At 69.7% G+C, this 57,093-nt stretch carries 48 protein-coding genes, 1 tRNA gene and 6 pseudogenes (1 of these 55 running past the window's edge); 32 read left to right on the top strand and 23 right to left on the bottom strand.

Annotated features, from left to right (window positions below; translation table 11 throughout):
• Window positions 1-129: 129 nt before the first annotated feature.
• A complete protein-coding gene (locus tag T398_RS11840; RefSeq protein WP_496446600.1) occupies window positions 130-1,410 on the top strand; it encodes an amidohydrolase in 1,281 nt (426 codons plus the stop codon).
• Window positions 1,411-1,453: 43 nt separating this feature from the next.
• On the opposite strand, the gene T398_RS11835 is transcribed toward T398_RS11840, so the two are convergent.
• Together T398_RS11835 and T398_RS11830 are read right to left on the bottom strand one after the other, a co-directional pair.
• Window positions 1,454-1,948 (bottom strand): DUF421 domain-containing protein, encoded by a 495-nt coding sequence (locus T398_RS11835; protein WP_496446598.1) that lies wholly within the window; start codon window positions 1,946-1,948, stop codon window positions 1,454-1,456.
• A gap of 41 nt (window positions 1,949-1,989) precedes the next feature.
• Window positions 1,990-2,520 (bottom strand): MarR family winged helix-turn-helix transcriptional regulator, encoded by a 531-nt coding sequence (locus T398_RS11830; protein WP_496446596.1) that lies wholly within the window; start codon window positions 2,518-2,520, stop codon window positions 1,990-1,992.
• A gap of 38 nt (window positions 2,521-2,558) precedes the next feature.
• Here T398_RS11830 and T398_RS11825 point away from each other — a divergent pair, with 38 nt between their 5' ends.
• From T398_RS11825 to T398_RS11815, 3 genes are all read left to right on the top strand, one after another.
• The gene (locus T398_RS11825) at window positions 2,559-3,365 is read left to right on the top strand and encodes a potassium channel family protein (protein ID WP_496446595.1); all 807 of its coding nucleotides are present in this window, start codon (window positions 2,559-2,561) and stop codon (window positions 3,363-3,365) included.
• A 111-nt stretch (window positions 3,366-3,476) separates the two neighbouring features.
• On the top strand, window positions 3,477-3,887 hold the full coding sequence (locus tag T398_RS11820) for a DUF1622 domain-containing protein (RefSeq protein WP_496446593.1): 411 nt from the start codon (window positions 3,477-3,479) through the stop codon (window positions 3,885-3,887).
• A complete protein-coding gene (locus tag T398_RS11815) occupies window positions 3,884-4,174 on the top strand; it encodes a hypothetical protein (RefSeq protein WP_496446592.1) in 291 nt (96 codons plus the stop codon). Before T398_RS11820 ends, T398_RS11815 begins: the two co-directional genes overlap by 4 nt.
• An 11-nt stretch (window positions 4,175-4,185) precedes the next feature.
• On the opposite strand, the pseudogene T398_RS11810 reads toward T398_RS11815, so the two are convergent.
• Window positions 4,186-4,846 (bottom strand): annotated as a pseudogene (locus T398_RS11810) (hypothetical protein).
• Between the two features lie 130 nt (window positions 4,847-4,976).
• On the opposite strand from T398_RS11810, the gene T398_RS11805 reads away from it, so the two are divergent.
• From T398_RS11805 to T398_RS11795, 3 genes are all read left to right on the top strand, one after another.
• Window positions 4,977-6,875, top strand: coding sequence for an AMP-dependent synthetase/ligase (locus T398_RS11805; protein ID WP_496446590.1), 1,899 nt, complete (start codon window positions 4,977-4,979; stop codon window positions 6,873-6,875).
• A 28-nt stretch (window positions 6,876-6,903) separates the two neighbouring features.
• Entirely contained in the window at window positions 6,904-7,761 is an 858-nt protein-coding gene (locus tag T398_RS11800) for a slipin family protein (RefSeq protein ID WP_496446588.1), read from the top strand.
• 116 nt (window positions 7,762-7,877) lie between these two features.
• Window positions 7,878-9,116, top strand: a complete 1,239-nt coding sequence (locus T398_RS11795) for an MFS transporter (RefSeq protein ID WP_496446586.1) — start codon at window positions 7,878-7,880, stop codon at window positions 9,114-9,116.
• A gap of 148 nt (window positions 9,117-9,264) precedes the next feature.
• Here the strand turns inward: T398_RS11795 and T398_RS11790 are convergent, their stop codons facing one another.
• On the bottom strand, window positions 9,265-10,473 hold the full coding sequence (locus T398_RS11790) for an MFS transporter (RefSeq protein ID WP_496446584.1): 1,209 nt from the start codon (window positions 10,471-10,473) through the stop codon (window positions 9,265-9,267).
• Window positions 10,474-10,758: 285 nt separating this feature from the next.
• Here T398_RS11790 and T398_RS11785 point away from each other — a divergent pair, with 285 nt between their 5' ends.
• On the top strand, window positions 10,759-12,018 hold the full coding sequence (locus T398_RS11785; RefSeq protein WP_496446583.1) for a lycopene cyclase family protein: 1,260 nt from the start codon (window positions 10,759-10,761) through the stop codon (window positions 12,016-12,018).
• A 34-nt stretch (window positions 12,019-12,052) separates the two neighbouring features.
• Here T398_RS11785 and T398_RS11780 read toward each other — a convergent pair whose 3' ends face one another.
• The gene (locus T398_RS11780; RefSeq protein WP_496446581.1) at window positions 12,053-12,280 is read right to left on the bottom strand and encodes a hypothetical protein; all 228 of its coding nucleotides are present in this window, start codon (window positions 12,278-12,280) and stop codon (window positions 12,053-12,055) included.
• Between the two features lie 81 nt (window positions 12,281-12,361).
• Window positions 12,362-13,231, bottom strand: a complete 870-nt coding sequence (locus T398_RS11775; RefSeq protein ID WP_496446579.1) for a pentapeptide repeat-containing protein — start codon at window positions 13,229-13,231, stop codon at window positions 12,362-12,364.
• 237 nt (window positions 13,232-13,468) lie between these two features.
• On the opposite strand from T398_RS11775, the gene T398_RS11770 reads away from it, so the two are divergent.
• The 10 genes and pseudogenes from T398_RS11770 (at window position 13,469) to T398_RS11725 (ending at window position 23,817) form a co-directional block, all read left to right on the top strand.
• Entirely contained in the window at window positions 13,469-16,264 is a 2,796-nt protein-coding gene (locus T398_RS11770; protein WP_496446578.1) for an exo-alpha-sialidase, read from the top strand.
• A 25-nt stretch (window positions 16,265-16,289) separates the two neighbouring features.
• Window positions 16,290-17,150: a carbohydrate ABC transporter permease gene (locus tag T398_RS11765; RefSeq protein ID WP_496446576.1), complete on the top strand. Its 861-nt coding sequence runs from the start codon at window positions 16,290-16,292 to the stop codon at window positions 17,148-17,150.
• Window positions 17,147-18,472, top strand: coding sequence for an ABC transporter substrate-binding protein (locus tag T398_RS11760; protein ID WP_496446574.1), 1,326 nt, complete (start codon window positions 17,147-17,149; stop codon window positions 18,470-18,472). The genes T398_RS11765 and T398_RS11760 overlap by 4 nt, the downstream gene beginning before the upstream one ends.
• The gene (locus T398_RS11755; protein ID WP_496446573.1) at window positions 18,469-19,524 is read left to right on the top strand and encodes an ABC transporter ATP-binding protein; all 1,056 of its coding nucleotides are present in this window, start codon (window positions 18,469-18,471) and stop codon (window positions 19,522-19,524) included. Before T398_RS11760 ends, T398_RS11755 begins: the two co-directional genes overlap by 4 nt.
• 68 nt (window positions 19,525-19,592) lie before the next feature.
• Window positions 19,593-20,462 (top strand): carbohydrate ABC transporter permease, encoded by an 870-nt coding sequence (locus T398_RS11750; RefSeq protein ID WP_496446571.1) that lies wholly within the window; start codon window positions 19,593-19,595, stop codon window positions 20,460-20,462.
• 7 nt (window positions 20,463-20,469) lie between these two features.
• Window positions 20,470-20,544 (top strand) — tRNA-Lys (locus T398_RS11745).
• Between the two features lie 107 nt (window positions 20,545-20,651).
• Window positions 20,652-20,792, top strand: a pseudogene (locus T398_RS11740) (methionine adenosyltransferase); the annotation flags it as partial.
• 101 nt (window positions 20,793-20,893) lie between these two features.
• Window positions 20,894-21,187 carry a group II intron maturase-specific domain-containing protein gene (locus tag T398_RS11735; RefSeq protein WP_496446569.1) on the top strand — a complete coding sequence of 98 codons (294 nt, stop codon included), beginning with the start codon at window positions 20,894-20,896 and terminating at the stop codon, window positions 21,185-21,187.
• Window positions 21,188-21,478: 291 nt separating this feature from the next.
• Complete coding sequence (locus tag T398_RS11730) at window positions 21,479-22,930, top strand: FAD-dependent monooxygenase (RefSeq protein WP_496446638.1); 1,452 nt, start codon at window positions 21,479-21,481, stop codon at window positions 22,928-22,930.
• Between the two features lie 170 nt (window positions 22,931-23,100).
• Complete coding sequence (locus T398_RS11725) at window positions 23,101-23,817, top strand: hypothetical protein (RefSeq protein WP_496446567.1); 717 nt, start codon at window positions 23,101-23,103, stop codon at window positions 23,815-23,817.
• 84 nt (window positions 23,818-23,901) lie between these two features.
• Here the strand turns inward: T398_RS11725 and T398_RS11720 are convergent, their stop codons facing one another.
• The 4 genes from T398_RS11720 to T398_RS11705 all read right to left on the bottom strand — a co-directional run bounded on the left by T398_RS11720 (window position 23,902) and on the right by T398_RS11705 (window position 29,021).
• Entirely contained in the window at window positions 23,902-24,675 is a 774-nt protein-coding gene (locus T398_RS11720; protein WP_496446565.1) for a class I SAM-dependent methyltransferase, read from the bottom strand.
• Between the two features lie 245 nt (window positions 24,676-24,920).
• Window positions 24,921-25,790 (bottom strand): helix-turn-helix domain-containing protein, encoded by an 870-nt coding sequence (locus T398_RS11715; protein WP_496446564.1) that lies wholly within the window; start codon window positions 25,788-25,790, stop codon window positions 24,921-24,923.
• A gap of 182 nt (window positions 25,791-25,972) precedes the next feature.
• The gene (locus T398_RS11710) at window positions 25,973-27,901 is read right to left on the bottom strand and encodes an ATP-binding protein (RefSeq protein ID WP_496446563.1); all 1,929 of its coding nucleotides are present in this window, start codon (window positions 27,899-27,901) and stop codon (window positions 25,973-25,975) included.
• Between the two features lie 196 nt (window positions 27,902-28,097).
• Window positions 28,098-29,021, bottom strand: a complete 924-nt coding sequence (locus T398_RS11705; protein WP_496446561.1) for an NADP-dependent oxidoreductase — start codon at window positions 29,019-29,021, stop codon at window positions 28,098-28,100.
• 181 nt (window positions 29,022-29,202) lie between these two features.
• Between T398_RS11705 and T398_RS11700 the strand changes: the two are divergent.
• Window positions 29,203-29,791: pseudogene (locus tag T398_RS11700) on the top strand (DinB family protein).
• A gap of 10 nt (window positions 29,792-29,801) precedes the next feature.
• Window positions 29,802-32,434 (top strand): annotated as a pseudogene (ileS, locus tag T398_RS11695) (isoleucine--tRNA ligase); the annotation flags it as partial.
• A 165-nt stretch (window positions 32,435-32,599) separates the two neighbouring features.
• Here the strand turns inward: ileS and T398_RS11690 are convergent.
• The 3 genes from T398_RS11690 to T398_RS11680 form a co-directional block, all read right to left on the bottom strand.
• Window positions 32,600-32,971 (bottom strand): nuclear transport factor 2 family protein, encoded by a 372-nt coding sequence (locus T398_RS11690; protein WP_496446559.1) that lies wholly within the window; start codon window positions 32,969-32,971, stop codon window positions 32,600-32,602.
• A 177-nt stretch (window positions 32,972-33,148) separates the two neighbouring features.
• On the bottom strand, window positions 33,149-34,954 hold the full coding sequence (locus T398_RS11685) for a choline/carnitine O-acyltransferase (protein WP_496446557.1): 1,806 nt from the start codon (window positions 34,952-34,954) through the stop codon (window positions 33,149-33,151).
• Window positions 34,955-35,074: 120 nt separating this feature from the next.
• A complete protein-coding gene (locus T398_RS11680) occupies window positions 35,075-35,917 on the bottom strand; it encodes a HalD/BesD family halogenase (RefSeq protein WP_496446555.1) in 843 nt (280 codons plus the stop codon).
• Between the two features lie 442 nt (window positions 35,918-36,359).
• Here T398_RS11680 and T398_RS11675 point away from each other — a divergent pair.
• Window positions 36,360-37,049 (top strand): annotated as a pseudogene (locus tag T398_RS11675) (ATP-binding cassette domain-containing protein); the annotation flags it as partial.
• Here T398_RS11675 and T398_RS11670 read toward each other — a convergent pair.
• Window positions 36,991-38,478: an MFS transporter gene (locus T398_RS11670; RefSeq protein ID WP_496446554.1), complete on the bottom strand. Its 1,488-nt coding sequence runs from the start codon at window positions 38,476-38,478 to the stop codon at window positions 36,991-36,993. The pseudogene T398_RS11675 and the gene T398_RS11670 sit on opposite strands and share 59 nt — an antisense overlap.
• 121 nt (window positions 38,479-38,599) lie before the next feature.
• Here T398_RS11670 and T398_RS11665 point away from each other — a divergent pair, with 121 nt between their 5' ends.
• Window positions 38,600-39,196: a TetR/AcrR family transcriptional regulator gene (locus T398_RS11665; protein WP_496446552.1), complete on the top strand. Its 597-nt coding sequence runs from the start codon at window positions 38,600-38,602 to the stop codon at window positions 39,194-39,196.
• 15 nt (window positions 39,197-39,211) lie between these two features.
• On the opposite strand, the gene T398_RS11660 is transcribed toward T398_RS11665, so the two are convergent.
• A complete protein-coding gene (locus T398_RS11660) occupies window positions 39,212-39,892 on the bottom strand; it encodes a formylglycine-generating enzyme family protein (RefSeq protein WP_496446550.1) in 681 nt (226 codons plus the stop codon).
• Window positions 39,893-40,076: 184 nt separating this feature from the next.
• On the opposite strand from T398_RS11660, the gene T398_RS11655 reads away from it, so the two are divergent.
• Window positions 40,077-40,490 (top strand): cold-shock protein, encoded by a 414-nt coding sequence (locus T398_RS11655; RefSeq protein ID WP_496446548.1) that lies wholly within the window; start codon window positions 40,077-40,079, stop codon window positions 40,488-40,490.
• Between the two features lie 147 nt (window positions 40,491-40,637).
• Window positions 40,638-41,771: a beta clamp domain-containing protein gene (locus T398_RS11650; RefSeq protein ID WP_496446546.1), complete on the top strand. Its 1,134-nt coding sequence runs from the start codon at window positions 40,638-40,640 to the stop codon at window positions 41,769-41,771.
• Window positions 41,772-41,802: 31 nt separating this feature from the next.
• Here T398_RS11650 and T398_RS11645 read toward each other — a convergent pair whose 3' ends face one another.
• Complete coding sequence (locus T398_RS11645) at window positions 41,803-43,053, bottom strand: MFS transporter (RefSeq protein WP_496446544.1); 1,251 nt, start codon at window positions 43,051-43,053, stop codon at window positions 41,803-41,805.
• Between the two features lie 100 nt (window positions 43,054-43,153).
• Here T398_RS11645 and T398_RS11640 point away from each other — a divergent pair, with 100 nt between their 5' ends.
• Together T398_RS11640 and T398_RS11635 are read left to right on the top strand one after the other, a co-directional pair.
• Window positions 43,154-44,437, top strand: coding sequence for a VWA domain-containing protein (locus T398_RS11640; protein WP_496446543.1), 1,284 nt, complete (start codon window positions 43,154-43,156; stop codon window positions 44,435-44,437).
• On the top strand, window positions 44,437-45,210 hold the full coding sequence (locus T398_RS11635) for a peptidase (RefSeq protein WP_496446541.1): 774 nt from the start codon (window positions 44,437-44,439) through the stop codon (window positions 45,208-45,210). The genes T398_RS11640 and T398_RS11635 overlap by 1 nt, the downstream gene beginning before the upstream one ends.
• A 128-nt stretch (window positions 45,211-45,338) precedes the next feature.
• Here T398_RS11635 and T398_RS11630 read toward each other — a convergent pair whose 3' ends face one another.
• Window positions 45,339-46,583, bottom strand: coding sequence for a PucR family transcriptional regulator (locus T398_RS11630; RefSeq protein ID WP_496446539.1), 1,245 nt, complete (start codon window positions 46,581-46,583; stop codon window positions 45,339-45,341).
• Window positions 46,584-46,669: 86 nt separating this feature from the next.
• On the opposite strand from T398_RS11630, the gene T398_RS11625 reads away from it, so the two are divergent.
• Window positions 46,670-47,761: a ferredoxin reductase gene (locus T398_RS11625; protein WP_496446537.1), complete on the top strand. Its 1,092-nt coding sequence runs from the start codon at window positions 46,670-46,672 to the stop codon at window positions 47,759-47,761.
• A 15-nt stretch (window positions 47,762-47,776) separates the two neighbouring features.
• Window positions 47,777-48,919 (top strand): fatty acid desaturase family protein, encoded by a 1,143-nt coding sequence (locus T398_RS11620; RefSeq protein WP_496446536.1) that lies wholly within the window; start codon window positions 47,777-47,779, stop codon window positions 48,917-48,919.
• A gap of 76 nt (window positions 48,920-48,995) precedes the next feature.
• Here T398_RS11620 and T398_RS11615 read toward each other — a convergent pair whose 3' ends face one another.
• The 5 genes from T398_RS11615 to T398_RS11595 form a co-directional block, all read right to left on the bottom strand.
• A complete protein-coding gene (locus T398_RS11615) occupies window positions 48,996-50,684 on the bottom strand; it encodes a long-chain-fatty-acid--CoA ligase (RefSeq protein ID WP_496446535.1) in 1,689 nt (562 codons plus the stop codon).
• 102 nt (window positions 50,685-50,786) lie between these two features.
• Window positions 50,787-50,963, bottom strand: a complete 177-nt coding sequence (locus tag T398_RS11610) for a hypothetical protein (RefSeq protein ID WP_018215221.1) — start codon at window positions 50,961-50,963, stop codon at window positions 50,787-50,789.
• 102 nt (window positions 50,964-51,065) lie between these two features.
• Window positions 51,066-51,965 (bottom strand): sulfite exporter TauE/SafE family protein, encoded by a 900-nt coding sequence (locus T398_RS11605; RefSeq protein WP_496446534.1) that lies wholly within the window; start codon window positions 51,963-51,965, stop codon window positions 51,066-51,068.
• The gene (locus tag T398_RS11600; RefSeq protein ID WP_496446532.1) at window positions 51,962-53,407 is read right to left on the bottom strand and encodes a rhodanese-like domain-containing protein; all 1,446 of its coding nucleotides are present in this window, start codon (window positions 53,405-53,407) and stop codon (window positions 51,962-51,964) included. Before T398_RS11600 ends, T398_RS11605 begins: the two co-directional genes overlap by 4 nt.
• 135 nt (window positions 53,408-53,542) lie before the next feature.
• On the bottom strand, window positions 53,543-53,812 hold the full coding sequence (locus T398_RS11595) for a metal-sensitive transcriptional regulator (RefSeq protein ID WP_496446531.1): 270 nt from the start codon (window positions 53,810-53,812) through the stop codon (window positions 53,543-53,545).
• A gap of 152 nt (window positions 53,813-53,964) precedes the next feature.
• Between T398_RS11595 and T398_RS11590 the strand changes: the two are divergent.
• Window positions 53,965-54,345 (top strand): annotated as a pseudogene (locus T398_RS11590) (DUF998 domain-containing protein); the annotation flags it as partial.
• Between the two features lie 104 nt (window positions 54,346-54,449).
• Here T398_RS11590 and T398_RS11585 read toward each other — a convergent pair.
• On the bottom strand, window positions 54,450-55,097 hold the full coding sequence (locus tag T398_RS11585) for a GGDEF domain-containing protein (RefSeq protein ID WP_496446529.1): 648 nt from the start codon (window positions 55,095-55,097) through the stop codon (window positions 54,450-54,452).
• Window positions 55,098-55,331: 234 nt separating this feature from the next.
• Between T398_RS11585 and T398_RS11580 the strand changes: the two genes are divergently transcribed.
• The 3 genes from T398_RS11580 to T398_RS11570 all read left to right on the top strand — a co-directional run.
• A complete protein-coding gene (locus T398_RS11580) occupies window positions 55,332-55,571 on the top strand; it encodes a DUF397 domain-containing protein (protein WP_496446527.1) in 240 nt (79 codons plus the stop codon).
• A gap of 118 nt (window positions 55,572-55,689) precedes the next feature.
• A complete protein-coding gene (locus T398_RS11575) occupies window positions 55,690-56,577 on the top strand; it encodes a Sco1979 family transcriptional regulator (protein WP_496446525.1) in 888 nt (295 codons plus the stop codon).
• A 110-nt stretch (window positions 56,578-56,687) separates the two neighbouring features.
• Window positions 56,688-57,093, top strand: partial view of a DedA family protein gene (locus tag T398_RS11570; RefSeq protein WP_496446523.1) — the 5' portion only. Its footprint extends 395 nt past the window's final position; the window shows 406 of its 801 coding nt (coding positions 1-406); the start codon lies at window positions 56,688-56,690; its stop codon lies beyond the right edge, outside the window.

The following is a 57,093-nucleotide window of genomic DNA, read 5'->3' as shown; positions in this document are numbered from 1 at the left end:
CCGGCCGGCTTGTCCGTCGGCCCACCGCAAGCACACCCCAGGGCGCTTACCAATCGCGTGGTGCCGCTGTCACACATCACTGTCGCCCGATGTCAGCGGAATGACAGCGGCGTCGGCTTGGCTGACTTCATGGCACTCGTAGCAGCCGATGCCGCCGATTCGGCCGGTCCGCCGGTTGGTCGAGAGATCGTTGCCGCCGCGGCCCGGCTCTACCGTGACCTGCACGCGCATCCGGAGCTCTCCGGTGCGGAGGAGCGCACCGCAGCCCGCTTCGCGGCTGCCCTACGGGGGGTTGGGTACCAGGTCACGACCGGAGTCGGTGGGCATGGCGTGGTCGGCGTCCTGCGCAATGGGGCCGGCCCGACCGTCCTGATCCGGGCAGAGCTCGACGCGCTTCCGGTTGCCGAGGAGACCGGCCTGCCATATGCCAGCACCGCTACCGGCGTAGCCGCCGACGGCCGGATCGTGCCGGTCATGCACGCCTGCGGACACGACCTGCACCTAGCCGCGGCGGTCGGCGCCGCCGCCCACCTGGCCCAAACACGAGACGGCTGGCGGGGGACGCTGCTGATCCTGGGACAGCCAGCTGAGGAGACTCTGCACGGTGCGGCGGCCCTGATCGCCGACGGACTCTACGAGCGGTTCGGCCGACCTGACCTGCTTCTGGCCCAGCATGCCGCACCGCTACCGGCGGGAATGGTCGCCCACGGTGCCGGTGCGATGACGGCCGGCTGCGTCACCCTGGAGATCATCGTGTTCGGACGGGGCGGGCACCCGGCCACCCCGCAGCTCTGCGTGGATCCGGTGCTGCTCGCCGCGGACAGCGTTCTGCGGCTGCGGGCGCTGGTGGCGCGGCAGGCCAACCGGGATGACCCGGTGCTGCTCACCGTCGGGACGCTGCGTGCCGGTCACCACGCGGCAGTTATCGCCGACCAGGCGACGCTCGGGGTGACGATCCGGGCCCGGCACGAGCGGACGCTGGACCAGGTGTTGGCGGGCGTGATCCGAACGGTTCGGGTCGCCTGCGCGGCCGCCAACAGCCCGCGGGAGCCGACGGTGCGCGTCGTCGCGCGTACCCCCGCCTATGTGGGGGACCCGGCCATGACCGCCCGGGTACGGGCCGCCCACCTCGGGGTGTTCGGGACGGAGCGGGTCAGCGGGTGGCCCCCCTCCCTGGCGGCGGAGGACTTTCCGCTCCTGGCCGCCGGGGGGATACCGAGCAGCTACTGGATGCTCGGCACCGTGGGCCCAGGCCAGTGGCGGACGGTGCCCGGCGCCAACGCGGCCGAGAAGCTGGGTAACCTGCCGACGAATCACAGCCCGAGGTTCGCCCCGCAGGTTGAGCTGGCGCTACCGACCGGGGTGGCGGCGCTCGTGGCCGCCGCCCGAACGCTGCTCGCTGTTGACTGACCGGGTTGCTGTCCTGGCGTCCATGTCTCTGGGCTCGTCAGGGTCATTGCTTCCCGGGGCGGTGGGTGATCACGCTGAACTGGCCGTCGGACTCCATTCGCATCTCCCGGACGTCAGCCAGGCTGTCGATGCCCTGCTCGCGCAGCTGCCCGTACACCTCGTCTTCGGTGACCAACTCCCGGCGCATGTTGCGGCGAAGCATTCGGCCGTCGCGGACCAGGGCCAGTGGTTTCGGTCGGATCAGTCGGGCGGCGGGTTGCCAGCGGTAGGCGACGGCGTCGAGCAGGTACGCCCAACCGATGATCACCGCGACCAGTAGCACCCCGTCGGCGAGTGAGGTGTAGCCGTTCGCCATACCGTTCTGCGCGGCGTCGGCGATCAGCACGATGACCAGCAGGTCGGTCATTCCGGTGGTGCCGCTCTCTCGCTTCAGTAGGACCCGCAGCAGGAAGAACAGCGTCAGGTACATCACGCTGCCCCGGACGATGATCTCCAACAGCGGAGCGTCCGGCGTGAAGACCGCCCGCCAGTCGACCACGGCAACGGCTACCCGACGACGACTGCGTCATGCCGGTGAGCTCAGCGCGTTGCTCCGCCGCACCGTTCCCAGTCCTGCCGCCACTGCCGTTCATCTGGTTCGCCGGCGGCGGCCACCAGCGCCTCCAGTGTGCCGATCAGCCCGACCTCGGGCGCGGTGCCGGTCACCGCGACCAGCCGCCGGATTTCGGCACTACGGCGTCGAACGACCTCGCCGACCAGGTCTCGACCGGGGACGGTCAGGCTGAGCCAGGACACCCGGCGGTCGCTCTCGCCGGTCCGTCGGGCCACCAGCCCTCGTCGGACCAGACGATCACAGGCGCGGGTGACGGTGGAGGGATGGACGTGCAGGCTGGTGGCGAGGTCAACGACCCGGACCGGTCCCCGGGAGACGAGGAGGACCAGAATTCGGTACTGCGACATCGTGAGGTCGATATCGAGAGCGTCGAGCGTGCGGACGGTGACACCGACCAGCGAGCGGCAGAGCGCTGCCAGCGCGTCTACCAGGGGGTCGTCTACCTGAGGCTCGTCCACCGCCGTCGACGACCCCGTTGGCTCCACGTAGAGTCGCATCGGCCCATAGTTGCACGGACATACGCACCACGGTCGGGGTGATCATGGAAAACACCCGCTCCATCAGCTGGCGGGAGCAGTGGGCCGCGAGTTGGGAGCGCCTGACCGCGCTACCGTTGACCGTTTTCTCCCTGGCGTTCCTGGCCGCATACGCTGCGCCGATCCTGGATCCACAGCTCAGCTCGGCGTGGAACACGGCCTGTCAGGTGACCACGTTCACCATCTGGCTCGTGTTCTGGCTCGACATGGCTGTCCGATTCATCCTGCACACGCAGCGGCGACGCTTCCTCCGGGAGCACCTGTTCGACCTCGCCGTCCTGATCCTGCCGATGCTCCGTCCGCTACGGGCGCTGCGGTTGGTGACGGTGGTGCTCTCGCTCAGCCGGCGGACCGAGGCATGGGTTCGCGGCCGGCTCGGCATCTACGTGGCCGCGACCACCGCGTTGCTGGTGGGGGTGGCCTCCCTGGCGGTCCTGGACGCCGAGCGGCAGGCTCCGGACCCGTCCATCACCAACTACGGCGATGCCCTCTGGTGGGCGGCCGTGACCATCACGACTGTCGGCTACGGCGACTTCTATCCGGTCACCCCGGAGGGGCGGCTGGTGGCGGTCGGCCTGATGATCGGCGGCATCGGGCTGATCGGTTTCGTGACCGGCTCGCTTGCCACCTGGATCGTTGACCGGGTGAGCGGTCGGGACCGACACCCGGCAGCGACCGCCGAGGACGTCGCGGCGCTGCGCCAGGAGATCGTGGCGCTGCGCCAGCAGCTCGACCCGTCGGCCGGCGCCGGCTCCGCCGACCCGGTGGCCCCGCCGGTGCAGCCGGCCCGCACGACCCACACCTGACGGGGGACCAGCGGCGGATGACACCGCCCGCCGGGGCGGGATCGGCCGACGGCAACGCGATCGGGTGTTGTCCCGGCGTGCCGGCGCTCGCGGCGGCATGGAGCCGCTGGTATGGATGGCATGGCCGACCAGCATTGGTTCTTGGAATCGGTGGACCTCCTGGTGCGAGTGGTGGAGGCCGCCGGCATCCTCATCATCTTCGTCGGGGCGATGATGGCGTTCATCCGGTTCCTGCTCGCGGGGTTGTGGCACCGGCGGAGCCGGGCGTTCGTGCCGATCCGGCTGACTCTCGGCCGGTTCCTGACCCTCGGGCTGGAGTTTCAACTCGCCTCGGACATCATGCGCACCTCGGTCGCTCCCACCCTGCTGGATATCTCCGAGCTGGCCGCGGTGGCGGCGATCCGAACCGCCCTGAACTTCTTCCTCGCTCGTGAGCTCAAGCAGGAACGCCGCGAGATCGCCGAGTTCGGCTCGCCCCGGTCCGCCGAGCCGAACCGGGCGGGTAAGGAGCCCACCACGTGAACACCCTGGTCGAGTACGCCACCCTGGCCTGCGTCGCCGCGGGCATCGGCTCGGCCGCGGTGGTCCTGCTGGTGTCCCGGGATGGGCGCCTGGCCCTGCACGTCGGCCTCGACCTGTGGTTGGCCGCCAGTCTGCTGCGGCTCGCCCCGGCACCGGTGGGGGAGAACCTGCTCTACGTAGTGGCGATCATGGTGATCCGCCAGCTGGTCCGAGTAGGTTTGACCGCCGGCCGCAGCCAGCCAGGGCCAGCGGAGCGTGGGTTGTCGCAGCGCCCTTCCGGCCGCTAGGCGCACCGCCGTCAGTCGTCCTGCCGCCAACTGCCCGCCGTGCGCGGCGGGTCGTGCCCCAGCCCATAGGCGGCGTGGATCTCGACCGCGCTCACCCCGAGCGCATCGAGACCCCGGTTGAGCTCACGCTCCGCCCGGAACTTGGCAGTCACGTACTGCTCCCCTCCGACCGCGGTCGGAGGGGAGCCCAGCCGCCACCTGTGCGGTCGCTTGCTCTCGCAGCCAGCTCTGGATCCACTGCGGGACCTCTCCCGCCTCGGTGTCGGTGCCACCGTCGGGATCCGCATCGGTCTCCTCTGACCGGTCGGTATCGACGTCACCCGCCGCGACGGCATTCGCATCGACGTTCCAGTACCCGGTGTCCCGGAAGCGAGCGACCACGTCGTTCCAGGCGAGAGCGGCCGGTTCGGTGGGGCTGTCGGACTCTGGTGGCGCCGGCTCATTGCCGGAAAGGAACCCACGTACGAAGTACCGGGTCTGCGCGGAGCAGTCGCTGATCTCACCCTTCGACACCCGGGTACGGATACCGCGCTCGGCGCAATAGGCGTACATCCGTCCGGGGGACGTGTGGGGGTTGCCGTCGAGGAGATAGTGCCGGCCGCACTGCTCGGTGTCGAACCACAGCTCGGGGTCCACGTCCGGCGGCAATGGTGGGCGAGAGGGGAAGGGCATCCGCGAAAGATAGACCGTTCCGATGGCGGTGCCGAGCGCTTTCCAGCGTTGACGGCGTGTTACCACGTCGGCACGGCACCCGGGCCGGTTTGCCGGTAGTCCCACCGCCGGTGCCGCCGCCGGTCGCACGATGGGTGGTACGAGCGCCGGCACGCCAGGTGCCGGTGGTGAAGCTACCGGGGGTAGCAAGGTGCAGGAGGTCGTGGCCTCGCCGGTGGAGGAGATCGGCGGCGTGTTGCCGGGGCTGGCCGAGCAGGTGTGGACCAACGCCCGGGAGGAACCGGAGGTGGTGCAGTTCGTCCGGCCCGCACCGGTGTCCCGCGCCTGGCCCGCGCGGCGCTCGGTGCGCGGTGGGGATGTGCCGGTGACGTGCGCCCAGTTCCGGGACGACGTGCTCAGCCTCGCCCGCGGCTTCCTCGCGGCCGGGGTGGGGCACGGTGACCGGGTCGGGCTGGTCAGCCGCACCCGGTACGAGTGGACCCTGGTCGACTACGCCCTCTGGGCGATCGGGGCGGTGTCGGTGCCGGTGTTCGAGACGGCCAGCGCGGACCAGCTCGGGTGGGTCCTGTCGGACGCGGGCGTGGTGGGCTGCGTGGTGGAGACCGCCGGTCAGGCCGAGTTGATTGCCAGCCTCCGTTCGGAGCTGCCGGCGCTGCGCGACGTGTGGCAGATCGACGCTGGCGACCTGATCAATCTGGCTGGCCAGGGCCGTGCGGTCGACGCCGCGGTGGTGGACGGCCGGCGCCGTCGGGTGACCGGCGGTGACATGGCCACGATCGTCTACACCAGCGGCACGACCGGCCGGCCAAAGGGCTGTGTGCTGACCCACCGGTCTATCCACTGCGATGTGAGCGCCGCGGTCTCGGTGCTGCCGCAGCTGTTCCACGCCGGGGCGACCACGGTGTTGTTCCTGCCCCTGGCCCACGCGTTCGCCCGGATGATCCAGGTTGGGGTGGTGCATACCCGCAGCACCATGGTGCACAGCGCCGACATCGCGGGTGTGCTGGAGCAGCTGCGCCGGCATCGGCCGATGTTCGTCCTGGCGGTGCCCCGGGTCTTCGAGAAGCTGCACAGTCGGGCCCGGCAGAAGGCCGAGGAGAGTCACCGGGGCTGGTTGTTCCGGCTCGCCGAGCGGGTGGCGGTGCGGTACAGCCACGGCCTCGATCGTTCCTGGGGCCCGAACCCCCTGCTCCGGCTCGCCCGAGGCGGGTTCGACCTGTTGGTGTACCGGAAACTGCGGGCCGCCCTGGGCGGTCGGTGCTCCGCGGCGATTGTCGGCGGCGCGCCGCTCGGCGAACGGCTGGGACATTTCTTCCGGGGCGCGGGCCTGCTGGTGCTGGAGGGGTACGGACTCACCGAGGCATCCCCGGCGTTGACGGTGAACACGCCGACGACACAGCGGGTCGGCACGGTTGGTCGCCCCCTGCCGGGGGTGCGGATCCAGATCGCCGACGATGGTGAGATCCTCGCCCGCGGCGACCCGGTCTTCCCGGGGTACTGGAATAACGCGGAGGCAACCCGGGCGGTGTTCACCCAGGACGGGTGGATGCGGACCGGTGACCTGGGAGAGCTCGACTCGGACGGATTTCTGCGGATCACCGGGCGGCAGAAGGAGATCATTGTTACCGCCTCGGGGCAGAATCTCGCGCCCGCGCCGATCGAGGAGGCGATCCGGGCGCACCCGTTGGTCAGTCAGTGCATGCTGATCGGTGATGATCGCCCCTACGTCGTCGCGCTGATAAGCATCGATCCGTCTGCCTGGGGTCGGTGGCGTTCCGAGCACGGCCGTTCGGACGACGCGACCGTGGCCGAGCTGCGGGACGACCCGGAGCTGTGTGACGAGATCCAGGGGGCCGTTGACCGGGCGAACGCGACCGTCTCCCGGGCCGAGCAGGTCAAGACCTTCCGCATCCTGCCCCGGGATCTCACCGAGGCCGATGGCGAACTCACCCCCATTCTCAAGATCAAGAAAAATGTTGTCGAGGAACACTTCAGTGAAGACGTCAATGCCCTGTACCAGGGCCACTGAGCTGGGCGGGCGTACCGGAAGGGGTGCCATGGCAGCCGGCTTCATCGGCGTGGTGATCGTGCTGGTCGTCCTGGCGCTGCTCGGCGCCCTGAGCCTGCGGATCGTGCAGCAGTACGAACGCGGGGTGGTCTTCCGCTTCGGACGGGTGCTGCTGCCCGTCCGGGAACCCGGCCTGCGGCTGATCATTCCGATCGTGGACCGAATGGTCCGGGTTAGCATGCAGACCACGGTGATCGACGTGCCTGCGCAGGGGGCGATCACGCGGGACAACGTGACCCTCAAGGTCGACGCGGTGGTCTACTTCCGGGTCGTGGACCCGGTGAAGGCCCTGGTGAACGTGGAGAAGTATCCGGCAGCGGTGCTCCAGATCTCGCAGACCGCGCTGCGTTCGGTGATCGGCAAGGTGGACCTGGACACCCTCCTCGCCGACCGGGACAAGGTCAACGCCGACCTCAAGTCGGTGATCGACGACCCGACCGAAGGGCCGTGGGGGCTGAACATCGAGCGGGTCGAGGTCAAGGATGTCTCGCTGCCGGAGGGGATGAAGCGGTCGATGTCCCGGCAGGCCGAGGCCGAGCGGGACCGGCGGGCCCGGGTCATCGCCGCCGACGGGGAGTACCAGGCGTCCCGGCGGCTTGCCGACGCCTCCCAGACCATGGCGGACACCCCGGGCGCGTACCAGCTGCGGCTGCTACAGACCGTGTCGGATGTGGCGGCGGAGAAGAACAGCACCCTGGTGATGCCGTTCCCGGTGGAACTGCTGCGCTTCTTCGACAAGTGCGCGCGCGGCGCCCCGACCGACCAGGACGAGGCGGTGGCGGAGCAAGCAGCCGCGGTGGCCGGTGACGGGCACCGCCGCGACGACGGGCCGCGTCCGGCCCGGTGAACTGCTACCATCGGCCGCATGATCTGGCGACATTGATCCACCGCTGACTGCCCTTCCCGTGGGCCACCGCGGTCGCCGTACCTCCGGCGTCCGCACTCACCTCACGGGAAGAATCGATGATCTTCGACACGAACCCACCGAGAGGTGGCCCGCACCCGGGCCCGATCGCCTCACCCGACCGGCGGGTCCGGTCACTCGCGGCAACCCTCTACGGGTACTCGTTCCTGCGCGACCTCGTCCTGCTCTACCCCGTCTATCCGCTGCTGTTCACCGACACCGGCCTGACGGTGTGGCAGATCTCGACCCTGTTCGTCATCTGGTCGGCCAGTTCGATCGCGCTGGAGGTCCCCTCCGGGGCGTTGGCCGACGCCGTCTCCCGGCGGCTGCTGCTCTGCCTCGCGCCGCTGGTGACCGCCGCCGGCTTCGCGCTCTGGACACTCGTGCCCTCGTACCCGGCCTTCGCGGTGGGTTTCCTGCTCTGGGGAGTCGGCGGCGCGCTCGCCTCCGGTGCGTTGGAGGCCCTGGTCTACACCGGCCTGGACCGGCTCGGCGCGGCCAGCCGGTACGCCCGGGTCATCGGCCGGGCCCGCACCGCGGAAACCCTCGGCGTGTTGGCCTCCCTCGTGTTGGCGGCGCCGGTACTCGCCCTCGGCGGCTACCCCGCTCTCGGCGTGGCGAGCGTCCTGGCCTGCCTGGGGGCCGCCGCCGTCGCCACCCGCCTACCGGAGCACCGCGAGCCGGCCACCGACACCGACACCGACGACGGTGAACCCGGCTGGTGGGCCTCCCTGCGGGGCGGGCTGGCCGAGGCGCACGCCGACCGGACGGTGCGCGCGGCGGTGCTGCTGGTCGCCGCCGTCGCCGCCGGATGGGGGGCGCTCGAGGAGTACCTTCCGCTGTTGGCCCGAGACGTAGGGGCGAGCGGGCCGGCCGTGCCGTTGCTGCTCGTGCTCACCTGGGTTGGTGTCGCTGTCGGCGGCCTGCTCGCCCCGGCGGGGGAGCGGCTGGGTCGTCGCGGGTACGCCGGCCTGATCGGTGGGTCCGCCGGGGCGCTCGCCGCCGGCGCGCTGATCGGTCACCCAATTGGGTTCCTGCTGGTGGGCGTCGCCTTCTGCGGCTTCCAACTGGCCACTGTGCTCGCCGATGTCCGGCTTCAGGCGCGGATCGTCGGCCCGGCCCGCGCCACCGTCACCTCGCTCGCCGGGATGGCGACCGACACGACGATCATCGCGTGCTACGTCGGGTACGGCCTGCTCGCCACCGTCGCCGGCAACCGGGTCGCGTTCGCGGTGGCGGTGGCGCCCTACCTTGTCGTGGCGCTGCTGGTGGCCGTCGTACGACCAGCCCGCCGATGACCCAGGCCGTGGATGTGGCGGCGGGCACGGTGGCCCGCGTCGCCGCCCCGGCCCGCCCGGTGGAGTTGCTGCGCTTTTCGACAAGTACGTGCGGGGCGCCCCGACCGACCAGGACGAGGTCCGGGCCGAGCAGGGCACCCCGCAGGTGTCAGGCGGCGGATGCCGTACGCAGCGGTCGCCAGGCGGTGACAGCGATGAGCGCCAGCACGGCGGCGGCGATCCAGAACGGTGTGGTGAGTCCCCACGCGCCGGCGAGCAGGCCGCCGAGGAGTGAACCGAGGGCTGCGCCGCCGAGATCGAGCAGCGAGTAGACGCTGCCAACCCGGCCGAGCAGGTGCGCGGGCACGACCCGTTGGCGCAGGGTCACCACGATGACGCCCCAGACCATGGTGTGTATTCCGAAGATGATCAGAATGACGGCGGCGACGAGTGGGGTTGTGGTGATCGCCAGAGTGGTGTGGGTGATGAGCTCGACGACGAGGCCCGCGCGGAGCAGCGTGCCGGCCCCGACTATCCGTTGTAGCCGCGGCGCGAGGACAGTACCGACCAACCCACCGCCGGCGAAGGTGGTCAGGAGGAAGCCGAAGCCGAGGTCGGACAGGCCCAGCCGCTGCCGGGCGTAGAGGACCAAGGTGGCGAAGGCGGCGCAGAACGCGAGGTTCGCCAGCCCCATACTCACCGCGAGCGTACGCAGCAGTCGATGTCCGAACAGCCAGCGAACACCGTCGGTGATCTCCATCCGCAGGCTCCGGCGCGGTGCCGCTGGCGGGAGCGCGGGGATCGGCCGGATCGTCGCCACCAGCGCCGCGGCCACGGCGAAGGTCAGGGCGTTGACGCCGAACGGCGCGGCGGCGGCGATGACGAACAGCCACGCCCCGAGCGGTTTGGCGACGAACTGGTTGGCGATGGTGAAGGTGGCCATCAGCCGGGCGTTGGCGCTGGCCAACTGGTCCGGTGCCACGATGGCGGGCAGGAACGCGCCGGCGGCGGTGTCGGCCAGGGTCTCCCCGGTGCCGAGCAGGAAGAACACCGCGTAGACCAGAGCGACCGTGGCGGTGTCGGTGGCGACGGCGAGGGTCAGTGCGGTGAGGGCCGCGGCGCGCAGCGTGTTGACGGCCATCACCAGCTTGCGGCGGTCCAGCCGGTCCACGTAGGCGCCGCTGATCAGGGCGAACAGCAGCCAGGGCAGTTGTTGGACGAAGACAGCGCCACCGATGAGCGCCGGATTGGTGGTGATGGAGGCGACCAGCAGTGGACCGGCCGCCATGGTGACTCCGTCACCGACATTGGCTACGGCCGAGGCGGTCCACAGCTTGGTGAAGTCCGCGCCGAGACGCGCGGATACAAGGGCACGCAAAATAGCTCCTCGAGCAAGGGGGAAACGGTCGTCTTGGGAGCGACCGCTTCGCGGCGAGGAGCGCTATACCGTGGGGTGCGCGAGCCCGTCGGTGGGACCGGCTAGCGCGCGGTGTGCTCTCACGGCGAAGCGGTGACCGTGACCTTGCCCTGGCGCATGCCAACTCCTAACTGTCGATCGCGGCCAGGATAGCCGCGGTCGGGTGGATGCGAGAACCGCTCGGCTGGCCCGGTGATGCCGGTGAAAACTCGGTGCCGCCGGTCCGGCCGGTGGACCCGACCGTGGGTGTGGCAGCGTGTACCGGTGCCCACCGTTGACGTTGACCTTGCCCTGGTCGGAGGGGGCGGCGCGGGCTCCCTTGTGCTCGCCGCCCTGGACCGGCGGGGGGTGCGTGGCCTGCGGGTGGCGGTGATCGATCCGGTGCACCGTCGCGGGGCGGACCGGACCTGGGCGTTCTGGGGCCGACCCGACGACGGGCTCGACCCGCTGCTGACGGCGAGCTGGACACAGGTTGCGGTGACGACCCCCGAGCGGCACCGCGTGCTCGACCTGGCCCCGCTGCGGTACGCGATGCTGCGCTCGGCCTCCGTCTACGACCGGGCGGACCGCGCCGAGCGGCGGCTCGGCGCGGTCCGCGTCGTCGCCCCGGCCGAGGCGGTCGAGGACGACGGCGACCGGGTCACGGTCCGCGCCGGCGGGTCGACGCTACGGGCGTCCTGGGTCCTCGACTCCCGGCCCCGGCCGCCCCGGCGGGCCGGGCGTACCAACTGGCTGCAGCATTTCCGTGGCTGGTGGCTCGAGACCGACCGGCCGCTCTTCGACCCGGGTCGGGCGGTGTTGATGGACTTCCGTACCCCGCAGCCGGAGCGGGGGGTCTCGTTCGGCTACGTGCTGCCGGTCACCGACCGGTACGCGTTGGTCGAGTACACCGAGTTCACCCCCGGCCTACTCACCGATTCCGGCTACGACGCGGCGTTGGCCGGGTACCGGGACCGGCTCGGGCTGGACCCGGCCCGGTTGCGAGTGCGGGAGGTGGAGAACGGGGTGATCCCGATGACCGATGGCCCGTTCGACCCGCGGCCCTCACCCCGGGTGGTCCGCCTCGGCACCGGCGGTGGCGCGACCCGACCCTCCACCGGCTTCACGTTCGCCGCTATGCACCGGCAGGCGGGGCAGATCGCCGAGGCGCTTGCCGAAGGGCGGGCACCGGTGCCGGCACCCGCGTACCCCCGCCGGCACCGGTGGCTGGACGCGGTCGCGCTGCGGGCGCTGGACCGCGGCCCGCTGGCGGGCCCCGACTTCTTCGACCGGCTCTTTGACCGCAACCCGGCCGAGCGGGTGCTGCGTTTCCTCGACGGGACGACCAGCCCGGCCGAGGAGGTCGCGCTGATGGGCACCACCCGGCTGGCGCCGATGCTCGCCGCCACCGCCGGTGACGCCGCCACCCGGCTGCGGGATCGGCTCCTGCCGTGGCGGCGCCCGGCCGCCGGGCTGATCCCGCCACCGGTCACCGGCGCGGCGCGACGCCCTCAGCCGGACGAGTGACCTACCCCGCTGGACGAGTGCCGCGGTGACCAGTTCACTCCCGGTTCGGGTCGACGGCCCCGGAAACGTCAGCCACGTCGTAGCCGGCCCGACTGATCTCCCGTGCCGATCGTCGGTCTTCGGCGGGCAGGTCGGCGAAATCGTCGCCGACGTCCTCGGTCTGCGGCAGCGACTCGCCCGGCGGCCGAAGCGACGCCTCCATCGCCGTGGTGCCGTCCGGTTCGTCCGTGTCGGCCAGGTCGAAGCGGTGTTGCTCGGTCATGGCGCACTCCCGCCCGTCGGCTCGCGGTGACCGCCCCGGCCACCGCCCCTGCCGCGGCGACCGAAACCGGCTTACCCCCGATCACCTACCCGGACGCCGCCCGGAGAAACGCGGGGAGCGGCCGCGGGCGCGCGGCGGGGCTGCCCAGTGCGCGGGTCGGCTGCGCCGCGGCGGAAGACCGGTGGCCCGGTCGCCGCGGGCCGCATCCAGCTGTGACTGGTGCACGAAGAGAGCGCCCGACAGGTCCGCCCCACGCACGTCGGCCCCGCGTAGGTCCGCGCCGGTGAGGTCCGCGCCGGTCAGGTCGACTCCGCGCAGGTCGGCGCCGACCAGCTGGGCGCCGCGCAGGCTCGCTCGACGTAGGTCGACTCGGCGTAGGTCGGTGCCGATCAGGGCGGCGCCGCGTCGGTCAACGCCGGGCCGGCCACCCTGGGCCCGGGCCTGGTCTCCGGCCCGGGCCAGCAGCGGAACGACCCTGCTCCGGTGCGCGTCAACGGCCAGCGACCGCAGTGACTCCGGGTCGCCGCCGGCGAGCCGGTCGGTGGCGGCGAGCACCTCGGCCAGCGCGGCCCGCAGCGGTGCGGGCAGCTCCATCGTCAGCGCCTCGGTCAGATGCCAGAGCAGTTCGTGGAGCGGCCGTACCACGGTGAAGGTGTCGAACATCGCCTGGGCGGTGGGCTGGTCGTCCCGCCAGTCTCGCCCCTCGAAGGTCACCTGGGTCACCCGCTGGCCGGCACCGAAGCAGTCGAAGACGGTGCAGCCGGGGAAGCCGTGGCTCCGCAGCTTGGTGTGGATTCCGCAGCGGAAGTCCGGGCGTAGGTTCGGACAGGGACGCCCGGCTGGCTTGTCGATCGCGAAGTCGGACGAGGCGGCGAAGGCGGGAGCCACGCAGCAGATCCCTACGCATCGGGAGCAGTCGGCACGCAGCTCCTCCGGACCGACCGCTGTCATGTGAACCGATTCTCCTGCCGTGGCGTTCGATGCGAACTCCCTATTCTTCCACGGCGTCGGACGTGCACCGGTTTGCGACGGCAGCGGGGGTAGAGTTCAACCATAATCATCGATTGGTTTGCGGTGGGGGATTGTGCTGCCGGACCTCCTCTGCCATCCTCCTGGATGGACGCTGCCAGTGACGGTTGCCAATCCCGGAGGCCGCGCTGCGGCGACGCCTTCTTCGGGAGGAACCTTGTGAAGCGCAGACGTCGCCAGCTACTCGCCGGACTAGCGGTCATCGCCCTCGCCGCGACGACGGGTGTCGCCGGAATCCACCTCGCCGGCACCGAAGTGCCGGCCGCCGCCGCGGCGACCGGGGACGGCGAGCTACCGAACGCCCTCGGGGCCCACCTGGAGCAGATGCGCCGGTCAATACCGGGCAACGATGGCATGTCGCTGGACGGCCCGGGTGGGGCCGCGCAGCAGGAGTTCCTCAAGCGGGCCTACCCGGCCAACGAGGTGAGCCTCGCCGAGGTCGACCGCTCGAAGGCGGACTTTGCGGCGGCGGAGCGCCGGTTCCGGGGCGGCCAACGGTGGACCAACGTCGGGCCGAGCGAGGCGGTGTACCCGTTCACCGAGTACCGCAACGCCTTCAACTACGTCCCCAACGAGTATGTCGCCGGTGGCCGGGTGACCTCCCTGGACATCAGCCCCGACTGTAACCGGTGGCTCTGCCGGGCGTACGCCACGCCCGCCGGTGGTGGCGTCTGGGGCACCCTCAACATCCTCGCCGCCGAGCCGAAGTGGTTCTACCTGGGCGGTCCGCTCGGCATCAACGCGGCCGGCTCGGTCAAGATCGACCGCAACGACCGGCACGGGCTCACCATCTACGTCGGTACCGGAGAAGCGAACATCTGTGGTTCCGGCTGTGTCGCCGGGGTCGGTCTCTACCGGTCCACCAACGGCGGCCTGACCTGGCAGGGCCCGCTCGGCAAGGAGGCGCTCGCCGGTAAGGGCATCGCCGAGATCACCATCGAGCCGGACGACCCCAAGACCATCTACGTCGCCACCACCACCGCGCTGCGCGGCATGTCCAGCGCCTGCTGCACCGGCGTGACGCGACCGGTGCCCGACGCGGAGAAGTGGGGTCTCTACAAGACCACCGACGGTGGCAAGAACTGGAACTTCATCCACAACGGCTCGGCCGCCGCCACCGACTGCACCGGCGACGCCGAGGAGTTCGGCAACAACGCGGTCTGCTCGCCGCGCGGCGTCCGCTACGTCAAGCTCGACCCGAACAACTCCGACATCGTGTACGCGTCGTCGTACGCCCGTGGTGTCTGGCGCTCCCCGGACGCCGGAGCCAGCTGGACGCAGATCAAGCCGTCGCTCAACCCGGACCTGTTCCAGACCCGGGCCGCCATCGACGTCACCGCCCTGCCCGACGGCAAGACCCGGATGTACGTCTACGAGGGTAACTTCGGCAACCCGTACTCGCGGTTGCTGCGCAGCGACGACGTGGCTGGCGGAACCCCCACGTTCACCGACCTGAGCAGCTCGAACCCGGCAGACCCGGGGTACGCCACCTACAACCAGTGCACCGGCCAGTGCTGGTACGACATGTTTGTGCACACCCCGCCGGGGCATCCGGACATCGTCTACACCGGTGGCTCCTACGTCTACGGTGAGACGGTCGCGCACAAGCGGGCCGTTGTCCTCTCCACCGACGCCGGGGTCAGCGGCACCGACATGACCTTCGACGGCACCGACGAGTTGCACCCGAACGGTCTGCACCCGGACCAGCACGCGATCGTGACCCACCCGCGTGACCCGTACCAGTTCTTCGAGGCCAACGACGGCGGGATCATGCGCTCCAGCGGGGATTTCGTCGATCGATCCGCCTGGTGTGACAACCCGGACCGCAACCTGACCACGGCGGCCCAGCAGGATCGCTGCAAGCAGATGCTCTCCCGGATTCCGAGCAAGCTGGAGAGCGTCAACAAGGGCATGAACACGTTGCAGTTCATCAGCCTGTCGGTCAGCCCGCACGACGTGAACCTGCTGCAGGGCGGCACCCAGGACAACGGGACCTGGGAGAACAACGGCGAGCGGCGGCGCTGGTCAAACACGATGATCGGTGACGGCGGTGCCTCCGGCTTCGACGTCGGCAAGCCCGAGTTCCGCTTCCACACTTTCTTCAACGCGTCACCGGAGGTGAACTTCGCCAGTGGTGACATCGCCGAGTGGATCTGGACCGCGGATCCGATCTACGGCCAGCCGGGCACCCTCTTCTACGCGCCGTTGATCAGCGACCCGGTGGTCAGCGGCACGATGTTCGCCGGTACCGGCCGCTCGGTGTACCGGACGAAGACCTTCGGTCTGGGTGACCGGAGCATCGAGGAGGCCAACCGGATCTGCAACACCTGGACCGGCACCTTCGAGGAGCAGTGCGGGGACTGGGAGGAGTTGGGCTCCACGCCGCTAACCGACGGGGCGTGGGGTGATCGGGCCGGCGGCGCGGTCTCGGTGGTCCAGCGGGTCGACACCGACTCCGCCACCGCCTATGCGGCCACCAGCACCGGTCGGGTCTTCGTCAGCCACAACGTGGACGCCGAGTCGGCCGCCGAGGTGACCTGGACCCGGATCGACAACCCGGACACCCCGAACCGCTTTGTCACCAGTGTCCACATCGACCCGGATGACCCGAACCGGGCGTGGGTCTCCTACAGCGGCTTCAACTCGAACACGCCCGAGACGCTCGGGCACGCCTTCGAGGTGACGACCGCCGGCACGACGGTGACCTGGACCGACCGCTCGTACGACTTCGGTGATCAGCCGATCACCGACCTGGTCCGGGACGATGTCACCGGTGACCTGTACGCCTCGACCGACTTCGGCGTGTTGCGGCTGGCCGACGGGCGGACCAGCTGGACCAAGGCAGCCGGTGGCATGCCGAATGTGGAGGTCGCCGGGCTCACCATCGTGCCGGGCGAGCGGGTCCTCTATGCGGCCTCGCACGGCCTCGGCGCCTGGCAGCTCAACCTGAAGTAGGTCGACTATTCACACCACCAACCGGGTGGGGGGCCGCGCCGGCGGCCCCCCACCGCTGTCCGGGACGATCAGCCGGATCTGGCGCGCCCTGGGCGCGCTCTTCGTCCTGCTCGTTTTCGTCCCGCCGCTCCTGCTGCTGGTCTCGGGCTCGCTCACCGAGCCCGGCCTGCCACCGTCCCCCACCCCGCAGCTGATCCCCGACCCCGTCTCCACCGCCGGCTACCGACAGGCCCTGGCGGTCGGCGGGGTGCTGCGCGCCGCGCTCAACTCGCTGCTGGTCGCGGTCGTCGCCGTGCCGTTGAGTGTGCTGGTCGCCGCGCTGGCCGGCTTCGCGCTGGCCCGGCTCGCGCCCCGGCGGGCCGGGTTCGTCATCGTGGCCTCCCTGGTAGCCCTGATGGTGCCGGCCACCGCACTGCTGGTACCCCGGTTCGCGATCTTCCGCGCGCTCGGGCTGACCGATACGCTGGTGCCCTTGATCGCTCCGGCGCTGTTGGGCACCTCCCCGCTCTACGTCCTGGTCTACTACCTGGCCTTCCGGGCGCTGCCGCGGGACCTCTACGACGCCTGTCTGGTGGAGGACATGACTCCGATGGGCATCTGGTGGCGGGTCGCGCTCCCGCTGGTGCGTCCGGTCACCGCCGCGATCACCGCCCTCACCTTCGTGTTCACCTGGTCGAACTTCCTCGATCCACTGATCTATGTGTACGACCGTGACCTGTTCACCCTGCCCTTGGCGCTGCGTTCGCTGTCGGTGTTGGATCCGACGAACTTCCCGGTGTTCCTGGCCGGGGCGGTCCTGGCGACCGCCCCGGCCGTGCTGGTCTTCGGGCTCGTCCAGCGCCGATTCTTCCCCCACGATGACCAGACAGGACGGACCCGGCCATGAGAAGACCCAGGGCGCTGCTGGCGGCGCTGCTCGCGACTGTGCTCCTCGGGTCCGGCTGCGCCGCCGGCCCCGGGGCCGGCGGCGACGGGCCGGTGCGGCTGTTGGTCTTCGGTGCCCCCGAGGAGCTGGCCGCGTACCGCACGCTGATCGAGGCGTACGGCCAGGCGCAGCCCGGTAACGAGGTGCAGCTGATCGAGGCGAGTGACCGCAAGGACCTGCTGGCCCGGCTCGCCACCTCGGTCGCCGGGGGAGCCCCACCGGACCTGTTCCTGATGAACTACCGCTTCTACGGCCAGTTCGCCGCGAAGAACGTGGTGGAGCCCTTGGACGAGCGGATCGCCGCCTCGGGGAAGGTGAATCCCGCTGACTACTATCCGGTGGCGATGGAGGCCTTCAGCTGGGGCGGCAAACAGCTCTGCCTGCCGCAGAACGTCTCCAGTCTCGCCGTCTACTACAACCGCACACTCTTCGCCCAATACCAGGTCCCCGAGCCGAAGGCGGGCTGGACCTGGAACGACATGGTCGGGACCGCCATCGCGATGACCCGGGACGACCGTGGCGTGGTGGTCAAGGGCACCGAGAGCGAGGGGGCCGTTGCCCGCCCGGCCGTGCACGGGCTCGGCGTTGAGCCGTCGATCATCCGGGTCGCCCCGTTCACGTGGTCTGCCGGCGGTGAGATCGTCGATGATCCAGACCGACCGACCCGACTCACCCTGGACACCCCGACCGGCCGGGAGGCGCTGAAGAACCTGGTCGACCTCCGCCAGGCGTACGGGGTGGTGCCCACCGACGAGGAGGTCGAGGCGGAGGACGACGAGTCCCGCTTCGCCAACGGTCGGCTCGCCATGTTGATGTCCTCGCGGCGCTCCACCACCACCTTCCGCTCGATCACCGACTTCGAGTGGGACGTCGCCCCGCTGCCGGTCTACCAGGACCAGGTCGGGGTGCTGCACTCGGACGCGTACTGCATGACCCGGGGTGCCAAGCGCAAGGATGCGGCGTGGCGGTTCCTGGAGTTCGCCATCTCCGCCGAGGGGCAGCAGATCATCGCCGCCACCGGGCGGACGGTGCCGTCGCACATCGCTGTCTCACAGTCCCCGGTGTTCCTCGACTCGTCCCAGCCGCCGCGCAACGCGACGGTCTTCCTCGACACGATTCCCACTCTCCGGACGTTGCCGACCATCTCCACCTGGCCGGAGGTCGAGGACGTGACCGCCGGGATCCTGGAGAACGCGCTGTATCGGGGCGACCGGTTGGATGAGGTCATCCGCGCCCTCGATGAGCAGACCCGCCCGCTGTTCGCCCGTGGTGAGCACGGGTGAGCGATGTCGGTCTGACCCACGACGCCGGACTGACTCTGGACGGAGTGGGTGCCGCCTACCGCGGCGTCACCGTTCTGCGGCAGCTGCGGCTGACCGCGGCCCGGGGAGAACTCCTGGTGGTACTCGGCCCCTCCGGCGCCGGCAAGTCGACGCTGTTGCGGGTGGTGGCCGGCCTGGAACCGGTCACCACCGGGCGGGTCTGGATCGCCGGCCGGGATGTCACCGCCGACCGTCCGGGCCGGCGCAACGTGTCGATGGTCTTCCAGTCGTACGCGCTCTTTCCCCACCTGACCGTCGCCGAGAACATCGCGTTCGGCCTGGTGGTGCGGGATGTCCCGAAGGCGGCGGCCCGGGAGCGGGCCCGGACCGCCGCCGAGCAGGTCGGCGCGGCGCACCTGCTCGGCCGGCGACCCGGGCAGCTCTCCGGCGGTGAGCGACAGCGGGTCGCGTTGGCCCGGGCGTTGGTGCGCGAGCCGGACGTCTTCCTCCTCGACGAGCCCCTGTCCAACCTCGACCTTGCGCTGCGGGTGCAGATGCGGGCCGAGCTGCGGGCCCTGCACGACCGGCTCGGCGCCACGATGGTGCACGTCACCCACGATCAAACCGAGGCGCTGGTGCTGGCCGACCGGATCGCGGTGCTGCGCGACGGCCGGGTGGAGCAGGTCGGTACGCCGGACCAGATCTGGCACACCCCGGCGAGCCGGTTCGTGGCCGGTTTTGTCGGCTCCCCGGCGATGAACGTGCTCCCCAGCTCCGGCCCGATCCACCCGTCCGGCGCTCCGCCGGCGGAGGTGGCCGGCGACCGGGAGATCGGATTCCGCCCGGAGTCGGTGGTGTTGGGGGAGCCCGACGGCGTGCCGGCGACCGTTGACCGGGTTGAGGTGGTCGGCACGGACGCCTACGCCTACCTCACCCTCCGCACCGGCAACCCGGTGGTGGCCCGGGTGGCCGCCGCCCACCGGCCCGCGCGCGGTGCTGCGGTACGAGTCGGGGTCCGCTGGGCCGATACGCACGTCTTCGACGCCACCACCGGGCTCCGGTGTGCCTCTTGAGGGCGAGCAGGGAGCGGTCGCGCGCCGGGGCAGGGCCGGCGGCGCGTGGGCACCGGCAGGTGGCGGTGATGCTGGCGCCGTATCTGGTCGGCCTGGTCGGTCTGGTGTTGCTCCCCGCCGCGGTCACGCTCGCCCTGGCCTTCACCGAGTACGACCTGGTCAATCCGCCGAGCTGGGCGGGGTTGGCGAACGTCTCCGAGTTGGTGACGGACCCGGTGTTCCGGGTCGCGCTGACCAACTCGCTGGTGTTCGCGTTGGTGGCCGTGCCGCTTCGGGTGCTGCTCGCACTGGGTCTGGCGCTGCTGCTGCATCGCCGGTCGTTCGGGAGCCGTCCCGCGCGGGTCGCGGCGCTGCTGCCGACCGCGGTACCCGAGATCGCCTATGGTCTGCTGTGGCTCTGGCTGTTCAACCCCTTGTACGGCCCGATCAACCAGCTGTTGCGGGTCGGCGGCGAGAACGGGTTGACCGTGCTCGGTCGTACCCCGCCGCAGTGGCTCACCGACCCCACCGACGCCCGCGCCGCGATCATCCTGATGAGTGTCTTCACCATGGCCGAGACCTTCGTGGTGCTGCTCGCCGCCCGGCGGGCCCTGCCAGCGGATGTCTATGAGGTGGCGGCCCTGGAGGACGCGACCGGTTGGGACGTCTTCCGCCGGGTCACCCTGCCGTTGATGGCGCCGGTGCTGGCCCTGCTGGTGGTGCGGGATCTGATCGCCAGCCTGCACTTCTCCTTCGTGCCGGCGTTCGTGGTGACCGACGGCGGCCCACCGCCGTACGCCACCACCTACCTGTCGTTGTTCATCTACCGCACCGGCTTCGAGTACCTGCGCTACGGCTATGCCGCCGCCGCGACGTTGGTGATGATGCTGCTGACGGTGGCGGCGGTGGTGCTGCAATGGCGGCTGTTCCGCCGGTACCGGGCCTTCTATCGGCTGTGATCACCCAGGGCCGGTCGGTTCCGTGGCTTCCGTCGGACTCTTCATCCGCGGGTTCGGGGTTCGAGTCCCTGGCGGCGCACCAACGAGCAAGGCCCTGACCTGGTACTTCTGTGCCGGTCAGGGCCTCTTTCGCGTACGGCGGTGGTGGTTGGTCGCTCGGTGGGTGCTCGGGAGCCGTTGGACCGGGTTGGGCAGTACTTCACGCTCTCGGGGTCGGCTGTCGACTATGGCGAGGATGGCCTCGTGGGCCGGGGCAACGCCCGCACCGGCGTGATCAGCGGTGCCCACCTGGCCGGGAACGAGGCGACGTTCGGGAAGAATCCGGCCTACCTTCCTCGGCTTCACGTTCCAGCGCCGAGCAGCACGGAACAGGAACGGCAAGATCTTCACGTCGTTCCTGCCCGCGGTCAGCAAGGACGCCCTCAAGAAGATTGAGTGCGGAAGTCCGCTCCTGGCGGCTCCACATGCACATCGGCTACACCTTCACCGAGTTCGCACGTTGGATCAATCCGATCGTGCGTGGCTGGATGCAGTACTTCGGGGCGTTTTACAAAACCGAACTGTATCCCCTCCTGAGGCGCATCAACTACTACCTGATGCGCTGGGTCCGCAAGAAGTTCCGTCGGCTGAAGACCTTCAACAAGTTCCATCGGCGGTGGAAGCAGATCACCAAGGCGTATCCGCTCTTCTTCGCCCACTGGAAATGGGTCCACTCGATCTGGTGATCAGGACGATAAGAGCCCGGTGATGCTGGGCCGGGGCCCGGTCGACCCGACGAGGGTCGACCGGGCCCGTCGCTGTCCGGCCCAGCGTCGGCAGCGGTGTCTGACCACCCATAGGTCGCCAAGGACGACCGGCGTTAGCAGCGGATCTGAACTGCCGCCATAGTTTTATTGTCATCGAAGCCACAGCCGTCACTCTCTGGTGGCGATGATGGCCGTCTGCGTAGGCTCACCAGTGCGAGTGGAACGAGTTCTCGCTCGATGCTGACTTGGGGCGATCCCGCGCAACGGAGTGTGGAGGTGGCTGATCCGATGGACGAAACCACGTACGATGTCGTGATTGTCGGAGCCGGGCCAACCGGGCTGCTGCTCGCCGGTGATCTCGCGGCGGCCGGGGTTCGGGTCGCTGTTCTGGAGAAGCGCCGCGACGAGTCGAACCTGACCCGAGCTTTCGGGGTGCATGCGCGAACCCTCGAGCAGTTCGACGCCCGTGGGCTCGCCGACCAACTGGTCGACACCGGCAAGGCGCTGGGCCGGCTCCGGTTGTTCGGCACGGTGTCGGTGTCCCTCGCGTCGCTGCCGACCCGCTTCCCGTTCCTGCTCGTCACCCCCCAGTACCAGGTGGAGCGACTGTTGCTGGAGCGCGCCGTAGCAGGTGGGGTCGATCTGATCCGCGGTGCCCGGGTAATCAAGATCGAGTCAGGTCAGGCTGAGGTGCAGCTGACCGTTGACCGCGACGGGGACGTCCACACGTTGACGGGCCGGTACGTCGTCGGCACCGACGGACGCCACTCCACGGTGCGGGAGCAGCTCGGCCTGGACTTCCCGGGCCACTCCGTACTCCGTTCACTGATCTTGGCTGACGTCCAGCTCACCGAGTCGCCGCCGGAGGTACTGACGGTCCTGGGTAACCAGCATGGCTTCTGCCTGATCGTCCCGTTCGGCGACGGTTGGTACCGGGTCATGGCGCGGGACCCAAACTGGGAGCCGCCCGACAGCACGCCGGTCACCCTTGCGGAGATCACCACGCTGGTGCGCCGGATCGCCGGAACTGACTACGGCATGCACAGTCCACGCTGGATGTCCCGGTTCCACAGCGACGAGCGGCAGGCCACCGCCTACCGGCAGGGGCGGGTGCTGCTCGCCGGTGACGCCGCCCACGTCCACTCGCCGGCTGGTGGCATGGGCATGAACACCGGTCTGCAGGACGCAGCCAACCTGGGGTGGAAGCTCGCTGCCGTGGTGCAGGGTCGGGCTGGTGACAGTCTGCTCGACACGTACGAGGCGGAGCGGCGGCCGGTCGGTCGCATGGTGCTGCGTACGAGCGGCGGGCTGATCCGGGCGGTGATCCTCCGTTCCTCGCTCGCGCGGGCAGCCCGCAACGGACTCTTCCGTGCTGGCATCGCCGTGCGGCCGCTGGGCGACCAGCTGCGAATGCGGCTCAGCGGGATCGGCGTACGCTATCCGGCCGCCCGCGGTGCGCATCCGTTGGTCGGCCAGCGCGCCCCCGACCTCGCCGCCCAGGATGGGAGCCGGCTGTACACGGCGCTGCGGGGTGGCGGCTTCGTCCTGGTGGATCCGGATCCGAACGGCCCCGGCTACGACCACCTGGTGACGTTCCGCCCGGCGGAGCCGACCACACCGATGTTGGTGCGGCCCGACGGGTATGTCGCCTGGGCCGGTTCCATCGGGCCCGACCTGGATCGGGCCCTGTCCGTCTGGGGCGTCGCCCGGCCCGCGTCGTGACCTGGTGTAGGTAGTCCCACTCGGGTCTCCCGCCCAGCGGGGTCGCCCGGGAGTCGTGGGTCCCCATCGGGGCCGCCGAACGTGGGGGTCGGCGGTCACCGTCGGGGCCGCCGAAGCTCATGTTGCTGATCTACTCTGGCCTCTTCTCCGAAACGGGTGGGAAGGGTGACATGAGCTACGCGGCGCTGATTCGACCGGTGCTTGACCGGGTGTATGTGGGTCTCCGTAGCCAGGGGAAGGACCGCATCCGCGCGGTCTACGACTGGTACGACGTTCGCCCCGGCTTTGAGAGCAGCTTCTACTTCGGGCTGCTGGCTCGGCCGATGCCCGCCGAGAGTTTCGCGGCGGCCACCACCTACTCCGGCTCCAACATGACCGGCGAGCTCGAACAGGGCATCGCTGAGGATGACGCTGACGGCACGTGGCGGCTTACCCCACGCGGACGAGAGGTGGCGCTGGCGGTGCAGCGTGCCATCGGCGACTGGGCCGAAGAGCTCTGGGATCGGCGGCTGATCGGCACGATGCCGGGGCTGGCCGTTGTTCCTCGGCTGGCGGATCTTGTCGGTCGGCTGCTGGAGGCGGGCCAGGTCACCGGCGGGCCGGCGTTTCGTGCGATGGCGCCGGTGTACGAGCCAGCTGACGCCACTGCGGCTCTTCGCCTCAGCTCTCGGCTCGGAGCATTGCGTCACCACCGCGCGGATGCGCACCGCGCGGCCTGGGCTGCCGCGGGATTCAGCCTGGCGCAGCTGAGAGCGTTACCGCCCGAGGAGCCAGCTCGACAAGCGATCGAGGACGACACCAACCGGCTGGATGGGCCGATCTATCAGACCCTGTCTGAATCCGAGCGGGCCGAGCTGCTCGCCGGCCTGGGGGCGCTTCCCGGGTGAGGTAGCTGCACAGCGGTGGCGACAGGTCCTCGGAACTGCTTCGGAAGATCGGCTGGCGGCTCGGGCGCTTGCCGTCCGGGCCGCTCAGTCTCCCCAGACCAGGTAGGCCGGGGCCGGCCGACCGGGCAGTAGCCGCAGCGGCGCGTGGTCCAGCCCGAGAACTTCCCGCACGGCGACGTTTTCGCCGGGCCACTTCGGGTTGTCCACCTCGTCGAAGGCGACAATGCTACCCCTGGTCAGGCGCGGCAGAATGGCCTCCAGGGCTGCCCTCGTCGGTTCGTACAGATCCAGGTCGAGGTAGGCCAGGGCGACGACGGTCTGCGGGTTCTCCTCCAGGTAGCGCGGCACGGTCTCCCGTACGTCGCCCTGGACCAGCACGCTTCGCTGGGTTACGTGACCGAAGAATTCACTCTGTTCGTGTGCGTCCAAGATCTCTCGTAGGTACGTCGGGTAGCCCGGCGGGGTGGCGAAGCGACCCTCGTACGCGGTCGGGCCCACCCGGTCGACGTCGTTGAGGTCGGGAAAGCCGGTGAAAGTATCGAAGCCAACGATGCGTCGCAGCGGGTTGTACGGTTCGTAGACTCCACGAAGGGCGGCGAAGGTGGCGAGGTGGCGGCCGTACCGGACCCCGAACTCCATGATTACGCCGGGGACGTCGAGGACCTGCCGATACAGCGCGTCCATGGAGAGCAGGTCGGTCAGCTGATGCCGGCGGAGGAAGAGCGGCAGATTGTTGATCATTTCCTCGGGCGGGATCGGCGAGGTGGCCAGAAGCTTGGTCAGCCGTAGCGCCGTCTCCGTCTCGGTGGGTGAGTCGTGTGCGAATGACCGCAAATATTGGCTGTCATCCTTGTCCATTATCGACCTCCTGTCATGGGGGGGGGTGACATGATGGGCGAAAGCGTAGGGGAGGCGGTCGGGTGACACAATGGCATCGGCGCGAGCTTCGATCTGAAATCGGCTGTGTTGGTGCTGGCCCGAACGCTCTTTTCGAGGTGAGCCGGCAGGCAAGGGTGAATTCTGCGGGTGCTCAAACTCCGGGCTTTGTTCAACTGTGGAGTTTCGGGTGAGCTGGCCGGGGTGCCTTCTCGCATAAGGGAAATTTATGCGATGGCCCCCCTGGCGGGGGCGGCGGCTAGCGGGGCTGAGTCCGGACACCGTGGCGGTTCAGAGAGACAGGCGAACGTCTCGATGATCCGGCCGACCGGGCCGATCGCCAACACCGGCGGGTCGGTTGGCTGTGGCGGTCCGATCAGGATGTGGCCGACCGTCGCGCCGCGCTGGGTCAGCTCCACCTCGGCAGTACCGACCAGGTAGCTCGTCGGCTCCTCGTCGACCAGGGCGCTGATCAGCGTGCGGTGCGCCCGTGCCAGCACGATCTGGGCGTGGTAGGAGCTGGGCCGGGCGACGACCGGAACGGCCGAACCGCCGGCGGCCACCGTCCACGCGGTCGGTACGTCGGTGCTCCGTCCCTTCCCGCGCAGGCCCACCAGCACCAGATCGCCGGGCTCGCTGTCGGGCACGAGCAGGGTGAGCCGGGGGCGGGTGACCACTGCGGCCGTACGGTGAAGTCGGTCCGCCAGGATGTGGCAGCAGTGACCATCGAGCAGACGGACCACCTGCCGGAAGTACCCCGGCGTGGTACCGACCAGCCGCGAGAACTGGGTGGTGAAGGTTGCGGCGCTGGTGTAGCCGACGCACCGGCCAATCGCGGTGACGGTCCGATCCGTGTGCAGCAGCAACCGCCGTGCCTCCGCCATCCGGAGGGCGGCGAGGAAACGGGCCGGAGTCATCGTGGTCACGTCGCGGAACAGCCGATGGAAGTAGAAGGGGCTGAACGGCGCTACCCGAGCCAGGTCGGCCAGTTGCAGCGGCTCCGCCAGGTGCTGGCGCATGTAGTCGATCGCCTGTGCCGCGGCTGCCTTTCGGGCCCGGTCCGCCAGGTAGGGCGAGACGACTGAGGTCGAATTCATGTGCGCCCCCTGTGCGGTTGTTCGGGCACCACCGAAAATTCTGCTTAGACCTCCTTGAACTTTTCTTGAAGCCGTCACCACCACGTATCACCGGGTGCGGGCGCAGTGGCCTCGCCCCGCTTGGGAAACTGCCCGGCAGGGTTGCGGACCACAGTTCCGAAATATTTACGACTGTCGCGGACTCAACCGCCGAGGTGGCAGCGGCAGGTGCACCGTGCCGAGGGCGGTGCCTCCGCGTAGCCGCCCTCCTGAAACAGCTGCCGGGCCAATGCGTGCACCGTGCCGAGCATGTGGTAGCTCCGGCCGGCGGGACCGTGTCGAACCTCCAACACCGATTTGTCGACCAATCGTTCCAGGAGCATCCGCACGGCGCGGAGATCACCGATCGGTGCCGCACCGGCGCCCGCACCCGCACTAGCACCGGCACCCGTGCCGGTACCCGCACCGACCGCCAGGTCGAAGTCGGCGGGCATCGCCCCGAGCCCGGTGAAGCAGCGAAGCTCCGCCGCGTCGAGCAACTCGATGCTTCGGTGCACAGCGGCGTGTAGCGACCGATGATGACTCGGCACCCCTCGTCGCGGCGGCCGGAGCCACTGCAGCGGATCGGCGACGACCTTAACCAGGGCGTCCAGCTGTTGCGTCCGCAGACACGCTGCGGCCAACTCGATGGCGAGCGGGAGGCCGTCCAGGGCCCGGCACACCGTGGTGACCCCCGGCATGGTGGCCTCGTCGAGTCGGAAGCTCGGCTGCACCTGGATGGCCCGTCGGGCGAACAACTGTTGCGCGGGTGGAGGTGCCGACGACCCTGGTTCCGGATCGGTGTGCAGTGGCCGGACCGGATACACCGCCTCGTACCGCATCCCGAGTAACTCGCGCGAGGTCAACAGGACGGTGAGGCCGGGACAACCCCGGAGTAGTTCGTCCGTCAGGTCAGCCGCCGCGTCGGTGACCAACTCGGCGTTGTCGATCACGAGCAGTAGCCGTCGGTCGTGCAGCTGACGTACCAGGGGCACGGGTGGTTCCGTCGTGCGCCGCGGTGGGGAGGTGACCACGGCGATCACCGCCCGTTCGAGTGCGGGTCCCGTGCGTACGTCCGTCAGGTCGACCACCGCCACCCCGTCGGCGTGCCGCTCCCGCTGCTGCTCGGCGACGGCCAGGCCGAGCGCGGACTTGCCCACCCCGGCCGGACCGGTGAGGCTCACCAGGCGATATCCGTGGAGCAGGTCGTTAGCTGCGGCAAGGTCGTTCGATCGTCCGGTCAGCTCGTCGATCAGGGGCGCCGTTCCACGCCACGGTGCGGCGTGCGCCGGGCTCGGGCGGTGGGTGGACGACGAGGCCAGCTTGGCGTCCAACACCTCGCGGTACGCTGCGGACAGTTCGGACCCCGGGTCCACCCCGAGGTCGAGCCGAAGCCGCTCGCGGACCTCGGCGTACCGCTCGATGGCCCGAGCCCGCTGGCCGATTCGGGCCAGGGTCTGCAACAGTCGGGCCTGCACCCGCTCGTTGAGGGGCTCGGTCAGGGCCAGTTGTTCGGCCACGGGCAGGACTGCCTCTGCCCGGCCCAGTTCCAGCCCGAGGCCGACATAGTTGAGCGCCGCGGCCAGGAACTCCTGCCGCAGCGGGCGGATGTCGTCCGGCTCAATCAGGAGCGCGGCCAACTCGCCGACCTGGGGATCTCGCCACCGACCAAGGCTCTCGCCGAAGCGGGCGAAGGCGCCGGTCGGCTGGCCGCGCTCGCGGAGGGATGCGGCCTCCCGGACTTCGGCACGAAACGCGTGCAGGTCGAGTTGACCGACGCCGACCGCCAGCCGGTACCCGCCGGGTACCGAGGCGATGACGTTGGTTCGTTGATGGCGTGGTGTGTCCGGTTCCAGCACCTGGCGCAGCCGGGCGACATAGGTGTGTACGAGGTTGGCGGCCCGGGCCGGTGACTGTCCCGCCCAGAGCGCGGCGATCACCTCATCGAGTGGTACGTGTCGTCCGGCCCGGAGCGCCAGCAGGGCGAGAATTGCTCGTTGTTTCGGGGGGCCCAGGTTGATCTCGCTACCGCGGATCGTCGCTTGGAGGGGACCGAGGATCTGAATATGGGGTTCGATCTCGATCCGGTTCATGTTTCCCCCAAGCTGTCGTGCCGCCGCGCTCGGTTCGTAGTTATTTTAAGTTAGGTTTCCGGGCGTCTGAAGTGGCTATTCGGTTGCCTGGGGTGGCAGGTGCTCGGGCCGCGCCTGCCCATCTTCGCTTTTGGCTGCCCTGGCGTGATCGATTTTGGATTTGGGTCGGTCGCATGGCGGAACGTTTCGATGTTCTTCAGGATGGGGAATCCACGAGGAGGACGATCTTTCCCCGCCCGTGCCCGGTCTCGATCGAGCGGTGTGCCTCGGCGGCCTGCGCGAGTGAGAGCGCCTGTCGAATGTGCAGTTTGAGCTTGCCCTTTGCGTGGAGCTCGGCCAGCTCGGCGAGCTGGGCGTTGGACCGTTTCGGTGTGACGGTCGGAACGCCGAGTTCGGCGGCGAGTTCGTCGGAGACCATGGTGCGGACCCGGTTCTTGTCCTTGACCAGTTCTACCGAGGCGCGCAGCGCGTCGTCGCCGGCGATGTCCAGGGCGGCGTCCACCCCGTCGGGCGCTAGGGCGCGTACCCGCTCGACCAGCCCAGCGCCGTAGGTCACCGGGACTACGCCCATCGACCGCAGGTAGTCATGGTTGGCCTCGCTCGCCGTACCGATGACGGTGCTCGCTCCCCAGGCCTGGGCCAGCTGGGCGGCGAAGGTGCCCAGGGCGCCCGCCGCGGCGTGGATCAGGACCGTGTCGCCGGGGCCGACCTTCATCTCGCGCAGGCACATGTGCGCACCGAGGCCGTTGGCGGAGAAGCCGCCCGCGATGTCCCAGGGCATGCTCGTCGGCCTGGCCGTTACCTGCTCGGGGGAGACCACCACGTACTCGGCGTAGGCGCCCAGCGTGCAGTAGCCGAGGACGTTGTCCCCCACCGAGGGTCCGGTGACACCTTCGCCAACCTGGTCCACGACGCCCGCGTACTCGTTGCCGGGTACGACCGGGAAGGAGTTGTCGACCGTCGGTGGTGCCCAACCCTTCCTGATGGCGGTGTCGAAGTGGTTGACCCCGGCCGACCGCACGTGAACACGCAGTTGGCCGGGGCCGGCCTCAGGAGTGGTGATCTCGATCAGCGTCAGAACCTCCGGTCCACCGAAGGATGTCAAGGCGGCAGCTTTCATGAGGGTCTCTTCTCACTTCCCTTGTCCTGGATCTGGGGCTTCGACGCGGAGTGACGCCGGGTGTTCGGAACCGGGGTGCCCCGGGGGACCCGGCAACGGAGGGAAGTATCGAACCTCAAGTCCACTACAGGTCAAGGTTGACGCTGGCTGCCGGTGCTGGCCCGCTGACAGACTGGCGGGCATGGCTGATATGCGTGATCCGAAGGGCGTGCTGCACCACTACCTGCAGGCGACTCGTGACGATCTGATCTGGAAGCTCGACGGGTTAGGCGAACGCGAGGCGAGGTGGCCGCGTACGTCAACCGGCAACAACCTGCTGGGAATCCTCAAACACTGCCTCAACGTCGAAGCTGGCTACTTTGGTCCTACCTTCGGGCGGGAGTTCCCCACGCCGGAGGAAACTGGTTTCAGTGGAGGCGTATGAGAAGGATTCACAGGCGGACTGGTATGCGGAGGTAGACGAGACGAAGGATGGGCTGATCGAGCTGTATCGTCGGGTCGCCGCCTTCGCGGATCAGACGATCGAGCAGCTTCCACTCGATGCCCCCGGCCGGGTGAGCTGGTGGCGACCAGACCGGCAGGAGGTGACCCTGCAACGAATCATCGTTCACGTCACCTGTGACCTGACCCGGCACGTGGGCCGGGCTGACATCCTGCGCGAGCAGCACGATGGAGCGATCGGTTGGCATGCGGGCAACACCAGCGTTCCCGACTACGACTGGTCGGGCTATGTCGTACGGCTGACTGATCTCGCCCAGCGGTTCGGATAGCGCACGGTCCGACCGGGGCCTGCTGGTGGAGGACTTCCGGGTCGCGCCGTGGTGCCCACGGGACGAGACCGGGCTGTCCGACCACGAGGTGGGCCAGGGGTACGAAACGGTGGTCGACCCGTCGGTACTCGTGCGCTTCCCGCTGACCACCGGCCCGCTGACCACCGGCCCGCTGGCCGGCCGCGCGGCGCTGCTGGTCTGGACCACGACTCCGTGGACGCTGCCGGCTAATGTCGCGGTGGCGGTGCACCCCGACGTCCGGTACGTGGTGGCGACCGACGGCGAGGAGCAACTCGTCGTCGCCGAGCCGCTCCTCGCGTCCGCGCTCGGCGACGGGTGGGACCTCACCGGGGAGTCGTTCCTGGGTAAGGAGCTGGAACGATGGACCTATCGGCCGCCGTTCGCCCTGGTTGACGTCGAGGGGGCGCACATCGTGGTGCTGGCGTCGTTCGTGACCACGGACAGCGGCACCGGACTGGTGCACCAGGCGCCGGCGTTCGGGGCGGATGACCTGGCCACCAGCCGCGCGTACGGCCTGCCGATGGTCAACCCGGTCCGGCCCGACGGTCGCTTCGAGCTGGACCTGCCGCTCGTCGGCGGGGTCTTCTTCAAGGCGGCGGACCGGCCGCTGATCGAGGATCTCGCGGCCCGAGGTCTGCTGTTCCGGGAGTTCCCGTACGAGCACAGCTACCCACACTGCTGGCGCTGCCACACGGCGTTGATCTACTACGCCCAGCCGTCCTGGTACATCCGCACCACAGCCGTTCGGAACGCCCTGTTGCGGGAGAACGAACAGACCACCTGGCACCCGGCCACCGTGAAGCATGGCCGGTACGGCGACTGGCTGGCCAACAACGTCGACTGGGCGCTGTCCCGGCGGCGCTACTGGGGTACGCCGCTGCCGATCTGGCGGTGCCCCGAGGGACACCTGACCTGTGTGGGCTCGTTGGCCGAGCTCAGCAAGTTGACCGGAACTGACCACAGCGGCCTTGACCCGCACCGACCCTTCGTGGACGAGGTGACGCTCGCCTGCGGGTGCGGGGCGACCGCTCGACGAGTCGAAGAGGTCATCGACGCCTGGTACGACTCGGGAGCTATGCCGTGCCGCGGTTCGGGTACCCGAACCGCGGCACGGACGAGTTCGCCGCACAGTACCCGGCGCAGTTCATCTCGGAGGCCATCGACCAGACACGTGGCTGGTTCTACACCCTGATGACGGTGGGCACGCTGGTGTTCGACCAGTCGCCGTACGAGACGGTGGTCTGTCTCGGGCACATCCTGGCCGAAGACGGGCGAAAGATGTCCAAGCACCTCGGCAACGCCCTGGAGCCGATCCCGCTGCTGGACCGGCATGGTGCCGACGCCGTCCGATGGTTCATGGCCGCGGTCGGTTCTCCCTGGTCAGCTCGTCGGATCGGGCACACCGCGCTTCAGGAGGTAGTCCGCAAGGTCCTGCTGACCTACTGGAACACCGTCGCCTTCCAGTCCCCGTACGGCCGTACCGCGGGTTGGTCGCCGTCGCCCGCCGACCCGTCGCCCGCCGACCGGCCCGTGCTGGACCGGTGGCTCCTCTCCGAACTGCACCTTCTGGTGGGGCGGGTCGACGCCGCTCTGGCCGACTTCGACACGCACCAGGCGGGTCGACTGCTGTCGGCGTTCATCGACGAGGTGTCCAACTGGTACGTACGGCGCAGCCGGCGACGGTTCTGGCGCGGCGACCGGGCGGCGCTGGCGACCCTGCACGAGGCGCTCTCCACGCTCACGCTACTGCTGGCACCGATCACTCCCTTCATCGCCGAGCGGGTCTGGCAGGACCTGGTAGCTTCGGTCACCCCGGGCGCCGAACCCTCGGTTCACCTGGCCGCCTACCCGGTGGCAGACCCAGCGCGGGTGGACCCGAGGCTGTCCGAACAGATGGCCCTCGCCCGGCGCCTGGTGGAGCTGGGGCGCACCGCGCGGGCCGAGTCGGGGATGAAGGTCCGCCAACCGCTGTCCCGAGCTCTCGCCTCCGGTCCCGACTTCGCGACGCTCCCGCCCGAGCTACTGGCCGAAGTCGCCGCGGAGCTGAACGTAGGCTCGGTCACCGCGCTCGGCGCCGCCGCGGGCTCGCTGGTGGACACCACGGCGAAGGCAAACTTCCGTACTCTGGGCCGCCGGCTTGGCAAGGCGGTCCAGCAGATGGCCGCGGCCATCGCCGCCACCGACGCGGCCGCACTTCGGGACGCCCTCGGCGAGAGCGGTACGGCCACGATCTCCGTGGCCGGTGAGCCGGTAAAGCTCCGGCCGAACGATGTCGTGATCACCGAGACTCCCCGGACGGGTTGGGCGGTGGCCAGCGAGGCCGGAGCGACGCTCGCCCTAGACCTGGAACTCACGCCCGAACTGCGTCGTGCCGGGCTGGCCCGGGACGCGATCCGAATGATCCAGGAGGCCCGTAAGAACAGCGGCTTTGAGGTCACCGATCGGATCACGTTGCGCTACCAGCCCCACCGGGAGGAAACCGCCCGAGCTCTTGTGGAGCATCGGGCCCTCGTAGCCGACGAGGTGCTCGCGACCGACTGTGCCGAGGGCGTGCCCTGGCCGGACGCGGAGTCGTTCACCGACGAGTCACTCGGCCTGACCTTCTGGCTCCGCCGCGACTGAGTGGTGGCATCCAGGCCAGAGCGGCGGCCCGGATGATCCGAGCCGCTCTTCTAGCCCGGATCATCCGAGCCGCCCTTCTCGCCCGGATCATCCGGGGCGATGCCGAAGCGGCGCCGCCCCGGATGGTTGGTCTCCTCGACGGCTGGCCCTGCGGTCGCCGCACGGTCAGCTGGCGGAGGGCTCCTGGTCGAGGAAGCCGTACACCGCGGAAACCCGGCCGTCGTGGTCGGCCTTGACCACGTCAAATCCAACGGCCACCGGCTCGGCCGCCTCGGCTGGGGCGAGGTGCCAGGTAAAGCGGGCGATGTCGTGGTGGGTGTCGACCGGCCCGGCCAGGGTGAAGGTCATGCCCCTGACCTGCTCCCGGACGGCACCGATCAACGCGTTGATCGCCTCGGGTCCACTGACGTCCGCCTTTGGGTCTGTATAGGTCGCATTCTCGGTACAGATATTGCGAACTTTTTCGGCCCGGCGCGTCGGGTCCGGCTCGTTCCACATAGCGATGTAGCGCTGGACGGTGTCGGTGAGGTCGATCATGACTGCGACTCCTCTCTTCTCGGAAGCCACGCGGTGTATTCCGTGGCCCCGAAAGATTCACACCGCCGCCGGCAGAGTGTCGATTATGTGTTAGGTAATGACACCATCGCTGAACCGCGGGCAGGCCCGCGCCGCACCCGAGCCCCCGGTTCAGGTGTGGAGATAGTCCATGGGCGGCTACTGCTCGTCGAGGAGGGCGCGTAGCTCACGCAACGCCTCGCGGAGCCGGTCGGCCAACGTGTGCATCATCTCCGCGACCGGGCGGGGAGTGCTGAGGTACAGGTGGAACCGGTCCGGCAGCAGCACGTAGGCGATTCCGATGCACCGGCTGCTGGTGGCCCCGAACCCGAAGTAGCGGATATTAGTGGACGGCGCCGAGCTGGTGCTCAGGTAGTCGTCGCGCATCGTGCGCCACCCCGGCGTCTCGTAGAGTCGGGGCGACTCCGGAACGCCGAGTGCGGCCCCCCGCCGTTGCTGGATGAGCTGTAGCTCCCAGAGGTGCTGCTCCGGTGCGGCGCCGGCCTGGCACTGCTTCGCCCGTTCGACATGTTTGTCGGCCGCCGCCCGGAACGCCGCCCGTCGCTCGTCGCCAGTTGCGGCGGGATCGTCCATGACCGCGACGAACCGCAGCACCTCCGGCGTGACGACGCGCATCGCCTCAGTTCGTCCCCGCGAGTACTGGCGGGTGGCGATGGACTCGTACGTGGCACCGGTGAACCCCTTGGCGCGCTTGTGCGCGAGCTGGTACCCCAGCTGTACGAAGGCGTCGGGTGACATCCGGAGCCGCTTGACCTCGTCCACCCCGAACTCGTCGAGGGACAGGGTCACGGTGGCGGTGTCCGCGCCGAACTGGGCGAAGGCTTGTGCCGCGGTGGCGATCTCGGCTTGCAGCCCGTCGTCGAGCACGAAGGTGACCGGCTCGATCGCTGGCATGCCCTGTGCCACCGCACCGGACTGCGCGGCGTGCTGCTCCGGCGTTCCGGCGAGAATCGCGTCGACGAAGCTGAGGATGGTGGTGCCGTCCAGCTCGCAGTGTTCGACGTTGATGCCGGCGGTGCCGTCCGCGAAGACGATGAGCGACATCGCCTTGTCGAACCACCGGTTGCCGCTGTCGCCGTGCAGCAGTTGGTCGCAGGCCGCCAGGTCGTCGGCGGGGGTCAGGTCCTCCAGGCAGACGCAGAACAGTGCCGTCTCGATGGTCTCCAGCGCCGCGGCGTTGCTGGGGTCGAGCGCGACCAGCCGCTGTCGGGCGGCCGCCCACTCGGCCCGAGCCATGGTGGTGAGATGGCCGGTCGCGGTGGTCATCGCCGCCGGCACGAGGCCGGCCTTCTGCAGCTCCCGCAGGCCCGCGGTCAGGTCATCGAGGGAGTACGGGCGTCCGTCCGGACCGAGTACGTCCATCCGAAAGGCATTGCCGTGGCAGAACACCACGATGTGCCGTGCGGCTGCGGGGCCCGGCATCTCCTCGCTGTACGGCGCTCGGACGCTGTCCTGTATCGGCCCCGGGATGCGGGTGGTGGCGAAGAGGAACTTGTTCTGCTCCATCGACAGTGGCTGCCCACGGGTCACGGCGGGTGGGATGCGTTCCGCGTCGAGCTGGACCTTGTAGTTGACGGTGGCGGCGATGAGCCGCACCGTGCGCTCCGCCTGTGGGTCGGTGAACCCGCGCAGCGGCGCGTCGCGGAACAGGAAGAAGAAGTTGGCGTTCAACGCGATGCGGTCGCGCCGGCCGAGGTAGCGGGCCGGCCAGAAATCGTCCAGCCAGCTGTGGGTAGCGGCATCCTCGTTGTACCGCACCAGGTCGGCGTGGAGCTTCGGACCCGGACCGTCGGCCCGCTCGAACTCCCGCACCGCGGCCTCGGTGTCGGCGAACTCCTGCTCCGTCAGCAGCGGCCCGGACCACTCGAGGAACCGGGCACAGGTCTCCGCCAGCGTGGGTAGCGGTACCGAGGGCAGCTTGTCCTCGTTGTCGAACGTACTCACTCGGCCTCCTGGAAGGTGCTGCTCGTCGGGCCGTCTGCTGGGCCAGTGGTTGCGGTCAAAGGGTATGCCGTCGGACGTCCGCCGGGCTGGTTGAAACGCATGGGGCTACTTGCGTGAGCGCTAATCCAGCAGCTGGTCGACTCGAATGGCATGACGTTCGGCATCGTGGTGCGTGGGTAGGACCCGGCCGAAGAGCTGCCGCGTACGGGTGACACTGCCCGTCACGCCGGGGCGCTGGGAGTAGGCGAAGATCGCCGTGTGCCGGGCGGTGTCCCCGTGCACGGCACTCACCCGGTGTAGCGCGTACCGCCCCTTGAACAGTTGGAGGTCACCGGGGCGCAGGGTCTGGGCCCGTACCGGTGCTCGATCGGCACCGGTGAGCACCGCACGGACCGCGTCGAAGTTCTCCGCACCCGCCGAACGGATGTTCGGGCAGTACTCGAAGACGCCCCCGTCCTCCGGCTCCTGGGTCAGCAGGCTGACGGTGAACTCGTTGAGGTCAAAGTGCCACGGATGGTCCATACCGGGCTGCACGACGTTGAGTACCAGGCCGGAGAGCGGGTCGGCGAGTTCGTGGAGCGCGGGAAGTTCGAAACAGGCGGCGACGAAGCGTACGAACGACGGGTCGCGGTAGAGCCGGTGGATGACACTGTCGGCGGGGATCAGATCGCGCGGGACGAACGCGTTGCCGCGGCGCATGATGATGCGACCCGGGTGTTCCGCCGGCAGATCGGCATCGAGTTCCGTATTGTAGACATTGGTTTCGGTAACGTTGTAGTATGCCGACGGGGCAACTGTGGCGCCTTCCCGTCGTAGCGTCTCCCAGCTGGTTGGCCGAATGAACTCTGGTAGCACACTGCAACCGTGGTCCCGCAGTTCGGCGCTGGTTTTTGTGACGACGTGTTCCCATACGTCGCTTCCTGGAGCGGCCAGTGGATAACGCACGGTGTCCACGTCATGCATTCAGAAGCTTCCCTTCTTCAATGGCGGCGACATGAAGAATTGCGGAATCCTAACAGGATTCACCAGCGCGCAGCCTCATGTTGGTTACCTTTTTCACAGCCGCAGCGACGAGTTCGGGTCGGCAGAGCTCGACCAGGTTTCCCCGGCTGCCGCCCGCCACCGAGTTGGTGGTGGGGTGCTGGGTGTTGGGCTGTCCTGTCGGTCGGGTGTTGGTGACGTGGCGCTGGCTGTCGAGCTGCCCCACCAGTGAGACTGACCTCCGGGTTCGCCTTCGCGCCATGGTCTGCCCGCGCACAGTGGTGGGATTGGCGCGCGGAAGTTGGCGATGACGTGGAGCACGGCCGGTGTGGCCGGGTATGGCCAGTGCTCCGGTCCGTGCCCCAGCTACGAGGGCAGCTCGACAGCGAGCGCGAGCGTAGGCCGGGTGCGTGGCTCGCTCTAAGGCTACGAGGCCGACGCCCGGGTCGAGCAGGCGTTGCATGGACTGGGGCTGACCGCGGTGGAGCGGAACCGCCCGCTTGGCGGCCTCTCCGGCGGGGAGCAGGCACGCGTGCACCTGGCCTCGGTACTGGCCGCGAACAGCGAGGTGTTGCTGCTCGACGAACCGACCAACCACCTCGACGACGCCGCGTTGAGCTGGCTGGAGGGGTACCTCCGCTCCCGACGCGGCACCACGGTCGTGGTCTCCCATGACCGGGTTTTCCTGGAGCAGGTCACCACCGGCCTGATCGAGGTGGACGCGGACCGGCGCACCCTGGTCCGCTACGGCACCGGGTACGCCGGCTACCTGGCCGAGCGGGCGGCGGCCCGGCAACGCTGGGAGCAGGCGTACGAACAGTGGCAGGCGGAGTTGGACCGGCTGCGGGAGGTCGCGGCGACCACGGCCCGCCAGGTGGCACCCGGCCGGGCGATCAAGGACCGTAACGGGCAACGCCAGCGGCTGGCGCTGGCCCGGCTGTTCAGTGAGCCCGCCGACCTGCTGCTGCTGGACGAGCCCACCAACCATCTCTCGCTGGGTCTGGTCGAGGAGTTGGGGACTGCCCTCGAGGAGTACCAGGGCGCCGTGGTGGTGGTCAGTCACGACCGCCGGCTGCGCCGGCGTTGGTCCGGGCAGACCCGGGAACTGGCCTGACGCTGTCCCGGGCTGGTAGTGCGAACGCCACGACGGCGACGAGGGCCAGGATGAGGGCGGTGAACGCGAACGCCTGTGCGTAGCCGCTGACGAGGTCGGTCTTGGTGGACGAAGCCCGGCTGGTCAACGCGACCAATGTGGTCAGGCCAAGGGCTCCACCAAACTGTTTGGCGGTGTTCGTCAGCCCAGAGACTGCCCCGGCGTCGGGGCCGGAGACACCGGAGGTCACCACGGCGGTCAGCGGCACGGTGAGCAGCCCGCCGCCGATCGACATCACGACGGCTGGGCCGAGTACGCCGGACAGGTAGGTGCTGTGCACGGTGATCTGGCTCTGCCACCAGAAGCCGGCCGCGGCGGTGGCGGTTCCGACGATGACCAGGGTCCGGGCGGGAACGCGCTGCATCAGCCATGGGGTCACGCGCATGCCGACCAGCATCATCAGCAGGGTGTGGGGTAAGAACCCGGCACCGGTCTGCAGCGGGGTGAGTTCGAGTACCTGCTGCAGGTACAGGGTCAGGAAGTACCACAGCGGGATCTGGAAGCCGGCCCCGACCAGCAGCATCAGCAGGTTGCCCAGCCAGATCGGCCTGGTTCGCAGTAGCCGCAGTGGCAGGAGTCGTGGCTCCGCGCCGCGTGCCTCGACCACGACGAAGGCGGCCAGGCAGATCAGGCCGGTGGCCACCGCCGCTGCGGTCCTCAGGTCGCGCCAGCCGTGCGTGTTGCTGGCCGTGACGGCGTAGGCTACCGCGAGCAGGGCGGTGGTGATCAGGGCGGCACCTTTGACGTCGAGGCGGCCAACCCGATCACGTGGCTGCCCTCCGGCCAACGTGGCAGCTGCTACGACGACGCAGAACGTGCCGATCGGTACGTTGATTAGCAGGGTTGACCGCCAGGTCAGGTACTCGGTCAGGGTGCCGCTGAGGAGGTTGCCGACCGCGCCGCCGGCCAGGCTGACCGCGGTCCAGACCGCCAACGCACGGTTGCGCGCGGGCCCATGCGGAAATGTCGTGGTGAGGATCGTCAAGGTGGCGGGTGCCAGTACGGCGGCACCGAGGCCCTGGAACGCACGGGCGCCGACCAGCGCACCGGCGGAGGCGGCGAGCCCGCCGACGAGACTCGCGGCCGTGAACAGCCCCAGCCCGGCGATGAAGACCGGTTTGCGGCCATATACATCGGCCAGTCGGCCGCCCAGCAGAAGGAAGCCGCCGAACACCAGCGCGTAGGCGTTGGCCACCCAGAGTAGGCCGGACGGGGAAAGGGCGAGGGCCCGTTGGATGGACGGAAGTGCGACGTTGAGCACTGATGCGTCGAGCACTACCAGGAACTGCGCGGTGCAGGCCAGTAGGAGCGCCGTCCGGCCGGAGGCCGGGTCGGGGGTGACGCGCCGGACGCGCTGCGTGCCCGGCTTGTCCCCGTCCCACCCCCTCACGACACCCCCGATCAAATCAGTGTAACCATATTGCTATACGGCAGACCGTAGCCATGAAGTAGCGTTTGGGCAACCTGGATGGGGAAGGGGGGAAGGGTTGCCGACCGGTCGAACCCGCGGGGTGGGCGTCGAGCATGAGCATCGGCGCAACGAGATCGCCGATGCGGTACTGGCTGTTGTCGCCGAACGCGGCCTGGCGGCCGTGTCCCTGGTCGCGGTGGCGGCGCAGGCCGGGGTGTCGCCCGGCCGGGTGCAGCACTATTTTCCCACCAAGCGAGAACTGGTCGAGGCTGCCTTCGAACGGGGCAACGCCCTGTCCAGCGATCGGATAGCTGCCAAGGCCAGACCCGATGACCAGGACGTCAGCCGGCGGCGCCTACTTACCGTGGTGCTCACCGAGCTGATTCCGTACGACGCCGTCACCCGTGCCCATCTGCGGGTACGCCAGTCCTTCACCGCGGCGGCGCTGGCCGACGAGGCCATCGCCGCCCGCCTGCGCGTCGACTACGCCAACCTCCACGGCCAACTCGCCGAGCTGCTCCGCTGCGACCGGGCCGCCGGCCACCTCCGTGCCCGGACCGATCCCGTGGAGGTGGCCGTAACCCTGGTGGCACTCGCGGAAGGGCTGGCCTACTACGTGCTTGTCGGCGTCCGTCCGGCCGCGGCCGCCCGGGATCAGGTACTCGCCGCGATCTCTGAGGTCTACGCCGTGGGGTGAGGCGCGGGCGTCGGGTCAGTCCGACTCGGGGTGAACGGAGCGGGCGACGCGGAAGCCCACGTCGTCCACGCGAAACGTCGGGTGGCTCCGGCGTCGTACGGAGGCCCGGCAACTCCAGTGCTCGTCGAACCAGCCGCCGCCACGGAGGACCCGGTAGTTGCCGTAGACCTCCGGGTCGTAGTGATCCCAGCACCAGTCCCAGACGTTGCCCAGCATGTCGTGCAGGCCCCAGGCGTTCGGTTGCCGGCCGCCCGCCGCGTGGATTCGTTCCCGCGAGTTGCCGCGGTACCAGGCGATCTCGTTCAGCGGTCCGTAGCGGGGGCCGGTCGTACCGGCGCGGCACGCGTGCTCCCACTCGGCTTCGGTTGGCAACCGGTACCCGCCGGCGGAGCGGTCCCATTCGATTTCCTCGTCGCCGGAGATCCGATAGGCCGGCAGCAACCCGTCCCGTCGTGACCAGGCATTGCAGCACCGGACGGCATCCCACCAGGACACCCCCTCGACCGGCAGTTGATCCCCGCGAGCCGTGCTCGGGTTGGCGCCGGTGATCGCGGCGTACTGGGCCTGCGTGACCGGGAATCGGGCGAGCTCGTACGGCTTCAGGTCGACTGACCATCGGCGCTGTGTTCGGCGGTCGGAGAGCGTGACCTGCCCCGCCGGGACAGCGATCATCAGTTCCTGCTGGTTCCGGTCCACAAGGCGCCGACCGTACCCGTGGTAAAGGCTTCTGTCGTCGGTGTTTCCGGCGCGGCCGGAGCCGATCCCGCTGACGTCCGGGTCCCGTCCCGGTGGCAGGGCCGCTAGGCTGGGCGGCGCGTGGGGCCCATCCGCGGGTTGCGCGCTTCGGTTGTTGGTGGTTGGTCTTTGTTGGGGGATTGTGGTGGAAAAAGGGACAATTGTTCGGTTCGATGACATTCGCGGCTACGGGTTCATCGCACCGCTCGGTGGTGGCGATGACGTCTTTGTGCACGCGAATGACTTCGGCGATCAGCGGCACCAGGTCGCCGCCGGCATGCGGGTGAGCTACGAGGTTGTGCAGTCCGAACGGGGCCTGAAGGTCGCGAGCGTGGCGCTGGAGGCGGCCCCGGCGGCGTCGAGCCGTAGTGTGCCGAGTCGCCCGCAGCCGCTGTCCGACGAGGACGGTGAGTGCGATGTGCTGGCGGTCGAGCAGTTCGACAGCGCCGTGACCGAGCTACTGCTGGCGAACGTGCCCACGATGACCGGTGCGCAGATCATCGAGGCCCGGCGGGCGCTGGTCGCCATGGCCCGTCAGTACGGCTGGGTCGAGGACTGACCGCTTCGCGCGCGGCGGCCCGGGGCCCGCGCCCTCCGACCTCGAGGGCGGGCCGTGGGAGGGCGACGCGCTCTCCAGGGCGGGCAACGGCTCGCCGCGCGCGGCGAGGTGGTCGTCTGGTGATCGATCGGCTGCGACAATCCGGGGATGGATGACAGCGATCAGGGCATCGATCGTGCCGTTGCGGGCGCTGACTTCGTGGAGTGGAATTTCTCGATCATGGCGGATGGTTCGCCGTGGCGCATCGAGGAGGGGATGACGCAGCTGCTCGCCCATGAGGGTGCGGAGGGGATCGGGCCATCCCTGGCTGTCGCCGCGCGCGAGGATGCCCGGGTCATCCAGGAGCTGGGTCGGCGGGAGACGCCGACGGCGGTGGCGGCGCTGCGGGCGTTCCAGGCGATGAGTCCGGTCGACACGCAGCGGGAACTGGCCGGGTTGCACGCCGACCGGCTCAGCCGGCAGGGCGTTCCCGACGCCTCCTGGGCGGCCACAATCGGCCGGGTGCGGGTGGAGGGCTGCTGGTGGGCGCACGACCCCTTCGACGAGACCGCCTTCCTGCTGTGCGTCTTCTCCTACGACGGAGACGATGAGCACGGCATCCTGGCCATGATCGACCTTGCCGTCGATGGTGGCCTGTTTCGGGAGCTGACCCTCGGCATGGACGTGGAGGTGCTGCAGGATGTCCTGCGCCGTGCCGACGGAGTCGATGGTCTGGTCACCGAGCCGGTTGACCCGGCGTATGCCCGGCGGCTGTTCGAGGACGCGGTCGTCACCTCGGACGAGGTGCTGGAAGATCGGGATTACCAGCCGAATCCGGCGCCGGCTGCCTACCGGAAGATGCGGGCGCTGACCCTGGCCCGGGCCCGGGCCCTGAGCGTCGCCGCCGCACCGCCGGACCCGCTGCCCGACAGCGTGGATGTCGAACTCATGAAGCGGGCGTTCCTCGCCTCCAGCATTGGCTCCAAGCTGCCCGGGGGCGGCGCGACGAGCCAGGCGGTGGACCTCTTCGTCGAGCAGCTCACCGAGCGGGCTTGCTGCCATCCGATGCGGGTCGGCCCGCGCCGGGTGATGGCTGCCCTGGGGCTGCCAGGTCTGACCCGGGACGCCATCGGTGATCCGGAGGTGGGCGACGTCCTTCCGGACGTTGTCCATGCCTGGGCGTCCTGGACCGCAGCCGAACGTGGTCTGTCCCGCGACGCCACGGAACGACTTGAACGGGCGTGCGAGCAGGCGTGTGCGCGCCTGCGCTCCACCGATTCGGGGGATCCGCCGCCCACCTGACCTGTGCTGGCTGGCTGGCCACGACCGCCGTTCAGCGTGGACGCACGCCGAGGCTCCGCGCTGCCGTCGCGAAGATCGCGAGGGCGAGCAGGAGCGACGAGTACAGCAGCACAGTCGGGACGGCACCGAGCCACTGCACCAGTACGCCGGCGAGCGCGGGGGCTATCGGTAGGAGGCTCCCGCCGAGGAGGTGCACGGCGGCACTCACCCGTCCCTGGAGGGCGGGCTCGGCGCGGGTGAGGATGTAGCCGATTATCGCGGCGTTGGCTGCGGGGCCGAGGAAGAAGACCAGCGCGCCGAGGACACCGATGAGATACGCGGAGTGGGCCACCGCCAGCAGCGGCGTCACCATCGCCGCAACCCACCCGAACGCCATGATCAGCGTCCGGGGCGGGAAGCGCCCGACCAGCCGGGGTGCCGCCAACGCGCCCAGCAACCCACCGGTGCTGGTAATCGAGAACAGCAGCCCCGCGGCAACCGGCCCGGCGCCGTGCCGCTCGGCCAGGAGGACGCAGACCAGGCCGATCGACTGAAAAACGAAGGTGACACCGGCGAACCAGAGCACCGCGCCCCGGGCGAACTGCTCCTGCCACAGCCACCGCAGACCCGCGTTGACGAAACCGCGGCCTCGGTGCGGCCGATGATCCCGGGTGTGGTGGTGCAGGGGGCGTCGGATCAGGGCCAGTCCCATCGCGGAGACGAGGTAGGAGACGGCATCCACCAGGAACGGCAGCATCCGGCCGGCGCTGAAGAGTATCCCGCCGAGGGCGGGTCCGACCAGCGTCGCGAGCTGCGTACGGGATTCGTTTCGGGCGGCGGCCTGGGGCACCTGCGCTCGCGCCACGACAAACCGAAGGGCTGCCGTCTCCGCGGGTTGGAAGCAACTGGCCAGGGCGGCTTCCGTGGCTGCCACAGCGGCAATGTGGACGAATGTGATCTTGTCGATGATGATTGCGATGACCAGGCTTCCCAGCGCCAGCGTGCGTCCCAGATCTGCCGCGATCATGAGAAGTCGTCGGTCGTGTCGGTCCGCCAGGGAGCCCGCCGGGAGTCGACACACCACAGCGGTGATGGCGGCGATTGACGCGATGGCTCCCGCGTGTGCTGCCGATCCGGTGACGGCCAGAGTCAGCAGGACGAAGCTAACCGAGGAGACGGCGCTACCCAGCGCGGAAATTGACTGGCTCACCCAGAGGATGACGAAGTCACGGTTCTGGGAGAGTGGACGTACCGGCGGCCCGGAGGTCGGCGGTTCTTGATTCTCGATCGACGGATCAACCACGTCCCCCGACGCTAGGCATGGTCCGGATCGGAAGCATGCGTGATCTGTGTCACCAGACCCGCAAACTCGTCCGATGTGGAGCTGCCATAGACTGCGCGCGATGATCAAGACGAGACGATTGGCGGGAGCCCTCGTCGGGCTGCTGGCGACGAGCGTGATGATTGGTCCGGCACCGGCCCTCGCGGATCGGGATACCCCGGTCGAGCCACCGAAGGTCGAGCTGGTCCTTGATGTCAGCGGGTCGATGCGGGCCACCGACATCGACGGGCGAAGCCGAATTTCGGTTGCCCAGCAGGCGTTCAACGAGGTGGTGGACGCGCTGCCGGACGAGACTGAACTGGGCATCCGGGTCCTCGGTGCCACCTATCCCGGTGATGACAAGGAGCAGGGCTGCCAGGACACCCAGCAGATCGTGCCGGTCGGACCGGTCGACCGGGTGCAGGCGAAGGCGGCGGTGTCGACGCTTCGGCCGACCGGGTACACCCCGGTCGGGCTGGCGCTGCGCTTGGCCGCCGAGGATCTCGGCACCGGTAGCACCGCCCGGCGGATCGTGCTGATCACCGACGGGGAGGACACCTGCGCCCCACCGGACCCCTGTGAGGTGGCCCGAGAGCTGGCTGCGCAGGGGACGAAGCTGGTCGTGGACACCCTCGGGCTGGCCCCGGATGAGAAGGTACGCCAGCAGCTACTCTGCATCGCCGCGGCCACTGGTGGCACGTACACCGCGGCGCAGAGTGCGGACGAGCTGACTGGGCGGATCAAGCAATTGGTCGACCGGGCGCAGGACACGCACACGGTCACGCCGGCCGTGGTCGCCGGCACCTCGGTCTGCGCCGACGCCCCGCTGCTCGGCGCCGGCGTCTACAGCGATCGGGAGACGTTCTCGGAGCACCGTTGGTATCGGGTGCCGATGTATCCCGGGCAGGAGCTGCGTGCCTCTGTCAGCGTGGCGTTGGACCGGCCGGTCAACCCCGACCACGCGGTGCTGCTGCGGGCGGTGGCCACCGACGGTCGGGAACTGGTGCGTGGCGTGGACGCCGGTAGCGGCCGGACCGACGTCGTCTCCGCCGGTCTGCGCTGGTCGGCCGGGGAGGAGCCAGAGGATGAGCCCTCCCCCACCCCGTCCACCACCCCCGAGGCCGAAGCCACCATCGTCTGTCTCGTGGTGAGTAACGCCTTCGCACCCCAGCCGGGGACCCAGACCTCGCCGGGGATGCCGGTTGAGTTGACCGTGGACATGGTCGCGTCCTCGCCCGCTCCGGCGGCCCCGGATCTCGGTCGTGGCGTGGTGCTGCTCGTCCTGCTGACGGTGGCTGGTCTGCTGGCCGGACTGGCGTCCGGGGTACTCACCCGGTGGTGGGTAGCGACCTGGAGGGAGAAGTGATGCCGGTCCGTTCAATGCGGGGTGGAGCCGTCCTGGCCGCTGTCGGCCTGGCCCTGCTGGTCTCGCCCGGGGCGGCCCGGGCCACCCCGACACCCACGCCGGGGGCGGTCCCGGTCACTCGAGCGGGGACCTCCTTCCTGACCGCCACCGATATCGCTGCCGGGCAGCCGGTGCAGGTGGACGCCGCTACCGGCGACTACCTGTACTGGTCGTTCCCGGCGGTGGCCGGCGAGCGCCACGAGATCACCGCGACCGTGTCGTTCCCCAAGCAGCGCAGTGGCGAGTCGACGTGGACCGTGGAGGTCTTCGACGGGCTGCGGCGGCGTCAGGCCTGCACCGCTGGTGCCCAGACGCCGACGGCTACCGCCGAGGCCGAGAGCGTCTCGCTCGGGTGCACCCTGCGGCAGGTGCGCTCCTGGGCGGAGCCGTGGTCGGCCGATCCGTTGCCGGGGACCTACTACGTCCGGCTCTCCGTGGCCGAACTGCCGGAGGAGGACCTTGGCCTGCCGATCGAGGTTGACCTACTGGTCGGCGCGCCGGATGCGGGGTCCCGCGACGACGGCGTGCTGGCGGAGCCGTTGGTGCTGCCCACCGAGGCCGGCACCATACTCGACGCCGCGCCGACGGAGCCGGCCGAGGGCGACGACGACGGCTACTTCGGTTGGCTGCCCGAGCTCGGTTCGCGCTGGGCCTGGAGCACGGTCGGCGGCATCCTCGCCGCGGTGGCGGGAGTCGTCGGCTTCGGTCTGACCCGGCGTCCCCGTCGTCGCTGACGGTGCGGGTCCCGGCCGGGAGGGCGCCCGCGTCCGCGGGCGCCCTCCCGGCCGGGACGTCACAACGGGTCGGCCGAAGACCCGTACGGGCTGGGCAGGGCGAGCCGGTGGCGAGGGACTACTTCCGGTCAGTCCTGCGGCAGCAGCTCGTAGATCTGCGCGCGGGGTGGGAAGGCCAGCGCCAGGGTCAGGTCGAGCACGGTGGCGGGGTCGGTGAGCCGTTCCCCGTACAGTTCGCGCAGCTGGCCCATTCGGTAGCGCACGGTCTGCGGGTGCACGAAGAGCTCGGCGGCGACATCGTCGCGGCGGCCGTGGTGCAGCAGCCAGGAGCGCAGTGTCTCGGTCAATCGTTCGGCGGTGGTGGGTGGCAGCGCCACCAGCGGGGCCAGCACCCGTGCCCGCAGGTCTGCTAGGCCTTCCGGGTCGTGGCTGAGTAGCAGCTCGGCCAGGTGCGCCTCGGTGTCCAGGGGTGCGCCGGCGTCGTCCGGGCGCAGACCCAGGGTGAGCGCCCGGATGGTCCGCTGCCAGGAATAGGCGACCTGGGTCCACGGCCGGGCCGGGCCGAGCACCGCCCGCCGGTCGCGCAGCAGCCGGGCAAGCTGCCGTCGCCGGTCGCCGTGGGCGTCCGGGACGAGCAGTCCGGCGGTCTCGTCGCCGGGTCCACCGCCGGGCAGGTCGTCGGCGCTCTCCAGGGTCTGTCCGGGTAGCAGCTTGAGCACCGGGCGTAGGTTCGACCGGGGCAGCAGCACGGCGGTGAGGGTCTGCGGTGGTGGCCAGTCGGCCCGCTCCGCGCTGCGCAGCAGTACTTCTTCGTCGGCTCCGGTGACCAGCTGCTGGGTGAGTCGTTCCAGGTTTCGGCGGCGGATGAGGCCAGTGCTGGCCAACTCGTCGGCGTGCCCGGCGACGCTGGCGGCGGAGAGCTCGTCGATGTAGGCGAACATCAGCTCGGCGAACTCGGCCACCGTGGCGGCCGGTAGCTGTCCGCGTACGGCGATGGCGGACATCTCGCGCCAGGAAACCCGGGCGCCCACCCGGTACGCGGCGAGTAGCGCGTCCACGCTGCGGCCGGAGCGGGCCTCTCCGCTGCCGAGCGCGTACGCGGCCTCGATGGCGGGGACGAGTGGGGTGCTGGGGTCGGCCCCGTGGGAGCGTTCGACGAGTTGCAGGAAGGTGCCGAGGGCGATTCGTACGGCATTTTCGATCTTGTCCCGCATCTGCCCGGTGAGGGTGCCGGAGTAGCTGGGTACCTCGGCGGTGATCGCGGTGACGGTGTGCTCGGCGAGTAGGGCGAGTCGGTTGCGGAGCTCCGCGGCGACCGGGTCATCCAGGTCCAGCCGGGCGGCCCGCCGGGTTGCCTCGGATCGTTCGGCCACGAACTTGTTCCCTTCGTATAAATTCGCGCATCGGGTTCACCTTCCCAGGTCAAGATTTTATGCCAGTTCGCCGCCACGATCGGGAGATGACCACCACCGTCCAGCGCCCGTCCGCGCCGGCGTCCCTGCGTCGCGGGCTGCTGCGGCTCGCCGCGGCGGTCACCACCCCGCTGCTGCCCGACGACTACCTTGACCTGGTCGCCCCGCTGCGTGCTGGCGCCGACCTACGGGGTCGGATCGTCGAGGTGCGCCCGGAGACCCCGGACGCCGCCACCGTCGTGATCCAGCCGGGGCGAGACTGGCAGGGGCACCGCCCCGGGCAGTACATCCGGCTCGGCGTGGATGTCAACGGCGTGCGACAGTGGCGGGCCTACTCGGTGACCTCCGCTCCCGGCGACCGCCACGACCCGATTACGATCACCGTCAAGGCGATTCCGGACGGACTGGTCAGCAACCATCTGGTGCGGCACGCTCGACCCGGCACGATTGTGCAGCTTGACCAGGCGCAGGGCGACTTCGTGTCACCGGCCACCCCGCCGGCGCGGGTGCTGCTGGTGACCGCGGGCAGTGGAATCACCCCCGTCATGGGGATGCTGCGCAGCGGGGCCCTCACCGGGGCGGACGTCACGTTGGTGCACTCGGCGCCCACCGCAGCGGACGTGATCTTCGGTGCGGCGCTGCGGGACCTCGCCACCACCGGTTCGCTCCGGCTGGTAGAGCGGCACACCCGGGATGCCGGCCAGCTCCGCCTCGCCGACCTAGCCGCGCTGGTGCCGGACCATCTCGAGCGGGAGACGTGGGCGTGCGGCCCGGCCGGGCTCCTCGACGCCCTGACCGCGCACTGGACCGCCGCCGGCCTCGGCGAACGACTGCACACCGAGCAGTTCCGCCCGACCGTCATCGCCCCGGGCGAGGGCGGCACCGTCACCTTCGGTCGCAGCGGGGTGACCGTCGCCGCCGACGGCCGCACCCCGCTACTGGAGGCGGGGGAGGCGGCCGGTGTGCTGATGCCGTCCGGCTGCCGCATGGGCATCTGCTACGGCTGTGTCCTGCCGCTGCGCCAGGGCGCCGTCCGTGACCTGCGCAACGGGTCGCTCACCACGGCGGTTCCCGGTGACGGTGTCCTCGTCCAAACCTGCGTGTCGGCCGCCGCCGGCCCCTGCGATCTCGAACACTGATTCCGGAGTACCGACGTGACCGTCATGCAACGCAAGCCCGCCAACCCGATCGCTCACCTCAGCGCGGAGGACATTGAGGTGATCGGAAAGGAACTGGATGCGATCCGGGACCGGGTGCTGGCCGACCTGGGGGAACGGGACGCCCGCTACATCCGCCGGCTGATCCGGACGCAGCGGCGCCTGGAGTTGGGCAGTCGGGCGGTGCTGCTCTTCTCGCTGTTCCCGCCGGCGTGGATCATCGGGACGGCCGGTCTGTCGATCGCCAAGATCCTGGAGAACATGGAGATCGGGCACAACATCCTGCACGGCCAGTGGGACTGGATGCGGGACCCGAAGATCCATTCCACGACCTGGGAGTGGGACCACGTCTCTCCGGCCGAGCAGTGGAAGCACTCCCACAACGAGCTGCACCACCGCTACACCAACGTGATCGGCAAGGACAACGACCTCGGGTACGGCATCATGCGCGTTGACGAGGACCAGCGGTGGCACCCGCTCTACCTGGGGCAGCCGTTGTGGAACCTGATCAACGCCTGCTTCTTCGAGTACGGCATCGCCGCGTACGACCTGGAACTGGGACGTAACCTGAAGAAGGGCCGGCACCGGGATCCGGCGTTCCGGGCCCGGGCCCGAGCGGTCGGCCGGAAGATCCGCCGTCAGGTCCTGAAGGACTACGTGCTGCACCCACTGCTGTCCGGGCCATCGTTTCTGAGCACGCTCGCCGCGACCTTCACCGCGAACCTGGTCCGGAACCTGTGGAGCCACTCCGTGATCATGTGCGGGCACTTCCCGGAGGGCGTGGAGACCTTCGAGAAGACCTCGATCGAGGGGGAGACCCGCGGCGAGTGGTACCTGCGGCAGATGCTCGGCTCGGCGAACATCAGCGGTAGCCGGTTGCTGCACATCATGTCGGGCAACCTCTCCCACCAGATCGAGCACCACCTCTTCCCGGACCTGCCGAGCAACCGCTACCGGGAGGTCGTCCCGGAGGTCCGGGCGCTGTTCGACCGGTACGGCCTGAAGTACACCACCGGATCGCTGCCCCGGCAGGTCTTCTCCGCCTGGAAGAAGGTCATCCGGCTGTCGTTGCCCAACCGCCGGCCGCGCGAGGGGGCCAGCAGCCGGCCGGCACCGGCGCTGGGCACCTCTGGTGCCTGAGCTGGCGTAGGTCAGTGCGCCCGGGCCGGCTCGGCGGCCCGGGCTCTGGTCAGGTGGCGAGCAGCCGGTCGCGGGGTCAGGTGGCGAGCAGTCGGTCGCGGACCTCGCGGCGCAGCACCTTGCCGATCTGGGAGCGGGGCAGGTCGTCAACCACCACCACCCGGCGCGGCACCTTGTACGCGGTCAGCTGCTCCCGGCACCTGGCCCGGATGCCCGCTTCGTCGGTGGTGCAGTCGTCGTGCAGCACCACCACGGCCACAACCTCCTCGCCGCCGGCGGCGCCGGGCAGGCCGACCGCCGCGGCGTCGCGGATCCCCGGGATCTGCCGCAGCGCCTCCTCCACCTCGGACGGGTAGACGTTGAACCCACCAGTAATGATCAGTTCTTTGATCCGGTCAACGACCCGTACGAAGCCGTCCGAGTTCATCTCCACGATGTCCCCGGTCCGGAGCCAACCATCGGGCAGCAGCACCGCCGCTGTCTCCTCCGGCCGGCACCAGTAGCCGGCGAAGACCTGCGGCCCGTTGATCAGCAACTCGCCTGCCTCGCCGGGCGCGCGGTCTCGGGTCGGGTCCTCCGGGTCAACGATGCGGATGTTGGTGGCGGGGAACGGAATGCCCACGGTGCCGGGCTGCCGGGCCGCGGACACCGGATTCCCCAACGCCACCGGGGAGGTCTCGGTCATCCCGTACCCCTCGACCAGCAGCCCGCCGGTCACCGACTCCCACAGGCCCACGGTGGCCGGGGGCAGCGACATCGCCCCGGAGATGGCGTACCGGATGGAGGTCAGGTCGACCCCGCGTTCCCGGGCGGCGTTGGCGAGCTTCTCGTAGATCGGCGGCACTGCCGGCAGGAACGTCGGCGGGCGGCGACGCATCGCCTGGAGGGTCTCGTCCACGTCGAAGCGGGGCAGCAGGACCAGGGTCGCGCCGATGCTGACCGAGAAGGTCAGGCAGAGCGTCAGCCCGTAGGCGTGGAACAGCGGTAGTACGCCGTACACGGTCTCGGCGCCGTCGCGGAGTCCCGGCACCCACGCGCGGCCCTGCGCCGCGTTGACGCGTAGGTTGCGGTGGGTGAGGATCGCTCCCTTCGGGGTGCCGGTGGTGCCGCCGGTGTACTGCAACAACGCGGTGTCGTCCGACTCTGGCGCGGGATGCTCGGCGGCCAGCGGCCCGCTGCCGGCCAGCAGGCGTTCCCAGGCCAGGGTGCCCGGTGCGGGGGCGGTGATCGCGGCGCGGGCAGTGCGGGCTCGGGGCACCGGTAGCCGCAGCGCCCAGCGCTTGAGCGGGGGTAGGGCCGCGCTGAGATCGACTGCGATGACCGTTTCGACCTTGGTGGTGCCGGCGGTGCGTTGCACCAGCGGCGCGACTTTGTTCCAGACCACGGCGACCCGGGCGCCGTGGTCGGCGAGCTGGTGGGCGAGTTCCTGCTCGGTGTAAAGCGGGTTGTGCTCGACCACAATCGCACCGAGTCTCAGCACCGCGTAGAAGGCCACCACATGCTGCGGGCAGTTCGGCAGGACCAGTGCGACCCGGTCGCCTTGGCCGACGCCGAGGCGGCGTAGCGCCTCAGCCGCCCGGTCTACCTGGGCCGCCAGCTCTCGGTAGCTGGTGGTGGCGCCGAAGAAGTCCAGTGCGGTCCGGTCGCCGAACCGGTGAACGGCCACTCGCAGCAGGTCGACCAGGGACTCGTCGGTCGGGGTGATGGTTGTCGGCACCCCCGGTGCATAGCTACGAAGCCACGGCCGCTCGGCGCTCAGGTTCATGGTGCCATCCTCCCCACGTTCGTCTACCGGACCGTAACCTACGGTCTGGTAGAAAACCCGGCGAGGTGCCTGTCGCCGCACCGCCGATCGAGTGCCCGGTGGTCAGTGCCGTCGTTGCGATTGCCGGGTCATCTGGCGCACCTTGACCACCGCCATGATGATCACGATCACCAGCGCGATCGCACCGATAACCATCAGCCATTGGGCCGCCTGCCAGAGCAGTCCCAGCAGGATGAGTGCGGCCGCGACGATGCCGATAACCCACAGTACTACCCGCATGTCTACCTCCGTCCCGCCCCCGTCGGCGGGGGACGCTCTGCCGCCTTCCCGGCCTGGCCGACAACATGCCGGGCCGAAACCGGCGAGTTCCTGCCCGCCTGGTCAGCGCTCCGCCTGGTGATCCGGTGCGGCACGGTGCGCCGGCCCGGTCGTCCCGGCGGGTCTGCGGCGGCGCCCGGCGACCAGCAGCGCCCCCGCCGCGAGGGCGCTGGCGAGGGCGGCTACCAGGAGCTTGACCCGGCCATCTCCGGGCACCTGCTGGACCAGCATGAACACCCCCGCGACCGCCACGAATCCGCCGAAGGTCCGGCGGAGCACGGCTTCCGGTACCCGGCCGGCCAGTCGGGCGCCGGCGAGGCTGCCGGCGACCGCGGCGGTGGTGACCGCGGCGGCCAGGCCCCAGTCGATGCTGACGCTGGACAGGAACCCGGCCAGAGCCGCGAACGACTTCATTGCAATGACGACCAGTGAGGTGCCGGCGGCGACCGACATCGGCAGGCCACCGAGCAGCGTGAGTGCGGGCACCACCAGGAAGCCGCCACCCGCGCCGACGATGCCGGTGACCAGGCCGACCACGACGCCGTCCAGTAGGACCCGCCGCACCGGGAGCTCTCGTGGCACCCTCGACCCGCCGGGGCCACGGCGACCACGGATCATCGCGGTCGCGGTGGCGAGCATCATCACCCCGAAGCCGGTGAGCAGGACCGCCGCCGGGACGAATGCGGCCAGCCGGCCGCCGACGTAGGCCCCGGCCATGCCGGCGGTCCCGAAGAGCAGGCCGGTACGCCAGCGGATCCGTCCGGCGCGGGCGTGCGGTAGCACGCCGACCGCGCTGGTCACGCCGACCACCAGCAGCGAGGTGGCGATCGCCTCCTTCGCGGGCAGGTCGGCGACGTAGACCAGCAGCGGTACGGCGAGGATGGAGCCGCCCCCGCCGAGTAGGCCGAGGCTGAGCCCGATCAGGACGGCCAGCCCGACGGTCAGGATGAGGCTGACCGTCACGACCGCCGTCCGGTTGGTGCGTCGTCGTGGGGGGTGCGGGTAGCTTCCGCGCCGACCAGGGTGATTCCGGCCGCCTCGGCCGCTGCGAATCGGTCGTCGATGACGACCACGACGCGGCCGGCGTTCGCCAACAGCGATCCGGCGGCGGTGGCCCGATAGCCGGAGCCGCAGTGCACCCAGACCGCACCGGTGGGCAGGTCGGCGAGACGCCGGGGAAGCTCGGGTAGGGGCAGGTGTACGGCGCCGGCGAGATGCCCTGCGGTCCACTCGTTGGCCATTCGCACGTCGAGCACCACGTCGGGGGTGGGCAGCCCGGTGGGGAGCCGCCCGGCACGGGCGGCGGCCAGCGCGGCGAAGTCGGCCAGCGGTAGCTTCCGTAGCTGTTCGGGGTCGGCCGCCCACCGCTCGGCCTCGCCGGTGGCCTGGCCAGCCGGCCGGTCGATGCCGATGCGTACTAGTTCGCGCTGTGCCTCGGCGATCTGCGCGGAGGTCTCGGCGAGCAGGGTGACCGGTGTGCCCCAGCTGATGAGCCAGCCGAGCCAGGTGGACATCGCTCCGTCCAGGCCGAGGCTGACCGTACCGACCAGATGGGCGGCGGCGTACGCCCTGCGGTGCCGTAGGTCAACCACCCACTCCCCGGCATTGACCCGCCGACGTAGCTCGGCGGCGTCGACGCGGGCGACCGGGGTGAGGTTCACCGGTGCCGGACCGTTGAGGTTCGTAACGCCCGTGTGGGCGTAGTAGGCCGGGTAGGCGTCCAACCCGGAGAGGGTTTCGGTGATGAAGTCGTCGGCGGCCAGCCGGAGCACCGGGTTAACCTCCTTCTCCCGGCCGATGGTCGACTCCGGGGCGTCGGTCTGGCTGGCGGAGCAGAAGCTGCCGAACCCGTGGGTCGGCCACACCTCGGCGCCGTCGGGCAGCAGGTCTGCCAGCCGTCGGGCGGAGGTGTGCTGGTGGTGGGCCAGTTCGTGGGCGTGTTGCTGGCCGAGCAGGTCAGTGCGGCCGGTGGTGCCGAAGAGGAGTGAGCCGCCGGTGAAGACTCCCCCTGGTTGCCAGTCGCCATCGTTCGCGTAGTCCAGGACGTAGGACAGGTGGTGGAAGGTGTGGCCGGGGGTGGCGGTAACCCGTAGGCGCATCGTGTCGGAGACCGCCAGGGTGTCGCCGTCGGTGACCGGCAGGCGTTCGAATTCGACCCGCTCGGCCGCGGCGACCAGGTAGTGGGCTCCGGTGACCCGAGCCAGGTCGAGCCCGCCGGAGACGTAGTCGTTGTGAATGTGCGTCTCGACCACATGGGTGATGCGGACCCCCGCCCCTCCGGCGAGGTACAGGATTCGGTCGATGTCACGCTGTGGGTCAACGACGACCGCCACCTGACCGTCGGTGGCCAGGTAACTGCGGTCGCCCAGTGATGAGGTCGTGAGGACCGACACGTTGAACGTCACCGTCGTGCTCCTTTCAGGGCAAAACCTATACCCCGGGGGGTATGCTGCGGGCAGGTGGGTGGGTGTCTTTCGGTTGGCGTGCGGTTACCCCCTCCGGTCGCCGGGATGCGGCCGGAGGGTTGGTTCTCGGTTGACTCAGGCCAGGGCGAGGAAGAGCTTCTCCAGCTCCTCCTCGGTCATCTCGGGTTCCGCGCCCTGTTTCCGGGCGGTGGTGCAGTGCCGCATGCCCGACGCGATGATTTTGTAGCCAGCCCGGTCGACGGCCTTCGACACCGCGGCGAGCTGGGTCAGCACCTCCCGGCAGTCCTGACCGTCCTCCATCATGTCGATCACAGCGTTGAGTTGGCCGCGGGCTCGCTTGAGCCGGGTCAGCGCATCACCGGTCATCTCGGGTCGAAGCTTCATCTGGCACCTCCATCACCCACGATACCCCCGGGGGTATGCCGTTCATCCTGATCGCCACCTTCCATCTCTTCAAAGGGCTGTGCGCAAAGCGAGATCCCGGTCAGATCCCCAGATTTCGGGTGGGGTGCTGCTCCTCGTCGCATGATGGCTCCATGGCGACCGTGCCCGGCTGGACCGTGATCACCGCCCTCCTGGCCCCGCTGCTGTTGATCGGCGGCGCGGCGGTCGCGGCCAACCTCCAGCCGTGCGGCTTCGACCAGGTCAGCTGCTCGATCAGTCAACTCGCCGCGCACGGTGCCAGTCACCGTTGGGTGATGACCCTGTTTGTTCTCGGCGCCGGCCTCTGTGTCGTGCTGTCCGCCGTTGGCCTGCGCACGGTGCGGATGGCGGGCCGTCTGATGCTCGCCTTCTCCGGCGTCGCCACCATCGCGGTGGCCGCCTTTCCCGACCGGTGGGTGGACGGGCGTCCGGCCCCCATGGCGGTGGTCAACGCCCACACGGTCGCCGGTTGGCTGGTGTTTCTCGCGGCGGCACGTCGCCAGGCCACCCGTCGCCAGGCCACCCGTCGCCAGGCCACCCGTCGCCAGGCCACCTGACGACCGGTCGCGTGACGACCACCGGGCAGGTGGCCGTTTGGTCAGCGGTCGCCGCCGCTCGCGCTGTCGAGCAGCTGGCGGAGGTGGGGCGAGTCGATGCTCTTCGCGCGGTACATCGCGGCGTCGGCCCGGTCCAACGCCTCGGAGAGCTGGGCGGGGCAGGTGACCGGCGCCAATCCGACCGAGGCGGTCACCCGCACGCTTGCGGAGTGCAGCCGGATCGGCGCGGCGAGGAGCTCGTGCAGCCGGCGGGTGGCGTGCTCAAGCCACCGCCGCTCGACCTCGGGGGCGGTGAGCAGCCCGGCGAACTCATCCCCGCCGAGTCGGGCGACCGGGTCGTCTCCCGCGAAGTCGGCGAGCCGCTGGGCGACGTGGACCAGTACCTGGTCGCCGGCGGCGTGTCCGTACCGATCGTTGATCTGTTTGAAGTCGTCGAGATCGAGGACGACGGCGATCAGTGGTCGCCCGTCGGCTCGGGTCAGCAGGGCGGCGGCCAGCCGATGAAAGGCTCGCCGGTTGGGCAGGCCGGTGAGTGGGTCGTGGCTGGCCGCGTGGCGCTCGGCGGCGAGCTCGGCCTGGAGGACGGCGATCTCCGTCTCGGCCTGCACCGCCCGGCGGTGCAGCTGCCAGGAGGAGATGAGGGCGCCCGCGGCGCAGACGCCGGACGCGATCGTCAGCGGATCCGGCATGAGTCCTCCCGTCATGCCGATGCCCCGGCATTGCCGACGGTCACCGACCCGTGTCTGCCCTGCTAGCCGCCCAGTAAAGGTGACTTACGGTAAGCGGATCGACACCACTCCCGTCGGCTATCATGCTCGTTGTCCGATGCAGATGCAATAGCAGATGCACGTGCAGGAGCCTCTCCGTCCACACGCACTCGTCCGGGCCGCGGTGTGGACGGATGCATGACGAGAAGGGCGCACATGCAGCCGCTATCGAATGGCGTTCCCGCTCCCGAGCTACCGCCGCTGCGGTGGCAGAAGAGTCGCCGTAGTAACCCCAGTGGCAACTGCGTCGAGCTGGCCGAACTTCCGGATGGTGCGGGCATCGCGGTGCGCAACTCGCGGCATCCCGACGGCCCCGCTCTGATCTACACCGTGGACGAGATCGCAGCCTTCGTGCTGGGGGCCAGGGATGGTGACTTCGATCACTTCATCCACTAATCTACTGATCCGCGCCGCGCCGCCGGGACCGATTCCCCTCACCGCCGGGCCATGACATGCTGACCCGGCGACCGGGTCAGGTCCGGCCCGGGCGCGTCCAGTAGACGGAGGGGCGACAGTGGCGACGGTACCCGTTGAGGGGGGGTCATCGGCTGGCCCAACCGTCCTACGGATGATGCTCGGCGGGCAGCTGCGCCGGCTACGCGAGTCCTGCGGGGTCACCCGGGAGGGTGCGGGCTGGGAGATTCGGGCCTCCGAGTCGAAGATCAGCAGAATGGAGCTGGGACGGGTCGGTTTCAAGGAGCGCGACGTCGCGGATCTGCTGACCCTCTATGGCATCACCGACCCAACGGAGCGGGAAGCCCTGCTCCGCCTGGCCCGGGACGCGAACAGCCCCGGTTGGTGGCACCGGTACGGGGACGTGCTGCCGTCCTGGTTCCAGGCATACCTCGGGCTGGAGGCAGCGGCTACCCGGATCCGCACGTACGAGCTCCAGTTCGTGCCCGGCCTGCTCCAGACCGAGGAGTACGCCCGGGCCGTCGTGCTCCTAGGGCACAGCCGTGCCGCCTCCGCGGAGATTGACCGTCGGGTAGCGCTGCGGATGCGGCGGCAGCAGGTGCTGCACGGGGCGGATCCGCCACAGCTGTGGGCCGTGGTGGACGAAGCGGCCCTGCGCCGGCCGATCGGCGGCGCGGCGGTCATGCGGCAGCAGGTTTCAGCGCTGATCGAGGCGACAAGGTTGCCGAACGTGCGGCTCCAGGTCGTACCGTTCGCCGCCGGCGGGCATGCCGCCGCGGGCGGCGCCTTCACCATTCTCCGCTTCAGTGACCAGGAACTGCCCGACGTGGTCTACATTGAGCAGCTCACCAGCGCCCTCTACCTCGACAAGCGGGAAGATCTGGAGTTCTACGCGTTGGCGATGGAGCGGCTCTGCGTGGAGGCGGAGCCGCCAGAGCGTACGCCGGAACTGCTCGGCCGGATCCTGGCCGAACTACCCTCGGGCTGACTCGGCGCGGACCCACCTGATCTCGTCGTCTGGGAAGGCGCCGACCGGCTGGGTGTGCACAGGCCGACCGGCTGGGTGTGCACACAGGTGGAGTTCGTACCGTATAGCCCATGCCTCGAACCGTGCACGCCCTCCTCGCCGCCAGTACCACCGCCAGCCAGGCCGAACCCCCTCAGGACGGCCTGGTCGGGCACGTGATCGGTCTGGTGGAGCGGCTGGGCGGGCCCGGCGCCGGCCTCGCCGTGGCGCTGGAGAACCTCTTTCCACCGATCCCCAGCGAGGTGATCCTTCCACTGGCCGGGTTCGTTGCCGGCCAGGGACGGATGAGCGTCATCAGCGCGATCTTCTGGACCACGTTGGGCTCCCTGGTGGGTGCGCTCGCGCTGTACTACATCGGTGCGGCATTGGGGCGGGACCGGATGCGGGCCATCGCCGCCCGGGTTCCGCTGGTGAAGCTGAGCGACGTCGACAAGACCGAAGAGTGGTTTCTCCGGCACGGCGTCAAAGCGGTGTTCT

Source organism: Salinispora goodfellowii (genome assembly GCF_059570675.1).
The sequence above is the reverse complement of the archived record's forward strand: the minus strand, read 5'-3'. Positions and strand labels throughout refer to the sequence as shown.

Excerpts from the sequence above, each read along its gene's own strand:
- T398_RS11840 (WP_496446600.1), top strand. The coding sequence starts at position 130 with ATGGCACTCGTAGCAGCCGATGCCGCCGATTCGGCCGGTCCGCCGGTT.
- T398_RS11830 (WP_496446596.1), bottom strand. The coding sequence starts at position 2,520 with ATGCGACTCTACGTGGAGCCAACGGGGTCGTCGACGGCGGTGGACGAG.
- T398_RS11820 (WP_496446593.1), top strand. The coding sequence starts at position 3,477 with ATGGATGGCATGGCCGACCAGCATTGGTTCTTGGAATCGGTGGACCTC.
- T398_RS11805 (WP_496446590.1), top strand. The coding sequence starts at position 4,977 with ATGGGTGGTACGAGCGCCGGCACGCCAGGTGCCGGTGGTGAAGCTACC.
- T398_RS11800 (WP_496446588.1), top strand. The coding sequence starts at position 6,904 with ATGGCAGCCGGCTTCATCGGCGTGGTGATCGTGCTGGTCGTCCTGGCG.
- T398_RS11795 (WP_496446586.1), top strand. The coding sequence starts at position 7,878 with ATGATCTTCGACACGAACCCACCGAGAGGTGGCCCGCACCCGGGCCCG.
- T398_RS11780 (WP_496446581.1), bottom strand. The coding sequence starts at position 12,280 with ATGACCGAGCAACACCGCTTCGACCTGGCCGACACGGACGAACCGGAC.
- T398_RS11775 (WP_496446579.1), bottom strand. The coding sequence starts at position 13,231 with ATGACAGCGGTCGGTCCGGAGGAGCTGCGTGCCGACTGCTCCCGATGC.
- T398_RS11760 (WP_496446574.1), top strand. The coding sequence starts at position 17,147 with ATGAGAAGACCCAGGGCGCTGCTGGCGGCGCTGCTCGCGACTGTGCTC.
- T398_RS11750 (WP_496446571.1), top strand. The coding sequence starts at position 19,593 with ATGCTGGCGCCGTATCTGGTCGGCCTGGTCGGTCTGGTGTTGCTCCCC.
- T398_RS11725 (WP_496446567.1), top strand. The coding sequence starts at position 23,101 with ATGAGCTACGCGGCGCTGATTCGACCGGTGCTTGACCGGGTGTATGTG.
- T398_RS11720 (WP_496446565.1), bottom strand. The coding sequence starts at position 24,675 with ATGGACAAGGATGACAGCCAATATTTGCGGTCATTCGCACACGACTCA.
- T398_RS11715 (WP_496446564.1), bottom strand. The coding sequence starts at position 25,790 with ATGAATTCGACCTCAGTCGTCTCGCCCTACCTGGCGGACCGGGCCCGA.
- T398_RS11710 (WP_496446563.1), bottom strand. The coding sequence starts at position 27,901 with ATGAACCGGATCGAGATCGAACCCCATATTCAGATCCTCGGTCCCCTC.
- T398_RS11705 (WP_496446561.1), bottom strand. The coding sequence starts at position 29,021 with ATGAAAGCTGCCGCCTTGACATCCTTCGGTGGACCGGAGGTTCTGACG.
- T398_RS11690 (WP_496446559.1), bottom strand. The coding sequence starts at position 32,971 with ATGATCGACCTCACCGACACCGTCCAGCGCTACATCGCTATGTGGAAC.
- T398_RS11680 (WP_496446555.1), bottom strand. The coding sequence starts at position 35,917 with ATGCATGACGTGGACACCGTGCGTTATCCACTGGCCGCTCCAGGAAGC.
- T398_RS11650 (WP_496446546.1), top strand. The coding sequence starts at position 40,638 with ATGGATGACAGCGATCAGGGCATCGATCGTGCCGTTGCGGGCGCTGAC.
- T398_RS11640 (WP_496446543.1), top strand. The coding sequence starts at position 43,154 with ATGATCAAGACGAGACGATTGGCGGGAGCCCTCGTCGGGCTGCTGGCG.
- T398_RS11635 (WP_496446541.1), top strand. The coding sequence starts at position 44,437 with ATGCCGGTCCGTTCAATGCGGGGTGGAGCCGTCCTGGCCGCTGTCGGC.
- T398_RS11625 (WP_496446537.1), top strand. The coding sequence starts at position 46,670 with ATGACCACCACCGTCCAGCGCCCGTCCGCGCCGGCGTCCCTGCGTCGC.
- T398_RS11615 (WP_496446535.1), bottom strand. The coding sequence starts at position 50,684 with ATGAACCTGAGCGCCGAGCGGCCGTGGCTTCGTAGCTATGCACCGGGG.
- T398_RS11610 (WP_018215221.1), bottom strand. The coding sequence starts at position 50,963 with ATGCGGGTAGTACTGTGGGTTATCGGCATCGTCGCGGCCGCACTCATC.
- T398_RS11595 (WP_496446531.1), bottom strand. The coding sequence starts at position 53,812 with ATGAAGCTTCGACCCGAGATGACCGGTGATGCGCTGACCCGGCTCAAG.
- T398_RS11585 (WP_496446529.1), bottom strand. The coding sequence starts at position 55,097 with ATGCCGGATCCGCTGACGATCGCGTCCGGCGTCTGCGCCGCGGGCGCC.
- T398_RS11580 (WP_496446527.1), top strand. The coding sequence starts at position 55,332 with ATGCAGCCGCTATCGAATGGCGTTCCCGCTCCCGAGCTACCGCCGCTG.